Annotated in this window: 43 protein-coding genes (2 of these 43 cut by a window edge); 21 read left to right on the top strand and 22 right to left on the bottom strand. The window is 41.7% G+C overall.

The window, feature by feature from the left end; all coding sequences use genetic code 11:
• From AC5JM2_RS33645 to AC5JM2_RS33625, 5 genes are all read right to left on the bottom strand, one after another.
• On the bottom strand, positions 1 to 1,150 hold the 5' portion of the coding sequence (locus AC5JM2_RS33645) for an efflux RND transporter periplasmic adaptor subunit (RefSeq protein ID WP_495840192.1). Its footprint begins 173 nt before the window's first position; only the first 1,150 of its 1,323 coding nucleotides appear in the window; the start codon lies at positions 1,148 to 1,150; its stop codon lies off the left edge, out of view.
• Positions 1,151 to 1,263: 113 nt separating this feature from the next.
• Positions 1,264 to 3,075, bottom strand: coding sequence for a TolC family protein (locus AC5JM2_RS33640; RefSeq protein ID WP_495840190.1), 1,812 nt, complete (start codon positions 3,073 to 3,075; stop codon positions 1,264 to 1,266).
• A 558-nt stretch (positions 3,076 to 3,633) separates the two neighbouring features.
• Positions 3,634 to 6,969, bottom strand: coding sequence for an efflux RND transporter permease subunit (locus AC5JM2_RS33635; RefSeq protein ID WP_495840188.1), 3,336 nt, complete (start codon positions 6,967 to 6,969; stop codon positions 3,634 to 3,636).
• Between the two features lie 501 nt (positions 6,970 to 7,470).
• Positions 7,471 to 8,487, bottom strand: coding sequence for a HAMP domain-containing sensor histidine kinase (locus tag AC5JM2_RS33630; RefSeq protein ID WP_495840186.1), 1,017 nt, complete (start codon positions 8,485 to 8,487; stop codon positions 7,471 to 7,473).
• Between the two features lies 1 nt (position 8,488).
• On the bottom strand, positions 8,489 to 9,232 hold the full coding sequence (locus AC5JM2_RS33625; RefSeq protein WP_495840184.1) for a response regulator transcription factor: 744 nt from the start codon (positions 9,230 to 9,232) through the stop codon (positions 8,489 to 8,491).
• A gap of 1,006 nt (positions 9,233 to 10,238) precedes the next feature.
• Between AC5JM2_RS33625 and AC5JM2_RS33620 the strand changes: the two genes are divergently transcribed.
• Entirely contained in the window at positions 10,239 to 10,688 is a 450-nt protein-coding gene (locus AC5JM2_RS33620; RefSeq protein ID WP_495840182.1) for a hypothetical protein, read from the top strand.
• Between the two features lie 422 nt (positions 10,689 to 11,110).
• On the opposite strand, the gene rppA is transcribed toward AC5JM2_RS33620, so the two are convergent.
• A complete protein-coding gene (gene rppA, locus AC5JM2_RS33615) occupies positions 11,111 to 11,812 on the bottom strand; it encodes a two-component system response regulator RppA (RefSeq protein ID WP_495840180.1) in 702 nt (233 codons plus the stop codon).
• Positions 11,813 to 11,879: 67 nt separating this feature from the next.
• On the opposite strand from rppA, the gene hisG reads away from it, so the two are divergent.
• The 4 genes from hisG (at position 11,880) to AC5JM2_RS33595 (ending at position 18,167) form a co-directional block, all read left to right on the top strand.
• Entirely contained in the window at positions 11,880 to 12,524 is a 645-nt protein-coding gene (hisG, locus tag AC5JM2_RS33610) for an ATP phosphoribosyltransferase (RefSeq protein WP_495840178.1), read from the top strand.
• A gap of 281 nt (positions 12,525 to 12,805) precedes the next feature.
• Entirely contained in the window at positions 12,806 to 15,331 is a 2,526-nt protein-coding gene (locus AC5JM2_RS33605) for a GAF domain-containing protein (protein WP_495840176.1), read from the top strand.
• Positions 15,332 to 15,345: 14 nt separating this feature from the next.
• Positions 15,346 to 15,771 carry a response regulator gene (locus AC5JM2_RS33600; RefSeq protein WP_495840174.1) on the top strand — a complete coding sequence of 142 codons (426 nt, stop codon included), beginning with the start codon at positions 15,346 to 15,348 and terminating at the stop codon, positions 15,769 to 15,771.
• A 155-nt stretch (positions 15,772 to 15,926) separates the two neighbouring features.
• On the top strand, positions 15,927 to 18,167 hold the full coding sequence (locus AC5JM2_RS33595; protein ID WP_495840172.1) for a PAS domain-containing hybrid sensor histidine kinase/response regulator: 2,241 nt from the start codon (positions 15,927 to 15,929) through the stop codon (positions 18,165 to 18,167).
• Positions 18,168 to 18,183: 16 nt separating this feature from the next.
• Here the strand turns inward: AC5JM2_RS33595 and sfsA are convergent, their stop codons facing one another.
• Positions 18,184 to 18,972 (bottom strand): DNA/RNA nuclease SfsA, encoded by a 789-nt coding sequence (gene sfsA / locus AC5JM2_RS33590; RefSeq protein ID WP_495840170.1) that lies wholly within the window; start codon positions 18,970 to 18,972, stop codon positions 18,184 to 18,186.
• A 207-nt stretch (positions 18,973 to 19,179) separates the two neighbouring features.
• Here sfsA and AC5JM2_RS33585 point away from each other — a divergent pair, with 207 nt between their 5' ends.
• Positions 19,180 to 20,445, top strand: a complete 1,266-nt coding sequence (locus AC5JM2_RS33585) for a tetratricopeptide repeat protein (RefSeq protein ID WP_495840168.1) — start codon at positions 19,180 to 19,182, stop codon at positions 20,443 to 20,445.
• A gap of 233 nt (positions 20,446 to 20,678) precedes the next feature.
• Here the strand turns inward: AC5JM2_RS33585 and AC5JM2_RS33580 are convergent, their stop codons facing one another.
• Entirely contained in the window at positions 20,679 to 21,695 is a 1,017-nt protein-coding gene (locus AC5JM2_RS33580; RefSeq protein ID WP_495840166.1) for a ThiF family adenylyltransferase, read from the bottom strand.
• 51 nt (positions 21,696 to 21,746) lie between these two features.
• Here AC5JM2_RS33580 and AC5JM2_RS33575 point away from each other — a divergent pair, with 51 nt between their 5' ends.
• Positions 21,747 to 21,956, top strand: coding sequence for a hypothetical protein (locus tag AC5JM2_RS33575; protein ID WP_495840165.1), 210 nt, complete (start codon positions 21,747 to 21,749; stop codon positions 21,954 to 21,956).
• 283 nt (positions 21,957 to 22,239) lie between these two features.
• Here AC5JM2_RS33575 and AC5JM2_RS33570 read toward each other — a convergent pair whose 3' ends face one another.
• From AC5JM2_RS33570 to AC5JM2_RS33550, 5 genes are all read right to left on the bottom strand, one after another.
• Positions 22,240 to 22,479, bottom strand: coding sequence for a hypothetical protein (locus AC5JM2_RS33570; protein ID WP_495840163.1), 240 nt, complete (start codon positions 22,477 to 22,479; stop codon positions 22,240 to 22,242).
• Between the two features lie 834 nt (positions 22,480 to 23,313).
• Positions 23,314 to 24,048 carry a peptidylprolyl isomerase gene (locus AC5JM2_RS33565; protein WP_495840161.1) on the bottom strand — a complete coding sequence of 245 codons (735 nt, stop codon included), beginning with the start codon at positions 24,046 to 24,048 and terminating at the stop codon, positions 23,314 to 23,316.
• A gap of 44 nt (positions 24,049 to 24,092) precedes the next feature.
• Positions 24,093 to 25,643: a beta-barrel domain-containing protein gene (locus AC5JM2_RS33560; protein WP_495840159.1), complete on the bottom strand. Its 1,551-nt coding sequence runs from the start codon at positions 25,641 to 25,643 to the stop codon at positions 24,093 to 24,095.
• Between the two features lie 125 nt (positions 25,644 to 25,768).
• Positions 25,769 to 28,504, bottom strand: a complete 2,736-nt coding sequence (locus AC5JM2_RS33555) for an ABC transporter transmembrane domain-containing protein (protein ID WP_495840157.1) — start codon at positions 28,502 to 28,504, stop codon at positions 25,769 to 25,771.
• Positions 28,395 to 29,129, bottom strand: coding sequence for a helix-turn-helix domain-containing protein (locus AC5JM2_RS33550; RefSeq protein WP_495840155.1), 735 nt, complete (start codon positions 29,127 to 29,129; stop codon positions 28,395 to 28,397). The genes AC5JM2_RS33555 and AC5JM2_RS33550 overlap by 110 nt, the downstream gene beginning before the upstream one ends.
• A 462-nt stretch (positions 29,130 to 29,591) precedes the next feature.
• On the opposite strand from AC5JM2_RS33550, the gene AC5JM2_RS33545 reads away from it, so the two are divergent.
• The gene (locus AC5JM2_RS33545) at positions 29,592 to 30,155 is read left to right on the top strand and encodes a hypothetical protein (RefSeq protein WP_495840153.1); all 564 of its coding nucleotides are present in this window, start codon (positions 29,592 to 29,594) and stop codon (positions 30,153 to 30,155) included.
• Positions 30,156 to 30,308: 153 nt separating this feature from the next.
• Here the strand turns inward: AC5JM2_RS33545 and AC5JM2_RS33540 are convergent, their stop codons facing one another.
• Positions 30,309 to 32,339: a protein kinase domain-containing protein gene (locus tag AC5JM2_RS33540; RefSeq protein WP_495840151.1), complete on the bottom strand. Its 2,031-nt coding sequence runs from the start codon at positions 32,337 to 32,339 to the stop codon at positions 30,309 to 30,311.
• Between the two features lie 163 nt (positions 32,340 to 32,502).
• Here AC5JM2_RS33540 and AC5JM2_RS33535 point away from each other — a divergent pair, with 163 nt between their 5' ends.
• From AC5JM2_RS33535 to AC5JM2_RS33525, 3 genes are all read left to right on the top strand, one after another.
• A complete protein-coding gene (locus tag AC5JM2_RS33535; RefSeq protein WP_495840149.1) occupies positions 32,503 to 32,988 on the top strand; it encodes a hypothetical protein in 486 nt (161 codons plus the stop codon).
• A 247-nt stretch (positions 32,989 to 33,235) separates the two neighbouring features.
• Positions 33,236 to 33,655 carry a hypothetical protein gene (locus AC5JM2_RS33530; protein ID WP_495840147.1) on the top strand — a complete coding sequence of 140 codons (420 nt, stop codon included), beginning with the start codon at positions 33,236 to 33,238 and terminating at the stop codon, positions 33,653 to 33,655.
• Positions 33,656 to 34,125: 470 nt separating this feature from the next.
• Complete coding sequence (locus AC5JM2_RS33525) at positions 34,126 to 37,080, top strand: HEAT repeat domain-containing protein (protein ID WP_495840145.1); 2,955 nt, start codon at positions 34,126 to 34,128, stop codon at positions 37,078 to 37,080.
• A 127-nt stretch (positions 37,081 to 37,207) separates the two neighbouring features.
• On the opposite strand, the gene AC5JM2_RS33520 is transcribed toward AC5JM2_RS33525, so the two are convergent.
• The gene (locus AC5JM2_RS33520; protein WP_495840143.1) at positions 37,208 to 37,432 is read right to left on the bottom strand and encodes a type II toxin-antitoxin system HicA family toxin; all 225 of its coding nucleotides are present in this window, start codon (positions 37,430 to 37,432) and stop codon (positions 37,208 to 37,210) included.
• The gene (locus AC5JM2_RS33515; protein ID WP_495840141.1) at positions 37,422 to 37,628 is read right to left on the bottom strand and encodes a type II toxin-antitoxin system HicB family antitoxin; all 207 of its coding nucleotides are present in this window, start codon (positions 37,626 to 37,628) and stop codon (positions 37,422 to 37,424) included. Before AC5JM2_RS33515 ends, AC5JM2_RS33520 begins: the two co-directional genes overlap by 11 nt.
• A 142-nt stretch (positions 37,629 to 37,770) precedes the next feature.
• Here AC5JM2_RS33515 and AC5JM2_RS33510 point away from each other — a divergent pair, with 142 nt between their 5' ends.
• Both AC5JM2_RS33510 and ygfZ read left to right on the top strand, forming a co-directional pair.
• Positions 37,771 to 37,989 carry a hypothetical protein gene (locus tag AC5JM2_RS33510; RefSeq protein WP_495840139.1) on the top strand — a complete coding sequence of 73 codons (219 nt, stop codon included), beginning with the start codon at positions 37,771 to 37,773 and terminating at the stop codon, positions 37,987 to 37,989.
• Positions 37,990 to 38,263: 274 nt separating this feature from the next.
• A complete protein-coding gene (ygfZ, locus tag AC5JM2_RS33505; RefSeq protein WP_495840137.1) occupies positions 38,264 to 39,259 on the top strand; it encodes a CAF17-like 4Fe-4S cluster assembly/insertion protein YgfZ in 996 nt (331 codons plus the stop codon).
• Positions 39,260 to 39,286: 27 nt separating this feature from the next.
• Here the strand turns inward: ygfZ and AC5JM2_RS33500 are convergent, their stop codons facing one another.
• The 5 genes from AC5JM2_RS33500 to AC5JM2_RS33480 all read right to left on the bottom strand — a co-directional run bounded on the left by AC5JM2_RS33500 (position 39,287) and on the right by AC5JM2_RS33480 (position 45,364).
• On the bottom strand, positions 39,287 to 40,357 hold the full coding sequence (locus AC5JM2_RS33500) for a DUF5331 domain-containing protein (RefSeq protein ID WP_495840135.1): 1,071 nt from the start codon (positions 40,355 to 40,357) through the stop codon (positions 39,287 to 39,289).
• Positions 40,358 to 40,428: 71 nt separating this feature from the next.
• Positions 40,429 to 40,758: a (2Fe-2S) ferredoxin domain-containing protein gene (locus AC5JM2_RS33495; RefSeq protein ID WP_495840133.1), complete on the bottom strand. Its 330-nt coding sequence runs from the start codon at positions 40,756 to 40,758 to the stop codon at positions 40,429 to 40,431.
• A 407-nt stretch (positions 40,759 to 41,165) separates the two neighbouring features.
• Complete coding sequence (locus AC5JM2_RS33490) at positions 41,166 to 42,803, bottom strand: dolichyl-phosphate-mannose--protein mannosyltransferase (protein WP_495840131.1); 1,638 nt, start codon at positions 42,801 to 42,803, stop codon at positions 41,166 to 41,168.
• Between the two features lie 229 nt (positions 42,804 to 43,032).
• Complete coding sequence (locus AC5JM2_RS33485) at positions 43,033 to 44,238, bottom strand: argininosuccinate synthase (protein ID WP_495840129.1); 1,206 nt, start codon at positions 44,236 to 44,238, stop codon at positions 43,033 to 43,035.
• Between the two features lie 148 nt (positions 44,239 to 44,386).
• Complete coding sequence (locus tag AC5JM2_RS33480) at positions 44,387 to 45,364, bottom strand: cation diffusion facilitator family transporter (RefSeq protein WP_495840127.1); 978 nt, start codon at positions 45,362 to 45,364, stop codon at positions 44,387 to 44,389.
• 276 nt (positions 45,365 to 45,640) lie between these two features.
• Between AC5JM2_RS33480 and AC5JM2_RS33475 the strand changes: the two genes are divergently transcribed.
• From AC5JM2_RS33475 to AC5JM2_RS33445, 7 genes are all read left to right on the top strand, one after another.
• Positions 45,641 to 46,306: a PEP-CTERM sorting domain-containing protein gene (locus tag AC5JM2_RS33475; RefSeq protein WP_495840126.1), complete on the top strand. Its 666-nt coding sequence runs from the start codon at positions 45,641 to 45,643 to the stop codon at positions 46,304 to 46,306.
• A gap of 208 nt (positions 46,307 to 46,514) precedes the next feature.
• On the top strand, positions 46,515 to 47,456 hold the full coding sequence (locus AC5JM2_RS33470) for a glycosyltransferase family 2 protein (RefSeq protein ID WP_495840124.1): 942 nt from the start codon (positions 46,515 to 46,517) through the stop codon (positions 47,454 to 47,456).
• Between the two features lie 215 nt (positions 47,457 to 47,671).
• A complete protein-coding gene (gene rpsB, locus AC5JM2_RS33465) occupies positions 47,672 to 48,469 on the top strand; it encodes a 30S ribosomal protein S2 (protein ID WP_495840122.1) in 798 nt (265 codons plus the stop codon).
• Positions 48,470 to 48,908: 439 nt separating this feature from the next.
• Positions 48,909 to 49,853 (top strand): translation elongation factor Ts, encoded by a 945-nt coding sequence (gene tsf, locus AC5JM2_RS33460; protein WP_495840120.1) that lies wholly within the window; start codon positions 48,909 to 48,911, stop codon positions 49,851 to 49,853.
• 284 nt (positions 49,854 to 50,137) lie between these two features.
• Positions 50,138 to 51,157: a primosomal protein gene (locus AC5JM2_RS33455; RefSeq protein ID WP_495840118.1), complete on the top strand. Its 1,020-nt coding sequence runs from the start codon at positions 50,138 to 50,140 to the stop codon at positions 51,155 to 51,157.
• Positions 51,158 to 51,224: 67 nt separating this feature from the next.
• A complete protein-coding gene (recG, locus tag AC5JM2_RS33450; RefSeq protein ID WP_495840116.1) occupies positions 51,225 to 53,750 on the top strand; it encodes an ATP-dependent DNA helicase RecG in 2,526 nt (841 codons plus the stop codon).
• Entirely contained in the window at positions 53,747 to 54,697 is a 951-nt protein-coding gene (locus AC5JM2_RS33445; RefSeq protein WP_495840114.1) for an Rpn family recombination-promoting nuclease/putative transposase, read from the top strand. The genes recG and AC5JM2_RS33445 overlap by 4 nt, the downstream gene beginning before the upstream one ends.
• A 74-nt stretch (positions 54,698 to 54,771) precedes the next feature.
• Here the strand turns inward: AC5JM2_RS33445 and AC5JM2_RS33440 are convergent, their stop codons facing one another.
• Positions 54,772 to 55,824, bottom strand: coding sequence for a tellurite resistance TerB family protein (locus tag AC5JM2_RS33440; RefSeq protein WP_495840112.1), 1,053 nt, complete (start codon positions 55,822 to 55,824; stop codon positions 54,772 to 54,774).
• 536 nt (positions 55,825 to 56,360) lie between these two features.
• Here AC5JM2_RS33440 and ppsA point away from each other — a divergent pair.
• Positions 56,361 to 57,671 carry the 5' portion of a phosphoenolpyruvate synthase gene (gene ppsA, locus AC5JM2_RS33435; RefSeq protein WP_495840110.1) on the top strand. The gene runs 1,161 nt beyond the window's last position, so 1,311 of the gene's 2,472 nt are visible here — the first part of the coding sequence; it begins with the start codon at positions 56,361 to 56,363; its stop codon lies off the right edge, out of view.

Below are 57,671 nucleotides of genomic sequence, written 5' to 3'. Positions count from 1 at the left end.
AATTGTAATCTCCCTTACGTTGTATAGCGCTCTTAGGTACTGAGAGTAGACTCCTATTCTCCACCAAGATTTTGAAGCGTGCAAACATATCCGGTTTAAGATTCAAATCAGGATTGGGAACATCTGCCCGAATAGTCAGGGTGCGAGTTTGAGGGTCGAGTACATTGGCAACATAGCTAATCCGACCAGAAAAGGTCTTGTTCGGCAGGCTATCGAAAGTCAGAACAACAGGTTGACCAATACGTACGTTATTAACGTCTTTCTCATACGTATCCGCCACTAACCCCACCCGAGTAAGATCCGCTATGGTAAACAATTCCTTGCTGGGATCGGCTAGCTCGCCAGTATTGATGGTGCGGCTGATAACAATACCGTCAGCTGCAGCCTTAACAATAACATAAGGGTATATCTCCCCTGTACGTACAACTTGATCTGCCACTCCTACGGACACTCCGGATAAAGATAAGCGTTCTTCCGCAACTGTGATCGCTGACTGGAACTTGGAGTATAGGGCTTGTAGGTTTGCTTTATCCTTCTCATACTGGGTACGAGCCGTTTCTAGGTCAGCTTTAGCTGAGATTCGGTCGTTAAAGAGCTTTTGCTCGCGTTGGTAAGCAGCTTTGGAAAAGTTCAATTGTACCTGAGCTTGCTTGATATCAGCTTTAGTTTGTAGAGTAGCTTGCAACAAATCCGACTGAAGTTGACCAACCGTATCAGACTTAATCAAAGCCAGTGTTTGGGTGCGAGTGACACGTTGACCTAATTTGACAAAGACGGTAGTAACCCGTCCAGGAACTGGGGGGGCGATATGGGTAAGCAAATCAGCAGCAGCCTGAACCCGACCTGTTAATTGGATAGTAACCGGGAAAGGTTTGAATTGTACAGCTTCGACTTTCAGTCCGATTTGCTGCTCCTGTTGAGGAGTCAATGAAACATAGGTCGGTCCTTGAGCAGGTTTAGCGGCTTCTGCTGGAACCTCAGGAATCTTGGGATCCTGTTCCGAAATTTGTTGGGATTTAATTTCTGTATCCTTTGAGGCTGAGGCTAATAAAAAAAACTTGGGAGTCTTAAGATTCTGACTACAGCCAGCGAGCAGACTCAGAACAAATAGATAAAAAAACCAAAGGCGACAGGACTGTATCATCATCATTAAATCACTCTACGGAATTCGGCGCTGATCACTATAACTTGGCTTGACAATAAAAAATTAAGAATTAAAAATTAAAACCCAATATTTAAATTCATTAATTAAAGATTATTTGTTCAGAATGATAATGGGGTACCAACAGCCTTTTCCAGATCAGCGTAGGCACTCTGGTAAGCCGTCACTGCATCCACATAACCAGAGCGAATTTGTTGATCTGCTTGTTGAACCGCGATCGCACTCGCTAGGTTTGTCTTACCTACTTGATAACTTTCCTGAGCCAAGCCCAATACCTCTCTAGAGTCGGGTAGCAGTTGTGACTGGTACTTGCGGATTTTTTCACGAGCAATGAGCAAAGCTTCGTAGGCAGTACGTACATCGACAGCAATTTGCGATCGCACCACGTTTTGCTGCTCCACAGATTGGTCCATTGTTGCTTGTGCTTGTGCCACTTCCCCTTGTTGTCTATAGAATATGGGCAGGTTCACTGTTACTCCAAAAAATACGCCATTAGTGTTTTGGGTGGGAGCATCCGCAGTGGTAAAAAGATATCCACCGCTTAGTTGCAAGTCGGGTATACGTAAAGCCTTGGCAAGGCGCAGCTGCTGCTGTCCCACTTCAGTCTGCTGTCTGGCGCTTTTGAAGTCTGGACGCTGCTCATAGGCTTGTGCAAGCAATTTTTCCACAGCAGGAAGTTGAACATCGGGTGTTGGTACTAGTTGTGTGTTTTTGACTGCCATATTGAACATTCCAGGGTCGTTAATCTCGATATTCTGTGCGGGGCTATCTCCCAGCAGTGCATTCAACTGGATACGTGCTTGCTGAATGCGTCCTCTGGCTTGTCTGAGTTGGGGTACTGTCTGGTTGAGTGCCAGTTGAGCTTGCAACAATTCCGCCTCAGGAGCAGCTCCAGCCTCAAAGCGCTTAAGGGCGATGTATACCAATTTCTGGAGCAGTTGGATCTGTTCTTGCTGTGAGCGAAAGCTTGCTTGAGCTGCAGCTAATTCGGCGTATGCCCGACGCACTTGCCCGTGAGTATCAAAACGGGTGGAATTGTACTGTAGAACCGCCAATTCGTACTGAGATTTGGCAACAGATATACGCTTAGACCGCTTGCCTCCTAGTTCGACGGTTTGATTGAGGCTCAACTGTTGAGGGTTAGCGCTTTTGTCGTATACAGAGCCAAAACCATATTGAAGGGCAATCTGAGGATTCGGACGCACTCCTGCGATGGTAATGCCCGCAGCACTGATGTTGAGATTACGCTGAGCTGCGAGCAGTTGGGGGTTTCTAGCATCTGCTCTCTGGAATGCCTCGCTCAGACTAAGACGTAGGCTGGAATTGGGGGAAGTCTTGCGGTGGGCGACTTCTGGTAGTAGATCTGCCTCCGTTAAAATTTGGTCGTTGAGGATCTTCTGTGCCTGAGACTGCTTCTTTTGAACTTGATTTTGCCCAGATGGCTGAACTCGTTTTGTTGTTTGAGCAGTGAATTTGGAGGGCTTTTGTTGTCCAGTCTTAGAGGTCAGTTTAGTCTGTGTAATCCTTTTGGAGTTAACTGAAAAATGAGTTGGCAACTGTTGAGGCTGGGATTTTTCTGCAGGAACCTCAAAATTTGGGAAACCCTGTGCATTTTTTTGGGGTTGGCTCCCCGTACTTTGTTGGGGAGGTGGAGGAACTTCAGGAACTGGGAAACTCTGTGCATTTTGTTGGGCAGATGGAGCAACCCCAGTAACTGGGAAATTCTGTGCATTTTGTTGAGCAGATGGAGCAACCCCAGCAACTGGGAAACTCTGTGCATTTTGTTGAGATTGATTCCCCAAAGAATATGGGGAAACTGAAGGAACTTCAGTAGCACTCTTGTTTTGCTGAGCACAGCTAGTGAGAAAACTCAGAGTACAAAAACTCAAGATCCAAAAGTAGTTGAGTTGCATCCTCATAATTAAGATCGTCGCAACAAAGTAGTTTTATAGCAGTCGCCAAAGCCGTTAGGACAAGTCGGCGGTAGACACCTTCAAAGCGCGTATATTGTGAATTTATTGTTGTCCTAAGCTTCCTGTCCGTTGCTATACTTTCAACAAACACAGGGGCAAAACAAGTCAAAAGTGCGCTTTGTCCTTTGAGTACGCCCCGTTGGCGCACCAGACCGCAAAGGGCTAAGAGCGCTTGGGATAGGGGTGTGGGCAATACGCTTGGTGATAAGCATTTCTCACTTTGCGAATTGGGTTTGGGTTAAAGGTTTTTTCTTACCCTTTCCCCCTTTCCCTTTCCCCTTTAACCGAACCGTATTGGGGGTGTGTGGGTGTAAATGACTTTGCCTTTCATACTGAGTCGCTAACTTTAATCAATTTTTCTTGGTACAAAATGTCAGCACCCCATTCTTAGGCACACCGCCCGTTATGAATAAAAGAAATATTGTTTGCCTGTTAAGCGTTCCCTGTATTTCTTAAAAGTTTATTGCTCACAAAAAATAAATATCCTCAGTCTGATATTCATGCCTGCCTCACTTTCTCCAAAGTCGGTTCAACGGCAGGATAATTATTTTTCTGAGGTCTGTTTTTGTAAGGTTTTTTTGTCTGTTTTTCCACTAGGTTATATAGTGTTGGCAGCACTATCAGTGTAAGAAAAGTTGCTGATATTAATCCGCCGATAATGACTACGGCAAAAGGTTTCTGACTTTGGGAACCAATGCCGTTTGATGATGCCACAGGAAGTAAACCTAAGATAGCCACAGTTGCTGTCATCAGTACTGGACGCATCCGCGCCAGCGCCCCCTCATAAACTGCCTTGCTTATCAAGAAGGGTATGATTTTCGATTCTTTATATGACAGTTTTGTATACCTAATCATTTTGAGGCTATTCTTCTGCGTTCCTAGTTGAATTAGGGCGATGTAGGCAGCTTGAGATTTTATGCCGGGGGGAAATATGACGACACAATCAACGTCCGCTTCTTTTGATAACCGAGCAATATAGTCTTGGGACAACTGATTAATGTAGCTTATTAGAATCACGCCATTCTGTACTGCTACCCCAGTCAGGGCAATGAATCCTACCCCTGCGGAGATACTGAAATAAGTGTGGGTAACAAACAAACTCACTATCCCACCAATAGCTGCAAGGGGAACTGCCACCAGAATCAGTAAGGCATAGCGTGCCGAACCAAAAGCCAAAAGTAAAATCACAAAAATCAGACACAGAGTAAGCGGCACAACTACCATCAGACGCTTATTTGACTCTTGTTGGTACTCAAACTGTCCGCTCCATTCGAGTGTATATCCCTCAGGTAGATGAACTTGTTGAGCAACTTTGCTTTGTGCTTCTGCCACGGCTGAACCCAAATCGCGCCCTCGTACATTAGCTTTGACAACCATGCGACGTTTGTTCTCTTCGCGATTAATGACTAAAGCTCCCGATACAGCCTGAGTATGAGCCACTTGAGAAATAGGAATTGAACTTATTGATCCTGGTGGATTAATGAGTAAGTTATCTATTGCTTCTTTGGTGTTGCGATAGGGTTTGGCTAAACGTACCAATACGTTAAAGCGTCGCTCTCCTTCCACAAGCTGGGTCACTGTCTTGCCTCCCACGGATGTGGCAACTAAATTCTGAATATCAGAGACATTCAGACCGTAGCGGCTAGCAGCATCACGGTCTACAACGACTTGATACTGGGGCTGACCAAGGATATGATCCCCTGCAACATCTACCATGCCAGAAATTTGACTGACGATGGTAGTTATTTGGTCTCCTAACTTTTGGAGTACGTTCAGGTCGGGGCCAAATATCTTGATTCCCAGATTTCCTTTTGCCCCAGAAATGGCTTCATCAACATTGTCCTGGATGTACTGTGAAAAATTGTATTCTACATTAGGAATGACTGAAAGCTCCTTGTTCATGGCGCTAACCAGTTCCTCTTTTGTACCGTGGAACTGAGAACGCCACTCTTGTGCTGGTTTGAGGTCTACTAGAAACTCAATATTGCTAAATAAGTTGGGGTCAGTTGCATCATCAGGGCTACCCGTCTGACTGGTGACGTTTTTAATCTCTGGATACTTGACAATAATCTCACGAATGCGCTTGGCAATTAAGGTTCCCTCTTCTAGCGAGATTGATGGAGGTAGCACTGTTGCCCGTAACCAAATGTTGCCCTCTTCCAGAGCAGGTAAGAACTCTGAGCCGATATGTAAGAAGATGAATACTGCAAGCGCCAATGCCGTCACAGATCCTGCAATTATCGGCCACGGATGATTTATTGTCCAGCGCAAAATCGGCTTATATATTGACCGAACGACAGTGACTACTGGGCTTTCACGTTCGATGACAGGCTTACGGGTCATAAAAAATGAGATCAGCACTGGGATGATGGTCAAAGCAATTAGCATTGCTCCCAAAAGCTGGAAGTTCATCGTGAAAGCGAGAGGGCGGAAGAGCTTACCCGCTACCCCATCAAAGGTAAACAGAACAATAAAGCAACAACAGATGATACTTGTGGCAAACAAAATTGGTCGTCCCACCTGCTGGGCTGCTTCTAACACCAGATTGTTGCGACTCTTGCGATCCTTCAAATGATGGCCCTCTTCACTCAGACGGCTAAAAGCATTCTCCACCATCACGACTGCCCCATCAACGATGATTCCAAAGTCTATTGCTCCCAAACTGAGCAAATTCGCCGGAATGTGAAAAAGGTTGAGGCAGATAAAGGAAAACAGCAACGCCAATGGAATAACAGTCGCAGCTATCAAACCACTGGTAAAGTCAAATAAAAACACAATGAGTACAATTATCACCAGCATAATTCCCTCTCCCAAGTTGTGTAAGACAGTGTGGAGAGTTTCCCGTACCAGCTGGAGACGATCATAGAGTGGTACGAGACGCACTCCCTTAGGCAAGGATTTTTGAATTTCTGGAAACTTTTTGTAAAGGCGCTCAATAACTCGGGAAGGATTCTCGCCCCGACGCATCAATACAATGCCCATGACATCATCATCATCCCTGTTTTTGCCAAATTGCCCCAAGCGTACGCCTGTACCAATCTCAACAGTTGCTATGTCCTGGATACGGATAGGTGTCCCACCTTGAGTCGCCGTAATCACTACTTTATTAATATCGTCAATATTTTTGAGCAGTCCGAGACTGCGAATAACGAAAGCCTGACCGTTTTTCTCAATGTAGTTGCCACCTGTAGTACCATTGGAGTTGGTTAAAGCCTGAGAAACTTGATCCATACTCAAGCCCAAGGCTTTCAAGCGTAAGGGATCTACATTTACCTGGTAGTTCTTAATTGGACCACCCCAACTCGTTACATCAATAACGCCAGGGATTTGCCGAAATGCCTTCTCTAAATCCCAATCTTCAATGGCTTTACGCTCCATCGCCGAGTAGTATTTTGATTCCACCGTATAGCGATAAATTTCACCTACGCTACTAGCATCTGCATCAAGTTGGGGTTTGGCATCGCTAGGTAGATCTGCTTGAGCAGTTCGCTGAAGTACCTGCTGCCGGGCAAGTTGACTCGGTGTGCCGTCCTCGAAAGTAAGAACGATAACCGATAAGTTAAGGAAGGAGGTAGATCGCAAGCTAATCTCACCAGGAATACCGTTTAATTCCTTCTCCAGTGGTACCGTCACTAGTCGTTCCATTTCCTCTGCCGCCTTCCCTGGCAAAATAGTGATTACCCTGACTTGGGGATTGGTGAAGTCGGGATATGCTTCAATTTCTAGCGTTTGGAAGGCTCCGTAACCCACTACCAACAGCAAAATAGCAATTGCCAAGGTAATATAGCGGTTTCGGAAAGCAATGGAGATGAGTTTATCGATGAGTTTATTCACGACGCTCAATCTAGATTTGGGTGTAGGTTTCAACTAAGCTAGTAATTGGGGTAGTCTTTTAAAACCGAACCATACTAAGCCAAAAGCAAAAAGCTTTACGGTCCAGGTTCCTTGGTTTTCCAATGTTCCAGCTTTCAAAAAAGTTATAAGAAGACACAAGGGCTTATGGCAGGGGGCACAACAAGCAGGTAAAAGGATTCAAGACCATTAACCTTCGCTTTGTTAAGGTGTTTTTTCACTCGGACATCACAAGGCAGAACAGAAAAATCATAGGATAGTTTGAAAATTCAGATTTGTTCAAGGTTTAGGCATTTTTTCTCGTCAAAACTCGAAAAGATGAATCATACCAAGTTGCGTTAAAATATGTCATTTCTCCCGTTGGGCTTTGGACAGGATAGAGAAGAATATTGATAACGGTAGTATTACGTAATATTAAAAAGAGCATTTAAAGAGTAACAAGCAAATATGACTAGAGTAAGACTAGCATCAGTAAAAATATGACTAAACAGCCCTCGGTATTGAAAATCTAAACATCGATCCTTTGCCTAATTCACTTTCCACTTCAATTTTTCCGTTATGCAGTTGCACCAATCGTTTGGTAATCGCCAGTCCGATGCCATTTCCTCCTGTTCTGGCATTGCGTGACGGATCTGCCCGCCAAAAGCGCTCAAAAACTTTAGGTAAATCTTCTTGAGCAATTCCAATACCTGTGTCTGTGACTGCGATCCATACATAATCGCCCTGTAACCAAGCGCGAATAGTCACTATTCCATTAGGGGTGTAGGTAATTGCATTGCCGATCAGATTAATCAGAATTTGCTTGATGCGATCGCGATCAGCATAGACAGGAGGTAAATGATTTGGTATCCGCAATTGCAGTTGACAATTTGCCTGTAAGCTTGCTGCCCGAAAGGTTGTGACAATTTTCTTGAAAATCGGTGCGAGGGGCAACGGCTGAAGTCGCAAGGGCAAATAGCCCGTTTCGACCTTGGAGAGTTCGAGCAAATCATCCACCAAACGAATCAATCGCTCAGCTTCCTCACTCATTTGCCTTTGGATCTCGGCGGTCATTTGGGTCATCCCAGTATTGAGCATTTCTAGATAGCCATGAATCACAGTAATGGGCGATCGCAACTCGTGAGCCATATCACTCGTCAATTCTTGCCGCCGCTCTTCGATTCCTTGTAAGCTAATAGCAAGATGGTTAAAACTGCTGGCTAAACGATTAATTTCAGGAATCGAAATGTGAGGTGCCCGTGCTGTTAAATCTCCACCGGCAAATGCCTGCATTGCCTTTTCCATCGTTAGTAGCGGACGTATAATAATGCGTGAAGTCAGTATGCTAACAGCGCTGACACTCAAGAGACTAACGAGGGCTGCTACCACTCCGTCCTGAAAATTTTGACCAGATAAGTGACTCACCAGATTGACGATGCTAATTCCCAACAGCATCACACTCAGGTGAGACAAAAGTAATCGTAGCTTGAGACTGAGTGTCCAATGATTTACCAGAAACATGTTACACTTTGCCATTTGAGTCCGTAAAGCTATAGCCAATCCCAGGTACCGTGCAAATAAACTGAGTCTTATCTAGTTTTTCACCAGTAGCATTGGTGCTGCATAGCTTTTGTCGTAGACGCTTAACGTAAGAATCCACGATGCGAATGTCACCAACATAATCCATTCCCCAAACAGTATCGAGCAACTGTGAACGGCTCCAAACTCGTCCTGGTCGGCTAGCTAATACCACCAGCAAATTAAACTCTAATGTCGTGAATTTAATCGTCTCTGTTGTGCCATTGGTGTCTTTGAGATGGACAGTCCTACGTTCTTGATCTATTAGTAAATGGCGTGTTTCGATCATGTTTTCTGAATTGACTTGCTGTCGCTGCTCTCGTCTGAGCAATGCTCTAAGCCGCACGGCAAGTTCTACCGGACTAAAGGGCTTCGGCATATAGTCATCAGCCCCAGTAGAAAATCCAATGATGCGATCAATTTCCTCGATTTTGCTCGTCAACATCATGATGTAGGGATCTTTCTGCTTTGATTTAATGAACTGACGAATATGGGCGCAAATATCTAAGCCATTTCTCCCTGGCAGCATCAAGTCGAGAATGACGACATCTGGTTGGAGTTTACTAAATTTGTCTAACCCTTCATTTCCATTGTATGCAATATCACAAATGTGTCCTTCGCTCTCTACACAGAGGCGAATCATCGCAGCAACATTCACTTCATCTTCGATTACTAAGACAACAGCCATACAAAGGTCTTTATTTCTTCATATTTTGACATCTTGCACTACTGATAATTAATACTTTATAAAAGCCAGTACAATATCTAAAGCCTTTATTTTAGTGAAAAAGCCAAAAAAAGTGATGTAACTTTCTCGCGCGGGTTTTGACTAACCCTAGGCTTATACGCAGAGGTGCAAGCTCTCAGCGCCCAACTAGCGGCTTACGCCAGTAGCAATATATGGAAGAAGCATATTTTTCAGTATCTCTAAAACCCTTGCTGTATCAGGATTATAAAATGTGCATCTTAGGAGTCTCCAAAGAGTCTAGATAGAATTTATACAAAATTTAAAAAAGAATGCGACAGATACACACTCCCAAACCCTTGTGATGTCTGGCTTTCTTAATTTTGAATTTTGAATTTTGAATTTTGAATTGGTATTACGGGTATATCTATGAGAGTGGCATTTAATTAATAGCAAGAAAATATGACTAGAGTAAGACTAGCGTTAGCAAAAATATGACTAAGAAGCGATCACAAACAGGACTTACGCAACTGGCACAGGCAAGCGTTAAATTTTAGTACATGTGTATTGGCAAGACTGACGCAACTGGTACAGGGCGATAAGCCGGAGGCTTGACGCTACGCGTATCGCTGCAACTGTCACAAGCAATGGCATGGCATATCTGTGTGAGCTTGTCCAACAACTAATTGATCAGAGTGAAACGGGATGGACTGTCATTTGGCAACACCCCATTCTCATTCTTTTGTTCCATTCTTCATCAAAAATTTACAAAATAGATTTTTACTATATGTATATCATTTAGAAGAAAGTTTTCTGACGCTCATTGTAATTAAATACGAAGACTTAAACTCTGACAAAATTAATAATTTGATATTATTTTACTAAAAAATAATCAAAATTAAGTATTTTAGAATTTAAAACAATTTTGTAATTATTTGTTATCAACAAATAATTACAAAATTAAGCCTTTAGGAAAACTATCCAAAATTTACAGTAGGAGACAAAAAATATGTTCTTGAAAAATAGAGTACTCACAACTGTTTTTTCAACTATCTTTGCTTTAGGTTTTGTCAGTACAGGAACATTTGTCAAAGCAGAAGACGCACCGCGAAAATTGTCTTGCACAAACAAAACGTTACAGGGTGACTACGCATCTCAAGTTTCTGGTTTTCAAAATCCTGGAGCCACTCCTTTTAATTTACTCTTTCTAGACAGATTTGATGGAAATGGCAACATACAAGGGATTAAGGGTGCTACCAGTACTGGTGGAGAGGTTGCACAAGATTTATCTGATACTAGTACTTACCAGGTAAATAGTGACTGCACTGTTACTCTATCCTTTCAAAATCAAAAATTTAAATACTTTGGTGTAATTGTTAATAATGGGAAAAAAGTTTTGATTCTAGAAACAGATTCTGGTACGAATATTTCTGGAGTGTTGGAAAAAGTTAATTATTAAGACCTTGAATTAAGACACTCGCATTTTGCAACCCTAGTTAACGCACTCTACTATTTCATGTGACTTTTCACGGCATGTGGAAAAGCCACAACACTAATAGGGTGTGAGCGTATATAGAGATGATGTTCAGTATTCGGCTAAATTACTAGGACTTACGCAAGCGTGACAGTATAAGGTCAACTGGCATATATATTTCAAATTGAGTAAATGCTCGTAAGCATCGATTTATAAAGGTTATAGCCAAATTCTATCCGTGTGACAGTTTGAAGAAAAATGTGCCAGTTGCCTAAGTCCTGACAAAGAAAAATTCTGATTGACTGACAAAAGTTAAAAATCTGCAATGATGTCTTTTTACTCCGCAGATGAAACAGATGTAAACGCAGGGTGATGAAAAAATTCAAAAAGCATAACGCACTCTACTTTTATTCTCCAGTTCCCGGTGCAGAAGTACCAAAGCGATATCCTTTAGCATAGACTGTATGAATTAATTGTGTTTCTCCAGGTTGTTCAATCTTGCGCCGTAGTAAGCGAATTAATGCAGCAATAACATTGCTACTAGGTAGTTGCTCATCTTTCCAGAGATATTGGAGAATCTGGGCGTGAGTGAGCAGTTGTCCCGTATTTTCCATAAAATATTGCAGCAGCTGACTTTCTTTTTCGGATAAGTCGATGATTCTGCCTTGACGATAGGCGACTTGGTTTTCGGTATCGAGTTCTAAGTCAGCTACTACAAGCTTTTGGGTTGTTGTACCGTGGCTTTGTGAACCGGAACGACGCAATAAAGCCCGAACTCGTGCTAGCAACTCCCGCAACTCAAAAGGTTTAACCAAATAGTCGTCAGCACCTGCATCCAAACCTTCAACTCGATCATCGAGAGTATCTTTAGCCGTGAGAAACAACACGGGCGTAGTTTCGCCTTGGCGTCGTAATTCTTGACAAATCTCCAACCCTGTTTTTCCTGGTAGCATCCAATCTAGAATCAGTAAGTTATAACTACCGCTTTGTGCAAGTTGGCTACCACTTGCCCCATCATAAGCCGCATCAACGCTATACCCCTCACGAGTTAACATACGACTCAAAGGATCAGTTAATTCAACTTCATCATCAACAAGCAAAATTCGCATGGCAAGCTATTGTACTTAGCTATCAGATATTATTATTTTGCTGATTGCTGAACGCTGAGTGCTACTTATGCTGACTATTGCATTGCCGAAAGGGGAACTTCTTAAAAATAGCATCCGGATTCTGCAAGATGTGGGATTGGATTTTAGTGCTTTTTTGGATTCAAGTAACCGCCAACTTCAGATTCCTGATTCTAGTGGCAAAGCCAAAGGGTTGCTGGTGCGAGCGCAGGATGTGCCAGTATATGTAGAATATGGTCAGGCGCAACTTGGTATAGTTGGATATGACGTGTTGCGCGAGAAAAAGCCACAAGTAGCCCACTTAGTTGACTTGCAGTTTGGTCATTGTCGAATGTCGGTGGCGGTGAAACAATTAAGTGCTTACCGTTCCGTGTTGGAATTACCACCTCATGGTCGAGTTGCTTCAAAGTATGTCAATAGTGCGCGAGAGTATTTCCACGGTTTGGATTTACCTGTGGAAATTGTACCGCTGTATGGTTCTGTGGAACTAGGTCCGATTACAGGGATGTCAGAAGCAATTGTGGATTTGGTTTCGACAGGACGAACCTTACGCGAAAATGGTTTGGTTGAAATTGAAACTTTGTATGAAAGTACCGCAAGATTGATTGCTCATCCTTTGAGTTATCGTTTGAATGCAGATGATTTGCTTGGATTGATTGAGAAACTGCGAGCGATCGCTCTGGCTACAGTTTAACCTAGTATCTCTTTACCAGGGATTCATGCAGTTTTGTCATTGTATCTATGCGCTTTCTATATCACATCTATCAAAAGTAGCATAAAATACAATAATGTTGAACACACATTCATCGAAATAAGCTACTTTTTTTAAGTGATATAGCAGTCACCAGGTAGATTAGGACACGAACTAATGAGAAAACACGGTCACCAAGAGACTTTCAAGTTTGTTCCCTGTTCTCTGCTCCCTGCTATAAAAGGCTCAAAGCATTAAATTTCAAAAAAATTTAATAAAAATTTATGCTTGTAATGATTGATAACGAAACAGCAAGACTTGAAGCCCTGCGCCAATATCAAATTCTTGACACTGAACCAGAAGAAGCTTACGACAATATTGCTCAGTTAGCTGCCTTCATTTGTGATGCTCCTATAGTCCTTGTCAATTTTATTGATGAAAACCGCCAGTGGTTTAAAGCAAAAATAGGTTTGGATGTGCCAGAAATGCCTCGTAGCGTCGGATTATCTTACCTTTGCCAAGAGCGACGAGATGTGGTGGTCGTTTCTGATACTTGGGCTGATGAAAAGTTAGTAAAGAATTCAGTAGTCATATCCTATCCTTACGTACGGTTTTATGCAGGTGTCCCCTTAATGACTCCAAAGGGAGATATGGTGGGGACTCTTTGCGTGATTGACCAAGTACCACGGAAACTAAGCCAAAAACAAGTAGAAGCACTTGTGGTACTTGGTCGCCAGGTGATTAGCGAATTGGAGTTAAGGCGTCATTTGGCTGAGGTATCCCATTTTGCTGAGGAACTTAAACGCACGAAGGAAAAACTGGCACACAGCGAAAATCTTCTCCGTACAATCATTGAGTCAGAACCAGAGTGTGTCAAATTGTTAGCCAAAGATGGGACACTACTGGAAATGAATCCGGCTGGATTGGCGATGATTGAAGCTGATTCCCTCAATCAAGTGCAGGGAAGCTGCATTTATCCCCTCATTGCCCCTGAGTATCGTCAAGCCTTCAGAACATTGACAGATCTGGTTTTTCAAGGCGAATCAGGAATACTGGAGTTTGAAATTATTGGTCTCAAAGGTACTCATCGGTGGTTGGAAACCCACGCCGTTCCGCTGCGTAATTCTGAGAAAGACATCATTGCCTTGTTAGCAGTGACACGGGACATCACTGAAGGTAAGCGAACTGAGGCTTCCTTACGCGATCGCGAACAACATCTGAAGCTAGCATTGCAGATTGCTAAACTCGGTTCTTGGGAGCAAGATTTGAAAACGGGCGACTTATCTTGCTCCAACCAATGCAAGGCAAATTTTGGTTTGCCGCTTGAAATTGAGCTTTGTTATGATACGCTACAGCAACGCGTTCATCCTGAAGACCGCGCCTATAGGCAGGAAGCTGTCAGACAAGCTTTAGAGGAACGCCAAGATTATGAGGCAGAGTACCGCAATATCTGGTCTGATAATAGCATCCACTGGGTATTGGCACGAGGTACTGGAATTTATGATGCTGATGGTAATCCCACTCGCATGATTGGTGTCACACTTGACATAACTGCTCGTAAACAAGCTGAAGAGGAATTCAAACGTCAAACCAAGCGTTCTCAACTATTTGCCGAAATCACCCTCAAAATTCGTCAATCTTTACAAATTGAGGCAATTCTACAAACCACGGTTATTGAAGTTCAAAAACTGCTACAAGCAGACAGAGTCATTATCTTTCGCTTATGGGGAGATGGTTCAGGAACGGTGATGCAAGAGGCTGTCTTACCTGGTTTTCCTGTTGTACTAGGACAAAATCTTCTTGATCCGTGCTTTGCGCAAGACTATCAAGAACCATATCGTCAGGGCAGAATCAGTGCGATCGCCAACATTGAAACAGCAAACCTCCAACCTTGCCATAAAGAATTTCTCTCCCAATTTGCTGTCAAAGCGAACCTCGTTGTCCCAATTCTTCAAAGAGAAAACCTCTGGGGTTTACTCATTGCTCATCAGTGTGAGTGTCCTCGACAATGGAATAATGTAGAAATTGAATTGTTGCAACAGCTCGCAGACCAAATAGGCATTGCCCTATCTCAAGCACAACATTTGGAACAAGAAACCCACCAACGCCAAGAACTGGCTCGTTCCAATGCCGAATTAGAACAATTTGCCTACGTTGCTTCTCATGATTTGCAAGAGCCGTTGCGAATGGTGGGGAGTTACTTGCAGCTTTTAGAGCGACGATACAAAGATAATCTCGATGCTAGGGCGAATGAGTTCATTGGTTACGCTGTAGACGGAGCACTTCGGATGCAGACACTGATCAATGACTTGTTGAGTTATTCCCGTGTGAGCACACGTAGTCAGCCCTTTGAGCCAGTTGATTGTCGTTTTGTTGTGAATTGCGTTCTCGCAAATCTTAAAGTTGCTGTTGAAGAAAGTAACGCAGTCGTCACCTACGATACTTTACCCGAAGTCATGGTGGATGCTACACAACTGTCGCAGTTGTTTCAAAACCTCATTGGCAATGCAATTAAGTTCCGCAGCCAACAGCCACCTCAAATTCATATTGGGGTTGAACGCATAGAACAAAAGTGGCAGTTTGCAGTGCGTGATAATGGAATTGGCATGGAAGCTCAATATTTAGAGCGCATTTTTGTGATTTTTCAGCGTTTACACACTAGAAATAAGTATCCTGGTACTGGCATTGGACTTGCAATATGTAAAAAAATTGTAGAACGCCACGGTGGAAATATCTGGGTGAAGTCACAACCGCAACATGGTACAACTTTCTTGTTTACAATTCCTGATAGAGCAGGAAACAAATTGTGAGCTTTGAATGAATCATGCCCATTGAAATTTTGCTAGTGGAAGACAACCCTGGCGATGTGCGATTAACCCAGATAGCTCTCGAAGACAGCAAAATTTCCGTGAACTTGAATGTCGTGGTGGATGGCGTAGAAGCCATAGCATTCTTACGCAAACAGGAAAACTATACTCAGGTACCCACTCCTGGCATAATCCTGCTTGATTTAAACCTGCCTAGAAAAGATGGAAGGGAGGTGCTAGCAGAAATTAAAGCAGATCATACCCTTAAACGTATTCCCGTAGTTGTTTTGACAACATCTAGAGCTGAGGAAGATGTCTTAAAGGCTTACAACCTCTGTGCTAACTGCTATATTACTAAACCTGTTGATTTTGATCACTTTGTCAAAATAGTACATTCAATAGAAAATTTTTGGTTCACTGTTGTCAAGCTACCACCGGAGTGACGAGACGAATCAATTCAAAATTCCCTGCCTGCGGCACGCTGCGCTAACGTTCAAAATTCAAAATTCAGAATTTTCGCCTTTGCAAAGTGTCCCTAGACAAGGGTACACGGGAGATGACTAACGACTAATAACAAATAACAAATAACTAAAAAATAATGAAAATTTTATTAGTAGAAGACAATCCTGGTGATGTCGTTCTTTTAGAAGAGTTTTTACAAGATGTCACTTCTGTGAAATTCTACCTGAAGCAGGCAGAACAATTGGACGAAGCGCTGCGCTTTTTGGAGCAAGAAAGCTTTGATGTTATTTTGCTAGACCTTTTACTTCCGGATAGTCAAGGATTAGAAACATTTATTAAAATCCATCATCAGGCACCAGTCATTCCCATTATTGTATTGACAGGTTTTAATGATGAAACCTTGGCAATTAAAGCTATGCAGCAGGGAGCGCAAGATTATTTGGTCAAGGGACAAGTTAATGGTGACTTACTGGTGCGCTCAATGCGCTATGCTATTGAGCGTCAGCGAACAGAGGAAGCATTGCGACAGAGTGAGGAGCGATTTCGAGTCGCCCTAAAAAATTCGCCAATTATTGTTTTTAACCAGGATAGAGAGTTACGCTACACGTGGGTTTACAATGCCAATCTTGCCTCTACACCTGAGGAAATGATAGGCAAACAAGATTCCGAGTTGATTTGTGCAGAAGATGCTGAACGTTTAACGACTATTAAACGTAATGTACTAATCACAGGTGTAGGAACCAGAGAGGAAGTTTATATCACAACTGCCCAAGGGGTGAAATATTACGATTTAACTGTAGAGCCATTACACAATGAATCACAAGAAATCATAGGTATTACCGGCGCAAGCATTGACATTAGTGAACGTAAACTTGCTGAAGAGCAAATTCGCCAACAAGCGGCTTTGCTTAATGTCACGACTGATGCAATTTTTGTCCGAGATTTAAATAACTGTATTATATTCTGGAGTCAAGGTGCAGAAAATCTTTACGGATGGCAGGCTCAAGAGGTAATTGGTAAAAATGCTAATCAGCTTTTGTACAAAGAACAGTCATCAGAAATAGACGCTGCTCTTTCGATTGTTATGAGTAAAGGAAAGTGGCAAGGCGAGATTACTAAAGTGACTAAAAATGGCAAGGAAGTTCTTGTAGCCAGCCGCCGGACGTTAGTATGTAATGAAAACGGAAACCCCAAGTCTATTCTGACTGTTGACACAGATATTACCGAGAAAAAACTTTTGGAAGCGCAATTGTTCCGGGCGCAACGCTTAGAAAGTATTGGTACCTTGGCTAGTGGTATTGCCCATGACTTGAACAATATTCTCACGCCAATTTTAGCAGTGGCTCAATTATTACCGCTAAAATTCCCTCATGTCTACGAGCAAGATAAGCACTTGCTGGAAATCCTAGAAAATAGTGCTAAACGAGGAGCTGAACTCGTCAAGCAGGTTTTGTCATTCGCGCGAGGTGTGGAAGGAAAGCGCATGACTTTACAACCCAAACACCTGATCAGGGAAGTGGCAAAAATTCTTAGAGAAACATTTCCAAAATCCATCGAAGTCTACATAGAAATAGCAAAAGATTTGTGGATGGTTTCTGGAGATGGAACACAACTTCATCAGGTGCTAATGAACCTTTGCGTCAACGCCCGCGATGCTATGCCTAATGGGGGTACTTTAACTATCTGTGCCGAAAATTTGTTTATTGATGAAAACTATGCTCAAATGCTTTTGGAGGCAAAAACTGGATGTTACACAGTCATAACTGTTTCGGATACTGGAGTTGGTATTGCTTGTGAAATCATCGATAGAATTTTCGAGCCATTTTTCACAACCAAAGAACAAGGTAAAGGAACAGGACTAGGTCTTTCCACTGTTATAGGTATTGTCAAAAGTCACGGTGGTTTTGTCAACGTGTGCAGTGAAGTGGGATCTGGTACACACTTTAAGGTTTACTTACCAGCAGTGCAGGGAACGGAAACACTACCGCTTGAAGAGGTAGAAGTGCTTGCAGGACATGGAGAAGTTATTCTGATTGTAGATGATGAACCCTCAATTCAAGAAATTACCAAAGCTTCATTAGAAGCATACAACTATCAAATTCTGACTGCGAGCGATGGTATTGAGGCGATCGCCGCATATGCTCAACATAAGAACGAAATAAGTGCTGTGTTGATTGATATGATGCTACCTGCGCTAGATGGTTTAACCGTCATACGTACTTTGCAAAAAATCAATCCACAAGTTAAAATTCTTGCTACTAGTGGACTCATGTTCACCACTAAACTGGCAACAGTGGGCAATAATGTCAAATCATTTCTACCAAAGCCTTACACAGTTAAGGAATTATTGCACGCTTTACAGCAGGTTCTTCAGTAAAAATACAGACAGCCACTCAAAACTTAGATTCTGCTAAACCTAAATAACGCACACCTTCTGGGTTAACTTCAAAACGGCAAGGCAAAATTTCTAAACCAAGGTCGATACCAAGCCTGAATAATTTACCATATACAGGATCAGTACTATCGCCAGGGGCAAATTCAGTGCAATCGCTTCGATTTATAAAGTAAAGCATGACAGCACGATTTTGAGGTAAGAGTGCTGTTAGTTCTCGTAAATGCTTTTGTCCTCGTGTTGTTTCTGTGTCTGGAAAAAGTGCTAATTTCCCCTGCGCCCAAGTTGTATTTTTGACTTCAAGATATATAGGACAAGTATTTTTTGTTAAAAGTAAATTATCACTTTCTAAAAACAAATCGCTAGATGGAAGGTTGATGTTTGTATGTGGAAATAACAAGAAATCTACGCGACTTGATTTATTTTCTCCATAGGAAACTTCAGGGCGAATTTGGCTATAGTTTCCCAATTCTGGAAAAAGGTATGTTTCTAAAGCTAATTTGATGATTTTGTTGGGGAGATTTGTATTTATACCTACCCATGTTGGTTCATTGTCGTGTACCTGGATCATTTCCCAGGTATAAGCAAGCTTGCGGTTAGGATTATCACTGTAAGATAGCTGCACCACACTACCAGGAGTAGAAACTCCTGTCATTGGTCCTGTATTGGGGCAGTGTGCTGTTACAATTTCTCCAGAAGCAAGTTCAACATCGGCAAAAAATCGCTTGTAGCGTCTGAGCAAGACACCAGGATACAAAGGTGGGTAGCGGTAAAGGTAGTCGTTAGTCATTTGGTGATTTGTATTAACAATTTGAAATGAGTCAACGGAAGATTTAAGTATGAAGTGTAAAGATTAAAGTATTTCACCAAAGCTAGGGGTATAGGGGTATAGGGGTGTAAGGGTGTAGGGGAACCCGCCCACGGCACTGGCTCCCCTTACACCCCTAGTTATTCACTTTTCAACCTGTATCCTGACTTCATTGTTCAAATAAACGCCATGAATGACGAATTTTACAATAAAGGATTGGAAAGAGCCAAGCAAAAAGACTATGCTGAAGCCATTGAGGAATTTACCCGTGCTTTGCAGCTATCACCTTACTTTGCCGAAGCTTACTATCAACGGGGTTTAGCATACTATGATTTAGGAGAAATGTTGAATGCTGTTTCTGACTTCACAGAAGCGCTGAAACTTAACCCTCAAAGTGTAGAAGCTCATTACTGTCGCGCCTTAGCACGAGTGGCGTTGAAAAATCTGCCAGGGGCGCTTGCGGATGTAGAGCAAGCTATTCGTCTAAATGTAAATTATGCGGCTGCTTATAATTTACGGGGAATCGTGCACCGTAAACAAGGGTATATTCAAGATGCGATCGCCAGCTTTAAAAAAGCGGCAGAATTATATTTGCAACAAAACGACACAGAGAATTGTCGCCAGTGTCTAGAAAAAATTAAACAACTCCAACCAAAGCAAAAACCTGCTTTTGTACAACCAAGTCCGATAATTGCGCCACTCAAATCTGAAAAAGAATATTTCACCCAGTTACTAGAAAAAGCAGAAAAAGGCGATACCCGTCAAGCAATGGAGGATTTAAGCTGGGCTTTACGGGTTGATTCACAGGATGCACAAGCTTATTGCTGTCGAGGGGTGGTGCGTTGCAAGTTGGGTAACTATCGGGAAGCTATCTCTGATTTCAACCAAGCGCTGCGACTGAATTTTGAGGATGCAATCGTCTACCGCAATCGAGGAAAAGCGCGTTCTTGTTTAGGAGATCATCAAGGGGCGATCACTGATTTCAATCAAGCACTCCAAATGCAACCCCAAGATGCAATGCTGTATGTTGCTAGAGGCAATGCCTATCGAGTCATGGGCAATTATCTTGGTGCAATTAACGACTATAGCCAAGCATTGCAAATAAATCCCGATGATGCAACAGCTTACTACAATCGTGGCATTGCCTACACTTGCTTAGAAGAAATGGAACGTGCTGTTGAAGATTATCAGCGTGCAGCAAGTATGTTTTGTGAAAAAGAAGACTGGGAAAATTACCAACAAGTTTTAGATAGTCTCAAAAAAATTAACTCTCCCACTTCTAACTCCAAAGAAGCAAAATCTAACTTGCTACGACAACGCCTTTTAAGATTGGTTGGGGGATATTGGGAAATAGCCCAAAGATTGATTGATCAAGCGGAGTATGACTATCCTGGAATGTCTGAAGAGTGGTACTTGCAGAAAGTCATTGGTGATTGGGAAAGCGATCGCGGATAAGTAGAGAGAGTGTTATGACTTGAAACTCTTAGTTAACGGCTCAAGTTGATTGTAATCAACTTGAGCCACGAGCCACTATAAGATATCAGGAAGTAAGTAGCACTTACTTGTGCTATAAGATTTCTATTTGATTTTTGACGAAGCTAGGTACACTTTTATTTCTTCTTCCCTGTTCCCTGTTGCCTTCCCCTACGAGTTAGTTCAGAAATAAAACCGGATTCCTATGCTTGTTTCTACCATTCAGCAATCTTGACCAGGTTACCTTTATTAGAATTATATTGTAAAGTCGCATTCAGAGAGAGCGGCTGACTAATACTTGAAAGAAACTTGATCACATCTGAAATCATCAGAGTTCCAATCAAAGTATTGAGATATGAAATTGACGATGATACAACTGTTGAAGAATTATCATCCAGTCCCTTTTCCAGTTCTTGATTGTGCTTAAGAAACTTTTCCATATGGCTCTTGTGAGTCAATAATGGACCGACTATACCATGATAAACTCCCACACCTGAGAACATACATGGTACATTTTCCTGTATGCAATACTGTGCTATCCATGACTTAATAGTAATTGGTGGTGTGTCAGCACAACACAGAAGAAAATCCGGCTTTTCTAAGTTTTTTAAACCTGTGTACAAATCTTCGATAGAATTAATCCTGATTTGACGAGTATGGATTTTTGTATCAGAGTTTCTCGCTAAAATATAGTTGCGTAGTGCTTCAACCTTCGGTGTACTAAGGTCAGTCTGACTAAAACAAAACTGACGGTTAAAGTTTGTTATATTAACAGTATCATCATCGAGCAATATAAAGTTTTTAATACCAGCAGCTACCAGATGTTGAGCGGCGATATTTCCAGTTCCACCACAACCGATGATACAGACAGACTGTTTTGAAAGCTTTTGTTGTGCAGCATTGGGATCGTCAACGAAATCTGAAAAGAACTCTACTTGCTTTTCAAAAGGTGTTTCCTTAAATTCGTTTTTATAGAAAGGTCTTACTACACCCTTAGAATCCAAAAGTGAAATAACTTTTTCAAGTTTATCCCCTGGTAGTAAAGATGCTAATGTATTAAGTTGTGTACCTACAACCATTTGCTTTAATGCTTGCACTACCTCTTGAGGAATATTAGATAGTACCAAAGATGTTTGACCATTGGTTAGTAATGTTTTCTGTTCTGACGGAAATGATAAATATATACTAGGCTTCAAGGCTATTCCATCTTGGAACTTATTCAATATGTTCATAGTTAGCCATATATGAAAAGATAAAAATTACAACTTGATGCCAAAAATTCTTTGATAGTAATTACCGAAAAAATCACAGATAATAGCCAAAGTCAATCTAAAAATGACTTTGGCTATTATCTGGTAGTTTGGCTAATGGCAGTTATGGTGACAATTCATTCGGAAGTAAGAAGTGGGAGTAAAGATATCGATGATCTGACTCCCAACTCTAGCAAAAAGTTCGCTTACATAGTCGTCACAAGCATTGTTTGTGTCGTCTGAAACATCAATTTAATAATGCCAAGTTTATAGACTTCAGCCAGTAGATATTAGAAAAGGGAGTACTAAAATCTCCATCTTCCGATTACTAGTCTGAATAATTGAATTGATGTTTTAGAGCCGAGCAAGTATTCGTACTTAACTGAATACAGTTTTTTTGACACAATTTGTTAGAGAATTGGACAGACTACAAGCAACTAAGTTCAGTAATGAAATTTGCAATTAGCTTAGATTCAGCTTGTATGTATGTTGTCAAGTGTTACGTGTTGAGTAATTCCTTTGGTTTTCAACATCTGACAGGGTATTGTCCTTTGTTGTCAATGCCATCATTATCACCGCCCTGGTTACCCAATACGTTAACTGGTATGGAAAGTCCTATAGTATTACCATTTAGTAGATTATCTAGTAATCCACCTTGAATTTTACCAGTTTCGTCAGCACCTAATTCGGTGATGAAACTTTCAGGATTCTCAAAAAACAAATCAGCATTAGCAGATTCTAGATTTCCAAAAGTAATGTGAGCCATTTTAGTTTACCTCTAAGTAAGAATTGTTTGTCTTTTTCAACAAAACAGAAATGTTTTATTGCTGATTACCAGCTTAAGTAATAAACTCATATGATTCAAGTATTTTTAACTAGGCTTTTGGACAGAATAGTTACATCTTTTATCGGATTCAAATTAGCAATAATTTAATTAGCTATGGACTAACTAGTCAAAAAACGCCAAATTAGAAGAGTTTGAGTCATAACAAGTTATACATGTATATAAAATTAAGATGTAAATCAACTGCAAAGTATAGATAGAACTGACATAACTGATGCAGTTATTGCCGAACTGATATTTTGTACCTACTTATCTAAACCACATTGCACAAATTCGCAGCCCTATATCTGTCATTCTGTTTTTGAAAGATCGGGATGCTTCCAAAAAACAGACATAAATGTTTTAATTATGTCGTTGTCAGATAAGTATTTTGTTCAAAAATCTATAAAACTCCTATTTAATTTTTATGAAACTAGGTATACCCCCAACAGTATTTTTTCTGTTAAGTGTTAAGTGTTAAGCGCCCCCACAAGTTAGTATGGCTGAGTCCTCTGGATACGCGCAAGGGAAGCCACGTAAGCTAACAGAAATCTAAGCGGATTCCTATATAGAAAATCTAACTGTATCCTTTTTGTCTTTTTAGTAATCATTCCAACCTTGAAAAACCAGAATAAATAGTAGAGTATAGAAAACAAGAGAAGGCAAGATAAAGTCAAACCTATAACAGAGAATATCCTGCATCTTAATAAAAAAAGATGCAGGAACTTTATCAAATTAAAATTTGTCAGCCGCCAAAATCATAAATTACTTTGTTTATTAAAAATCTGGAATTATTTCCATCTGATATATTTGTTGTTTAACCCACTGTGAAAAATAATCTGCAATGATTTGGTTACGTAGCTTCTCATCTAATTCTGGTTTAACGATTTCTTCAACAAGAATTAAATGTATCCCTGAAGATGTCACAATTGGCTTGAGAAGCTGAGGCGGCTTAGCAGCAAAGATAGCGGTAGATGTTTCTGGCTTTAAATCTTTACGATGTACTATCCCCCGATATCCGCATTTTCGGCGTAACTCTATGTCTTGGATATATGTGTGAGCAACATCATAAAAACTCATTTCACCTTCTTTTATGGTGTAATAAAGCTCGATTGCCAAATCTTCGTCATCTAAGACAACTTCGTAGATGACTGCACCAAGATAGTCTAGTTGGTTTTCAAAGAAATAGGGTTCAATGTTATCTGTAAAGAGATGTTTTGCCAACTCTCCATAAATTAAGTTGTTATATGCTATTTTTTCAAAATCATCTATAGAAAGGTGATGCTTTTGTAGCCATAGCCATGTCTGTTCAGCACTTATAAGGTTATTAATTAATCGCAATGTATCTGCCGTTTTCTGGAGTGCTTGATCTTCTACCTCAATGCCAATCTCCTCAGTAGCTAGTGCAATAATTTTAGAGGTGATAATTTCTTGGATAATCTCAGGAATTTTACAAGATAGCTTGACTTGTTGAAGAATATCTTCACGAGTAATAGTGACAGTCTTTAACATAATATTTATTTCAGTTAAATAAACGAACTTAAATCTAGCACTCTCTAAAATTTTAAATTGCCTTTCTGTAACTGCTGGAAAGGATCGAGCAAGAAATCAATAATTCGACGTTCTCGTACAATTACCTCAGCTGTCGCTGTATCGCCTGGACGCAAGGGAATACATTTATTTGCTTTGGGAATACAATTTTGTTTTAGGGCAATTTCTAAGTTATATGCTGCTATTTTTCCATTAGCTGTTTCCACCTCTATTGTCGTAGGAGAAATTTCTACCAATTCTCCTTCTACAACTCCATAATCCTGGAATGGATAAGCATCAAACTTTAGTTTGACTGGCATTTTTTTCTGTAATGAACCACTCTCGGCTGTTGTTATCTGTGCCCGAATAACTAAAGGTGCACCTTCTGGAGCAATTTCTGCAACCATTGTTCCTGACTGCACAACAGCCCCAGCCCTTTGTATTGGTAACTGAAACACTCTACCTGCAACAGGTGATTTTAAGACTCTTTGCCCTAACTCTAGCTGTAAAGTTTGAATTTGACTTTTACTTTGAGCAATATCTGACTTCAAAGTAGTTATTTCTGTTTCTAGATTCTTGACTTGTTCTTCACTTTTTAAGACAGCTAGCTTACCAGAATGAGTCAAAGTCTGATAACTTCTTTGCTGTTCCTTCAGACGTAAGTGAGCCTGCTCAATCTCAGCTTTTGCCTTGCGAATAGTCTGCTGATAATTACTTTGTTGTTCTGCCAAGCGTAGTTTCGCTTGCTCAATGTCTGATTGACTTTGTGCAAGCAACTTTTGCTTTTCATTTATCATGTCTTGTTTTTGTACAACATTAACTTCTGCAACAATCCCTTCTTTACTTAACTGTTTATAGCGTTCAATTTCCTGCTGGGCACTGCTTAAACTACTCTCTACAAATTTACTAGCTGTTTGACTAGACTCAACAGTTTGTTTTGCCTGGTTGACTTGTGTCAATTTTTCTTGTTTTTGTAGTTCGTAAGAGTTTTGCAAAGCAGTCAAATTCTGCTGCACCTGCTCAACTTGAGCCTGTTTTTCTAACTCTTGTGCTTGATTTTGTTGTTGCTGAGTTGTCAAAGCGACTACTAACTGCTTTTTCAAAACATTCAACTGTGAAAGCCGATTTAACTGACCTTCTAATTTATCTTTTCCTTGATGTAACTCTGTTTTAACTAGTTCAGAATCCAATATCAACACAGGTTCCCCAGGTTTGACTAATTCACCTTCTTTCACCGGAATTTTAGCAACAGTTCCAGTAACAAGAGTATCTAAGTTAACTGTCTTACCCTTCGGCTCAAGTCTTCCTCTAGCAGTGCCTGTTTCATCAACTTTAAACAACATCGTCCAAGGCAAAACGATCGCCGAAAAACTTAAAAGTAAATATAGTAATCCTCTCGTCCAAACATGAGGTAAGCTATCAAGTAAATCCTGAGTGACATCAGACCAATCATCCTTTGGTTTATCAGTTACCTTATCAGTTGGCTGAACTGATGTTTGAGAATTGAGAATTTCCTGATACTTTTTACTCTCCTGGATGTTGTGAGTGTGAACCTTTCCATTTAACGTATTTGTCATGATTTCTCCTTACAAAATGTTGGATTTTGGCAGATGGAAATGGAAGTGAGGGGGATGAGCAAGATGAAAAAATTTTTCCCCCTGCTTCCCCTACTTCCCCTACTTCCCCTACTCTTCTTGTCCCCTCACGCCGCCATATTTAGCTGCTGTTGTTGATTGAGATAAAAATAATGTCCCCGCTTTGCCATTAATGCTTCGTGAGTTCCACTTTCAATCAACACACCCTTATCTAAAACCAAAATCAAATCTGCATTTCGTATAGTTGAGAGGCGATGGGCTATGACTAAAGCGGTTCGTCCTTTGAGGATTGTGTTCAAATTCCTCTGAATAACCCGTTCTGATTCTGTATCTAGATGGGAAGTCGCCTCGTCGAAAATTAATAAGCGGGGATTACCTAATAATGCTCTGGCGATCGCAATCCGCTGGCGCTGTCCACCAGACAACAAACCTCCACCTTCACCAATTTGGGTTTCATAGCCCATTGGCAATTTTTTAATAAACTCATCAGCACCTGCCAAATTTGCTGCTTTTATAACCTCTTCTAAAGTTGCTCCTGAATGTCCTAAACTGATATTTTCTCGAATCGTGCTGCCAAACAAAAAAGTGTCTTGATCAACAACTCCCACACAGGAACGTAAGGAACGTAGTGAAATACTCGTAATATCTAGTCCATCAATCAAGATGCGACCATCTGTTGGAGGATACAACCCTAAAACCAACTTGGAAATCGTCGTCTTTCCTGAACCACTACGTCCCACCAGCGCCACCATTTGCCCTGGTTGTATTTCAAAGTTGAGGTTTTCTAAAATATTAGTATCACTTTCTTTGTGATAGCGAAAAGTTACATGATCAAAGTAAATTTGTCCATGAAGTTCTGATAGTGATTGCCGCAGTTCATGCTGCAAATCTTCTTCCGGTTCTGCATCCAACACATCATTAATGCGTTCGGTTGCAATTACCACTTCCTGCAATTGATTCCATAACACTGTTAATCGTTGGAAGGGTGAAATAATATTTCCCAATAACATATTAAATGCTACCAATTGCCCAATGGTTAATTGGTTTTGAATCACCAAAGATGCTCCAAACCATAGCAATACGGTAGTTGCGACAGCTTGAATTGTATTGCTAAATAGTTGCAAAGCATTGCTGATAACTTGCCCGGAGAAGTTAGTTTTTACCTCCTTATGTAATAGTTCCTCCCAATGCCAACGCACTGTTTGTTCCACTGCGATGGATTTCACCGTCCGCACACCAGTCAGCACTTCAATCAGGTAACTACTTTCATTGGTCACGGCATGAAAGATTTCTCTGGAAATCTTTTGTAAAAAAGGTGTCGCAATCAACGCCAGCAAGAAAAAAGGCGGTATGATCACCAACGCCAGCAATGCCATTTTCCAGCTATACCAGAACATCAATCCTACATAGATAAAAACTGTGAGGAAGTCCAGTAGGATAGACAAAGCGTCACCGGAAAGGAAGCGTTGAATTTTGCGGTTTTCTTGTACACGAGAGATAATATCCCCAACATAACGAGATTCAAAAAACGAGAGAGGAAGTCGCAAAGTGTGGCGAATAAACCCCACAATTAATGCCACATCCAGCTTGTTTGCCGTATGAAATAGCAGATATTGCCGCAAACCCACAATCGCGACACGAAACAGGCTAAAAATCAGCAACCCCAACCCCACCGCCGTTAACGTGACTTGCGATCGCTGCACCACCACTCGGTCTAAAATTAACTGGGTAAATAACGGAGTAACAAGTCCAAATATCTGGATAAAAACTGAAGCGATAACCACTTCTAGCATGACAACAGAGTGGGGCTTGATCAACTCAAAGAATTGCCAAAAAGCAGTTGTCGTTTCTTTGGCATCCTTTAATAAGACTGTGGGTTGCAGCAGCAGTGTGTAGCCAGTCCATTTTGCTTTAAATTCCGCATGGCTGAGAGTACGTTGACCAATAGCGGGATCTGCGACTATGACTTTTCTTGGACCAATTTCATAAAGAACGATGTAATGCTTACCTTCCCAGTGGACAATGGCAGGTAATTTTTGCTTCCCCAACTGGTCAAGACTCGCTTTTACTGGTCGAGTGCCAAATCCAAGACTTTCCGCAGCCGCCGATAACCCGCGCAAAGACGCGCCACTGCGGTCAACATTAGCAATATCCCGGACGCGGTTGATACTGAAGCGTTTCCCCCAATAACGAGATACCATGACCAAACAAGCTGCACCGCAGTCAGATGCACTTTGCTGGGCAAAAAACGGATAGCGCCGAATCATCCGTTGCCAAAAATGCCCAACTCGTTGCGTAGGATTGGGGAAATAAGCTTTGCTTATCCTTTTCCCTTGCTTTGGTTGTACTGCTGATGTTGAGGAAACATTTATCTTAGGATATGGTTTGTCTACATTTGTTGTTTGAGAATCATTTCTCCCCAAAAGTACGGAGTTGCGCGTTTGCGCCTCATTCTGCAAGTGTTCCCGAATTTGTGGGTGTTTAGCCATAAGTGGTAGCAGCACCTCTTTTGGGATAAAGCACACCTGTAAATTCAACGCAGCCCTAGCTTTGTAAGGCTGACAATCAGACTCAGGAAATAAAGTAAATTCGCCAAACGACGCACCCACCTCCAAGGAGACGATCAATTCTTCTGCGTCGTTTAGCAACCTTACCTTCCCAGCAACAACAATGTAGATGCCAGGTTCAACGTGGTTTCCTTGCCAGAATTTTCCGACTTTTGGATTGAGAATTTTAGCCGCCTGAAGACAACGTTGAAACTCTTGTTGAGAAAGAGGATATCCTAGAGCATTGTTCAACTGTTGTAAGACAAGCAAGTGCGCTTGTGTTGGATTGTGCGCCATAGATATCTGAATCAGTCCCTAATTTTGTGAGATTAAGAGGCAATAATTCAGTGCTATCCGGTGGATTAGCCGAATTGAGGTCACGAATTAAAATTTTTGAACTCTTAGCAAAGTCACTCTTATCCGTGTCTTTGTCAGCATTTTTCGGTTGTGGTTTAGTAGATAACCCCATCTGTTTAAGTAGGCGAAGAATATGGCGATCGCTTATCTCAACTCCAAATTCTTTTGCCAAATGTTTTCTCAGCCAGTTTGCTGTCCAACGTTGAAAAGAATAGCCGTAATCACGAGGACTATCGTTGACTAGTTGCTGCAAACGCTGCAAATATTCGTCATTCACAGCCATTGGACGACCAATTGGACAATCCTGCCATTGGTGCGCCATACCAGTACGGGCTATATGCGTCCAATGCCTTGCTGTTGCTGGAGAACACCCCAAAGTTCGACAAATTTCCGTTTGGGATTTCCCCTCATCTACCAGCAACATAATCTGGATACGCTGGCGGTATAACTCAGGTAAATCTTGCTGTAGACTTTTTTGCAAAAGTTTGCATTGAAACATTGTCAAAAACTTACCATGAGTCACTGTCGGGTGATTGGTATCAAATTTACCTTGATAGTGTGACATATCTGTAAAATTTAGCTGTTTATTGTCAAAGGGTTTACGTTAGGGAGACACGTGATTTTGCTAACTTTTGTACAAAAAGTCATACAAGTGATCATGAGCAGCTAATACCAGTACATACTTATTTAAGAAAACTTATATGCGATTTAAACCCAGTAATAACACTTAAAAAGTCTGTTATTGTTATTCTCTTTAATATCTGTTCATGAAAGATTTAAGATTGATATTTTCCATGCAAAAAATTTAATAAAGTTATTCAAATATACGTAAAATCTTTACAATATAAATACTTAAAGTAAAAAATACTACTACAGCTTTTTTCCACGGGAACACCGAAGGAGGCGTTGCCTTCTTTTAGGGATTCAGACTTCATCCCGTGTTTGTACGCTTAATTAGCTATTATTATTTTATTTTGATTTTATTTTGTTTTCGTCTTCTGCCTGAAAACTAGATTCTTAAATCCCAATGCAAACAACTCAGCTTATCAGTTCGGTGCTCACTGGTGCCTTACTATTGTCCTCTTTTTTATCCTTTGGAGAAAAAATCGCTCAAGCACAACGAGTGCCACGTCCTGTCTCTCTGCTGAATACTAAATGCGTAAACAGTGGACTTGGCAGCGTTAATAAGCAGGATCTTGATGTTTCTATAGGGAGAGCAGTTTATACTAGCAGGTTTTACCTCGGACCTGGCAACCGCTCTGCCTCAATAACTTGTAACATTAAGCCAGAAAAAAGCACTAAACCTGGGTTTCAAACTTTGAATTTGGGTTTTGGAATGCGTGACAATGATACAAAAAGTCCAAGTGTTGACGTTCGGGTTTACTTAGATGGCAACCCAGCACAAACACGTGCTGTTGGTCCTACACAGCAAGCTTCATTAACGCTTGATGTTAATAATGCCAGCAACGTTGCCATAGAGGCTGTTTGTAGTAGTCCAACTCAATACTGTGACCGAGTTTACTTCTTCAACGCAGGTCTAGAGCGGCCAATTCCTCCCGCACCAATAGCTCCCACACCAACGAAAAAATAGGTTGACAACCTGCAATACATCTACAAATAGATTGAGTGTTAATTGCTAATTGTTAAATGTTAGTAGTTAGTTATTAGTTTTTTGCTAATAACTAATAACTAACTGCTAACCAAGAACTATCAGTAACAAATCAAAGTTTATTGATAAATTTGATTACTGATGATTTTGGGGAGTTTCCTGTAGTTCTGGAGTTTCGATGTTATCGAAATCATCCATCATGTTAAGTCCATAATTCTCACTGGAATTTTGAGGTTCCAGTTTGGCTTTGTATAGGTTGGTAGGATTGCCTAGTTGAGGAAGAAGCTGTTGTTTTGCTAAATTGGCAGCAGCTTCTTGAAATAATGGCTCTACTTTGTTTCGCCAGTACTGAATATTGGGTAGTTTTTCTGGATGGTCTTTATAAGCTAAGACCTTATCCCATTGCCCATTACCAAGGGCTGTGTCAAGGTCTTTGAATAAACCTTCCGCTTTAGACCAATCTTGCTGCCATTGGGATATCATTTCTGTTGTCTGTTTAACAGCAGTAGGATTTGCAGTCATTGTCTTTAACAAGGCGATCGCACCTTGTAAATCTCCTGATTCGTACTTCTGTTTTGCTTCTTCCACTACCTTGGTGGAACCGCCTTGTACAGTGGCGGGCGTTGATTTATCTGTTAATTTATCTGCTGATAAACTTTTTGATGTTTGTGATTGTTCTGACTCGGGTGATGATAACGTTGCTGCATCAACTGTTGATTCTGCTTTTGGCTTGGGTTTAGGGCGAGCTGCAATCAGGTCATCATCATCAACTATTTTGATTGCAGTCCCCTTGTCTCGCAGGCAAGAAACCCATTGTTCGTTATTTTTGATAACTTCTGAGTTTGCCCAAGCTGTTTTTGTAGGGTCAAGTTTTATCTGTACCCAATCGCGTTTTGTTCGCTTGCCTGTTACTTCAAAATTGGTATCTTTATGAACAGTTTTGACAATAGAATCATCATTAATAGGACTTGGCTCAGAACGGATATTAGAATTTTCTTGAACAACAGCTAAACAGTTTTGTGCTGAGGTCGTGTCATTATTAATAGCAAAAGTAGAAGCAAAACTTTGAACATTTTTAAATACACTTGGGCTGACAGCAGCCGCGCCAGCAACCAAAATTCCTATAATCACAAACTGTAATAGATCTGGTCCACTAGAACTTTTGGGGAGAGATTTGGGAGTTGCTGGTGCTAATTGAGCAACGACAGGATTTGCTGGCGCAACGGCGATCGTTTTTTGTCGAGACAGTGGAGATAAGGCAGATGAGGACTTAATTGGTTGATGGCTAGAAGTTGTATTTGTATATTCCTTGGGCGTGTAGCTGGTTGAGGAAAGTGGCTGTAATGCTTGTAGTGCTTCTGATGCACTTTGGAAACGGTCTTTAAAATGATAATGTACCATTTTGCTTAACACGGCTTCCAAAGCATCACTTATGGATACTAAATGCTGCCAGAGGATTTCCCCAGTGTTAGGATCTTCCTGGAAATCTACTGGCGCTATTCCTGTTAACGCCTGAATAGCAATAATGCCTAGAGCGTACATATCACTGTTGGGACGGGGTTTGCCTTGACCTTGTTCCGTGGGCATATAGCCAGGAGTCCCAATGGCTACAGTGGCAGAGTGATGAACCGTAAACATTTGCGATCGCCCACCATATCCACCAGATCCTCGCAATTGTTTGACAGCTCCAAAATCCACGAGAACGAGTTTTCTATTGGAAGCGCGACGGATGATATTATCTGGCTTGATATCGCGATGAATCACGCCTTGTCCGTGGACAAATTTCAGGATGCCCAGAACTTCCACCAGCAATTCAATAACTTGGCTTTCACTCCACCGTTGATTGGGAATTAATTCGTCACCCAGAGGATGCCCTTCAATAAATTCTTGTACTAAATAAAATTCGTGATTTTCGTCGAAATAAGCCAAAAGCCGAGGGATTTGGTCATGATTGCCCAAATATTCTAAGGTTTCAGCTTCACCTTGGAACAGACGCTTGGCGGTATCAAACATTTTCGCTTCAGAATTGGCAGGCTTAAGGTGTTTGACAACGCAAATCGGATTGCCTGGTCGTTTTGTATCTTGGGCGATGTAAGTTTCACCAAATCCTCCTGTAGCCAGGACTTTATTCAGTCGGTAACGATGATCTAGTAGCTTGCCTATCATATTCACTCCCCAGCGATAACACCCAATTTTAGAGATGGTAATAAATATCTCCAATAATTTCTCAATGAAATCCGCTATCTTGAGAAAAGATTTAAATGTAAAACACAGTTTTTTAATAAATACACATTGTTAATTTTTCTTTCAATACCTCTTGTCAATTCCAATGCCACCTAAAATTAACAACTCAGTAGCATGGGATCAGGCGGAACTGCTCATGCAACCTGCTTTCATTCGCGTTGTCGATAATATTCGCAAGCTGCTTGATGTATCTTCTTGGACGGGAACTTATCAAGATGTCCTGATTTGGCCTACTGGCACTACTGATGAGACGAAAGCAATAGTAACCAACCTCCTGCAAGAGCTAGAAGCCGCGACACCGGAGCAGGCTTTGGAAATCAGAGAAACACTCTCCCGTTTGCCAATTCCCCATCCAGGATATCATTTGTATCTACACCGTCAAGAGCAACAAATCAGTATCGATTTATGGGAATTGTGTTACCGAGTCTGTTTTCGCAACTACATTTCCGGGGATGAGACAGTTGACATTGATACTGATTTAATTGACGAAAACGGTGATGTAGACTGGCAAAACTTGGATACTAAAGCGCAGGAATTAGTTGAACAGGTGTTTGCAAATTTACCAGAGTAACTTTGCTAAAACAGTTCTGAGGACTTTCTTTGCCATCTGAGACAAAAGACGGTAAAAAATGTCCTCAGGTTCCAAGATCTGAATCTATAAAAAAAGGTGTAGGGTGGGCATTGCAATGCCCACCCTAATAATGCCCTGTGACTAACAGGCTAAGAGAAGAGGGGAAAGAAAATTAAGCAAACCTTTTGCGGAATTGTACTGGTTATCATTGAAGTCATATGTGTATAAATTTTTTAGAGTTACACTTATGGAACCAGTCACCTTGTCAGCGGCTGCAATTATCGGTTTCATTTTTACAAAAGTTTCAGAAACCCTGATTGGGAAAGCAACTGAAGCGGTAGTCATTCCTAAAATTAATGAACTACGCCAGAAAATCGTTTCCAAATTAGGAATTTATCACAAGGCGAAAGCCGAGATAGATAAAGAAGCGCAGGGTTTGCAACCAGATTTGAAGCGACTTGAGACTTACCTTAATTTAGCGATGGAAGAAGATTCGCAATTTCAAGAAGAAGTTTCACATCTCGCCGATGAAATAAACCAAGAACTTGAAGCTGAGGGTAAAGGTTCCAACATTATGAACGTTTATGGTGGCAAAGCTTATCAGCAAAATCACAACAAAGGAAAATTTTATAACGCTGATACAATAAACGTTCACGAGCATTCTTAATGAGGATGTTTGGAAAGTCCAAGATAAGTATAATTTGTCATTCTGAGCGAAATGAAATGGAGCGAAGAATCCCAATTTTTCGTTGAGGCTCAGATGCTTCACTCCGCTACCGCGGAGTTTACCCTCGAACGAAGTGAAGGGTTCAGCATGACAAAAACTATACTTTTCAAACAACCTCTTAACAGTCAGTTTAGGTTTCTGGGAAGCCAAAGAATCAGCTTCCCTATTTTTTATCTGACATCTTGCACCTGTCAAAGACATGTTAAGGTTCTTAGATATTATTTGACTTTGTTCTCGTCCGCCTAGGACTTGAAGTTCCAGGCTAATAGACAAAGTCCATTAAAATGGACTGAAAAACTAGACCTGATTTTTGAGTAACTTTAAACACCATTTCATATAAGCAAAGCGTGATTTCCTCGTGATCGTGCAAGCTCTCAGTTATAAAAACTCACCTGAATAGAATATGAAATATGAATGTTTCTGGTGGTAAAGGGTACGAGCAAAAAGATAATAAAGGTAATATATATAACGCCGATACAATAAATATCGGCAAAGATTCGCTAGAGTCTGAAAAAATACCTCCCATTGACTGGCGCAAAGTTTGCGATGCGATGCTGGAACATCAGCAAGAATCCCAAAGGCTAAGACGGAAAGTCACTGAGATGGGATGTGAGGTGAATGTTCATGTACCACTGGGATTAGTGGAACGCAAACAACAGTCTCGCCGGGGTAGGGATGAAACTTGTCACCTAAATGAGGTGTACGAGGTAGAGAAAGAAGCCATCGCCCAAATTTATCAACATGACGAGTTTCTCCAACAGGTGATTGAGCAAACTCCCACAGGGAAAAACAAGCATGTTGCGATTATTGGCGAACCGGGAGCAGGAAAAACGACTTTGTTAGGGGCGATAGCATCTTTCATCAAGTCACAAACTGAAAACTTCCCCATCTTTATTTCTTTGGCTAGTCTGGAAAAAAGGACGTTAGAAGAATATCTCCTCAAGACATGGCTCCCAGAAGCGATGAGATTATCTCATCCTGAAGTTGTTGTCACGTCGCAAATTGAGCCGCAGATTCAGCAAGAGTTTATCAAACGGTTCCAGCAGGGTGGGGTGTGGCTGCTGTTGGATGCTGTGGATGAGATGGGTTTTGATTCACCTGTTCGGGCGTTAGATACAATTCAAAAACAACTCACTTCTTGGCTGACTCAGGCGCGGGTGGTGCTAACTTGTCGGCTAAATGTCTGGGATGCTAGCGTTAACAATCCGCTGAGTGGGTTTGACACGTATCGCACTCAGGATTTTCAGCCAGAGCAAATTGACGAATTTATTCACAAGTGGTTTGCTGATGCCAAAAATCCACAGCGAGGCGAACAACTACAAACGAAATTAAAAGAAACTGGAAGAGAACGCATCTGCGAGTTAGTCAAAAATCCGCTGAGGTTGGCGCTGTTGTGTCAAATTTTTTATCTCGATAAGCAAGCAGAATTGCCAAAAACCAAAGCAGGATTATACGACAGGTTCCGCCGCTATTTTTATGAGTGGAAACACAATGATGTCAAGAATCTAAAGGAATTGCACTGGTATCTGGGGAAATTAGCCCAAGAAGGAATAGACAGCCCAGCAATATTTCGCTTGCGGGAGAGTCTTGCAAAGGAAATGGACGAAAAGCTGTTCAAATTAGCTTGTGATTTGGGTTGGCTAAATTTAGTAGATCGAGATTCTCAAACTGACGAAGCCGTTTATGCTTTCTTCTATCCTACGTTTCAAGAATATTTCGCAGCGTGTGCAATTCAGGATTGGGACTTTTTCCTACCCCGCGAACACAAAAATAAACCTGTATGTGATTCTGTTAGCGTAGCTCCTGCGCAGGAAAGACGGAGCCACAGCGGTGTGAAGAATCTCCGATACAAGCCTTACCGCATTTTTGAACCGCAGTGGAAAGAGGTAATTTTGCTGTGGTTGGGGCGAGAGGATGTGGAAAGCCAGCAGAAAGAGCAGTTTATCCAACGGTTGAGAAAGTTTAAGGATGGATGTGCAAACAACAAAGTTTATGCTTATCGAGCCTACTTTTTAGCAGCAGCGGGGATTGCTGAGTTTAAGGATTATCCCCAAGCAGATGCAATAGTGGCACAAATCATTGAGTGGAGCTTTGATTTTTATTTTGCAAAAAAAGAAGAAGCCAAAACAGCAATACAACAGACGGATCGCACAAAAGCAATCAAGGCTTTAGTTGAGTTAATCGAGAAGTCTCAAGATGAATATATCCGTTGGCGAGCGGCAGATAGCTTAGGAGAAATTGACAAAGGTAATCCAACTGCAATCAAAGCTTTAGTTGAGTTAATTGAGAAGTCTCAACATGAAGAAAGTTGTAGGGAAGCCGCAGAAAGCTTAGGGCAAATTGGCAAAGATAACCCAACTGCAATCAAGGCTTTAGTTAAGTTCATCGAAAACTCTCAGGATGAATATGCCCGTAGGCAAGCGGCAGAAAGCTTAGGGAAAATTGACAAGGATAACCCAACTGCAATCAAGGCTTTAGTTGAGTTAATCGAGAAGTCTCAAGATGAATATGCCCGTAGGCAAGCGGTAGAAAGCTTAGGGAAAATTGGCAAAGATAACTCAACTTCAATTAAGGCTTTAGTTGAGTTAATAGAGAACTCTCAGGATGAATTTACCCGTAGGCAAGCCACATATAGCTTAGGAGAAATTGGCAACAATAACCCAACTGCAATCAAGGCTTTAATTGAGTTAATCCAAAACTCTCAGTCTGAATCTATCCGTAGGCAAGCCGCATATAGCTTAGAGGAAATTGGTAAGGATAACCCAACTGCAACCAACGCTTTAGTTGATTTAATTCAAAACTTTCAATCTGAATCTATCCGTAGGCAAGCAGTATCTAGCTTAGAAGAAACTGGCGAAAATAACGCAACTGCAATCAAGGCTTTAGTTGAGTCAATCCAAAACTCTCAGTCTGAATTTACCCGTTGGCAAGCCGCATATAACTTAGGGCAAATTGGCAAAGATAACCCAACTGCAATCAAAGCTTTAGTTGAGTTAATCCAAAACTCTCAGTCTGAATCTACCCGTAGGCAAGCGGCAGAAAGCTTAGGGCAAATTGGCAAAAATAACCCAACTACAATCAAGGCTTTAGTTGAGTTAATCCAAAACTCTCAGTCTGAATCTACCCGTAGGCAAGCGGCAGAAAGCTTAAGAAAAATTGACAAGGATAACCCAACTGCAATCAAGGCTTTAGTTGAGTTAATCCAAAACTCTCAGTCTGAATATACCCGTAAGCAAGCAACAGAAATTTTATGGGGCTGTGCCGAAAATATGCCCTACCCAAAGTTTTATCAGCTTTGGCACGAGGGACGGGGTGGTGTTTTCAAGCAGTTGCTCAATTTTATAAACGCTTGCTCAAGCGGATAGACGATAGTATATAACCTTATATATAAAGTGCCACAAATCACAGGTATTAGTTTCACTTGCACTAAAAATCCAAAAATCAGCGCCATTCTACGCTATAACAATTACAAAACCTCAAACTCTTCAACACTTATCCCAGCTTGTCGTAAAATACTTCCGAGTGTACCAATAGTGATTTCCCGATGGCGAGGTACGATACGCCCTTGGCGTCTGCGCTTTGCGCAATCGCAGTACGAGTTCCTTCATCTGTAGATTTGGCAAATTTTACGTGACTACCCTTTTGGGTAACTTCCTCAAAGCCAGCTGCTTCTAATTTACGTTTAACATCACGATAAGGTAGTGGCTTAAGCGGCACCGACTTCTACCTCAAGTGTCTTAATTTGGGGAGTTCTAGTGGCTACTGGTGGTTCAAAATGCAGTGACAAAGCTTCACCTAAATTAGCTAATGCCTCAGCTTCAGTCTCTCCTTGGCTGGCAATATCAACTTCTAAACATTGTGCTACGAACCAGTTACCTTCCTGCCATACGCTTGCAGTAAAATTTCGTTTCATAACTTATTTATCATTAATAAAATTTCGCCATAGCCTTTTTATTTTAGTGCACATATTTTAGCTTGGATTTGCCGAATAATAGAAATTTTATACTGTCTCCCAATTTATCCTCGTCCAATCACTCGTATCGAAAGAAAGTTATATGAAAAATTCTGAAGAAGAACTAGAACTACATTTGCGATCGCGTGCAGCAGAAACAGTATCGATAAGAATACCAACAGACACGTTGGAATCACTCAAAAAAGTAGCTCATAGTAAAGATATGTCACCTGAAGCTTTAATGAAGTTTTATATCGGACAAGGTTTACGGCAAGATTTAGCTAAAGTATTCTCTGAGAGGATGTTTGGAAAGTCTCATTGAGTACACAAAATTGTCGTAGATCCCCCCAACCCCCCTTAAAAAGGGGGGCTTTTTTAGCCTTTTACCCCCTAAAAAGGAGCTTTTTTAGCCTTTTACCCCCTTTTTAAGGGGGTCGCCGCAGGCGGGGGGATCTTATCCGAAGCGTTTGGGGGTGGGGTTCGGTGGTGTATTGCAAGGAAGTCAGAAGCGCTATAAATTAAGTTACAGTATCTCACCCATATTTGCTAAGATTTTCAATGCTCACAACCTAGCGGCAAACTGTGAAGATATAACTATGTCTACATCTGCCATTGACACCAACGACGCAGCAGCAATCCAAGCAGTACAAGAGGGAGTTGCTGTGTGCGATCGCTCTTTTTGGGGACGGATCAAAGTTTCTGATGGCGATCGCCTCCGCTTCTTGCACAACCAAAGCACAAACGATATCCAAACCCTCAAGCCAGGACAAGGCTGTGATACAGTTTTTGTGAATTCTACCGCCCGGACTCTTGACTTGGCAACAGTATACATCCTGGAAGATGCCGTGTTGTTGCTGGTTTCGCCAAACCGTCGCGAGTTTCTCATGCAATGGCTAGATCGCTACATCTTCTTTGCTGACAAGGTGCAACTCACGGATGTCACTGACGAAACTGCCACCATTAGCCTTATTGGACCACAAAGTGATGCTGTTGTAGAAAAGCTGGGGGCTGCAGCAATTATCGGTCAAGCTTATGGTAATCACATTTCCATCCCTTCAGTTAATGGAGGTTTGATAGGCGTTGGTAGTGGTTTGGCTTCCCCTGGCTATACTCTGATTTTGCCAGCTTCTAGTAAACAAGAAGTTTGGAGCAAAATTCTGGAAGCTGGCGCAGTTCCAATCAGCGATTCTACTTGGGATAAGTTACGAATATTACAAGGACGTCCGGCTCCAGAGCAGGAACTTACCGAGGAATATAATCCCTTGGAAGCGGGTTTATGGCAGACTATTTCCTTTAATAAGGGATGTTATATCGGACAAGAAACCATCGCCCGACTCAACACCTACAAAGGTGTTAAACAGCACTTATATGGTATTAAATTAAGTGGTTGTGCTGAACCAGGAAGTGTGATCACCATTGGGGATGAAAAAGTTGGCAAACTGACGAGTTACACCAAAACCCTTGATGGTGACTTTGGGCTTGGCTACATCCGCACCAAAGCTGGTGGTGCAGGTTTGAAAGTCCATGTAGGAGACGTTGAGGGCGAAGTCGTAGAAATCCCGTTCGTTTCTCACGACTACCCAGAGTTTTGATGAGTCATTTCATGGAACGCAACGCGTCTACTCTCTATCCCATCCGATTCCTTGGCAAGAGTCATCTATCCAATTAGCCAAACGAGTAATTTTAGCAGGTGGTGGGTTAACTTGATGACCAGGATTTTTGTGTGGAGTTGTCACAAGCCTACTTTTGCTTTCCACCTTGGTAGCCAGGGCAATAGATGAAACAGCAGATGAAACAGCTTTGTTTTCCATTTCCCTAGGAATGACAGCAGCCGATGACACAAGTCTACTTTTACTTTCTCCATCAGAAGGAACAGCAAGCGATGACCTAGGTTTGTTTTTACTTTTTTCCCGTGCAGTAAGGCTAACATCTGGCACGGATTGACTTTTGCTTTCAATTTCGTTTTCAGGAAATGCAACCAAAGGTATGAACTGACTTTTGGTTTCCACCGCAGTGCTAGCAGCTGTCATCAAAGCCACAGAGTTGCTTTCCTTTTGAGTGCTAGCAACTTCAACAGATTGTACTGGTTGATGCCAAGTAGCACTCTGTTGTAGTACCTCGTCAAGAAAGATTGCTTCCCGCAACCTCGTTCTGCTTGCAATCACAGGTGCTACCTTTGATTGCAACTTGGTATAACTGTGACTTTTCTCATCATTAGCAATTCCAGCAAAAGTCAAATATTTACACTCGTTGAGTGTTTGAAAAGGAACTGCGGTACTCACTGCAACAGATGGTACAAATTTGCTGTCGTCTTCTTTTGCTGTGGCAACTACACTGGGACTCACAAGCTCATACTCAGGCAACTTCTGGAGAACAGACTCACAGTTAACCTCGCTTTCACTTACAGAATCAGCCGATTCTATTAGGTGTAATTCCTCCTCAGGATTAAAGTTAAGACCCAAAGCAACAACAATCTGATCAGGATCGTTGTTGAGTTCGCAAATCAAAGGCAAAACTTCTTCAAGCTGTGGCTCTAAAGCAGACAAAGCTGCCAAAATAAAACCAGAGGAAGGGCGACGTTGGCCATCGTAAGTTCCCCAAACTCGCATTTTTCCCAGCCACGAACGATTGTTGTAGTAGTAACTTACCCACTTAAGTTTCAAAGACTGGCGTAGTTGCTGAATATTCATAATCAGATGTCCTGGTTCGGTCAAAAAAAGTACAGATCTCTATAATCGCTATAAATTGTTAAAAATTAACATTATCCCTGCGGATGAAACCGATGATAGAGCATTTTTGTCACTCTTTGACCACCGCGTAAGTGCTGTTCTACCAGTAGAGGTACTTCACTTGGGCGAACACCACTGTACCAAACCATCTCAGGTAGCACTAACACCATTGGTCCATTACCGCATTGTCCCAAACAGGTACTACCAGTGACAGTCACTTCAGGAGTTGGTAACGCTTCAAAAGCCTCTAACACCTTGGCTGCACCTTGCTTGCGACAAGTGCGATTTTGGCAAACACGTACGCACTTAGGAAAAACAGGTGACGTTACTGAAGAGTTAGATGAGTAAGATATATTTTCCATTTGTTACCTTCTTATACCCTTTCACTTTAATGTTGATACAAGTAGGCATCAAAAAGATGTGGTCAACACTCTTGATCGCGGGTTGAATTCCGCACTATAGCGTCCACTTTTTGGGGAGTGATCTTACAGCAGTTTTCTGTAAGGTGGGCATTGCTCACCAATATCTCAAATGTCTATCACGTAGGCTTTTGTGAGCAATGCCCAACGCCAGATGCTACCCTGCGGGAAGCCGCCCTCCGGGCGTCTACAAGCCGGGAAACCCGTCCAACGCACTGGCTCCCCTACGATTTGTGGTCTATTGATATGAAAACCGCTGTAAATTATTTGTAAGCAAACTTGATCCCCTACAACTTTTAAAGGAGTCGGGGATCTGTGGCTTTCACTGAGTTGTTGTTAAATTTCTAATTCTAAATCCAAGAATTAAACCACATCCGCATTGGTCTATATTCAAAATTTGAAAGAGGTAAACCTAAATAAATAGGCATCCAAAAAACAAAAGCACTCACAATAATAAAGGTAATGGTAACACCAACAGCGCGGAGTGGAATATGATAACTACGTAAGCACTGATCAACAAGCCAAGCGATCGCTAAAAATGCGAACACTACAGCCGTCATGTAATGGTAGATAAAAACGCAACGATTTACTCCCACCCAAGGCAGTAAATTAGCAATATAATTGATCACTATATATAAGGCAATCCAAGTATCAACACTCAGTGTCCTTGGAGGAGAAAAGCGTTTTTGCCTGACCAAAGGAATGAGGAATCGCCACACCAGCATTCCAAGTAAAAACAAAAGTGCTGCAACACCAAACCACCATAAAAACGGATTGCCCATTGCATGGACATCGTAAATAATTTTACCAGCACCTGCAGGCAAAGGAGGTCCGATAACAGGTGGTGGTTCCTTAAGGTTTTGTGCTGTTTGGTAAAAATACGCCATTGGTCGAGTCATCAAGGGCCATTTATACCAAGCAGCACAGTAAGGATGGACTTTAGGAGTGTTACCACCAAGACGTTCATGAAACAGTAAAATTTGTCTGTGTAGTTCTATAAATCCAAATTTTGTATTTAAGAGTAAATGAGGTATCCAAATCAAACTGTAAATTATTAAAGGGAGTAAACCGAAATAAATAACAATGTGAATTAGATTAAGTTGAGTTAATTTTTGTAATGGTGTTAGATTGACCTTTCCACTATTATTGGAAGATTTTAAGCTAGCATTATCAGGAGAAATTCTATATGTTCTTTTCCCAGATAAGCCAGAGTTAGACTCGCTTAAGGAAGCGAAGGAAGATAAAGAAGAAAATCTTTTCTGACGTTTTCTTCCACTGATTGTGTCGGGAGGATGAGAAACAAATGCTTCTTGGACTTCAGAGTAAGTTTCGTTGTCAACAAAGCTAAAAGATTGCCATAAACGAATTCCCCAACCTAATATCCAGATTAGGTAAGTCCCTAGCAAAAACCACAAACCATTCCACTTGGTAGCAGCTGATGCACCAAAAGCTATGCCAGAAAGTATTAACCAAAAACTGCGTTGTTGTCTTTGTTTTGCTAATGCCAATAAGAAAAACCACTGTCCCAGCAATCCAAAGATGACAATATACTGGTTGATCAGAGCATAGCGAGATTCTACAAGAAATATACCGTCGCAAGCTGTGAACAAACCAGCAAGTAAAGCAAAACCACGACGATAACTTATCTGATAGGCAATGGCAGCGACTATTATAGGGATAAATGAACCAGAAAAGGCATTCATCCAACGGTAAGTCACGGGTGACATGACTGAACCAGTAAACCCATTCACCTCATCTTGCCAAAAGGGAATATGGCTACCAATCCAAATCCCCAGTGCAATCATATACTTACCTAGTGGTGGATGACCATCAAAAAATGGTGTATGGGTAAGGTAATTATTACCAAATTTAGCGTAATAAACTTCATCAAAGACAAAGGTGTTAAATCTTCCCAATCCCCAAAATCGCAAGGCGAGTGACAGCAAGAATACACCCACGATGCCAATCCGAAACCACTTTTTATTCATTGGTCACTAGTTCTTAGTCAATAGTCAACCTTTTGCAAAAGTGATATTCCAATATTTGGAACCACAGATGAACACAGGGTAACACAGATAAATCAACTCCAGACTTGCACCAAGACGCTTGGGTGTAGGGGTGTAGGGGAAATGCATTTACGCTTGGGATAGAGAAAATGCATTTCTTCTGTTATTCTCTTATTCCCCTACACCCTTAGCTTTCGCTACAAAGCCTAATTTATCTAGCGTTTTGCTGCTGTGACCAAATGCGCGTTGGTAATCCCCAAACGTAAATAAAACCTTCTGCTGCCTTATGATCAAATGTATCTTCAGCACCGTAGGTTGCCAAGTCAGGGGTGTAGAGGGAATTTTCTGAACTACGCCCAACTATGGTAGCGTTGCCTTTGAATAGTTTCACCCGCACAGTTCCAGACACTTGCTCTTGTGTCTTTTGAATAAAGGCATCCAGTGCACCTTTTAAGGGACTGTACCAAAGACCGTTGTAAATTAATTGGCTGTAAGTTTCCTCTATTCCACGCTTATAGTGGCTAATATCTGCTGTCAGAGTCAGGCTTTCTAAATCACGATGTGCCTGAATTAACACGAGCAAAGCGGGAGTTTCATAAATTTCCCGCGATTTGATACCTACCAAGCGGTTTTCTACCATGTCGATGCGTCCAACACCGTGATTCCCAACCACCTGGTTCAGTTGTTGAATCAAATCAACTGGGTTGATGAGTTCGCCATTCAAAGTGGTAGGAATTCCTCTGGAAAAGCCAATTTCAACATACTCTGGTTTGTCGGGAGTGTCGGCGATCGCCTTCGTCATTAAATAAATTTCTTCTGGTGGTTCCACATTGGGGTCTTCCAGAGGACCTGCTTCTATACTGCGACCGAGCAAGTTACGATCAATGCTGTAGGGAGACTTTTTCTTCACTGGCGAGGGAATACCATACCGTTCCCCGTAGGCGATAGTTTCCTCGCGACTCATTCCCCATTCCCGCGCTGGGGCAAGTATTTTGAGATTGGGGTTAAGTGCGGCAGCCGAGACATCAAAACGTACTTGGTCATTTCCCTTACCAGTGCATCCGTGAGCGATCGCATCCGCACCATATTTTTCTGCCGCTTCTACCAAAGCTTTAGCAATCAACGGACGAGCAAGGGCAGTACTCAATGGATAGCGATTTTCATAAAGAGCGTTTGCTTGAATTGCGCGAAAAGCGTAGTCTTTCACAAAGTCTTCTTTAACATCCACCACCAGCGATTCACTGGCACCCGATTTCAGGGCTTTTTCTCTGACAGGTTCTAATTCATCCCCCTGTCCTAAATCTGCTGCTAAGGTAATCACCTCTTCCACACCCCATTCATGCTTGAGGTAAGGAATGCACACAGAGGTATCTACACCACCAGAATAAGCCAAAACAACTTTCTTCGCGCGACCCATTTGTCTCTCCAATAGCAAAACTCAACAATGAGTCATTACTATCTAACCTATTTACGTTTATTTTTCAACTCAATGACATTATCATAATGTGTCTATATTTTCAATAATTTAGATCAATCTGTGATGTGATCCAAATCCTTTATTGTCATTATTTCTTTTCTACGGATAGCATTGAAATTAAATCTTGCTTGAACAAAGGATGAATTGGCATTACTGCTAAAGACTTGGGGTGAGTGAGTTGTAAAGTTATCTGATTGATGGCAAAAGTTTGCTCTAGATGAGTTTGTAGTTGCCCAAGTAGGCGATCGCGTTGTTCAACAGTCGCACAATCCACACTCAGATGAGCACAAAGCATGATCTGTTCTCTGCTTATTCTCCAAATATAGAGTTTTTCCACCTGCAAAACATGAGGAAAAGATCTCAGAAAAACTTCTACATCAGCAGGGTTAATTGATTTTGGTGCATACTCCAAAAGAATTGAGAGACTTTCTCGGACAAGTGGCAAAGCACTTAAGATCATAAAGCCTGCAACTACTAAGCTAATAGCTGTATCTGCCCATAACCAATTCCAAAAGTGAATCACAATAGCAGCAATTATCACACCCACAGAACTAGCAGTATCAGCGATAATATGAAGCACAGCACCCCGTAGATTGAGATCATCGTGAGAGTGGGGATGCAGCAAAGTTATATTGAGCAAATTGACGATTAAACCTAACATGGCTACCCCTAACATGGGCAAGCCTGAAATTTCTTGTGGACTTTGAAAGCGGTGAATTGCTTCCCAACAAATGAAAATAGCAATCACAAGTAAACTTAAGCCATTTACCAAAGCCGCCATAATTTCAATATGGCGATATCCAAATGTTGCCCTTGCAGCAGCAGGTTGCTGTACTAACCAACTGGCAAACAGCGATATTCCCAAAGCCGCGATGTCAGAAAGAATATGTTCTGCATCTGCCTGTAGAGATAAACTTCCACTCCACAAACCGACACTCCACTCAGCAACAAAAAACCCAGCAAGTAAACAAACAGTTATTGATAAATGCTGGGTTTTTTGGCTGTTTTGATTTTGATTAACAAAACTATCTGAACACCTACAATTGCAATCTTGCTCTAAAAGCATGATTTAAATAACTCCATGTAAATGAGATTTTTAGCATTAATAATGTCCACAAATTAACTTACCGCGGGCATTACTAGACAAGTGACGTTTTGTATTGCAGTACGTTTTCTATTGTGTATTAAATAGCACAAATCTTGTTTAACTCAATTTCACAATGACTTTACGACTGCTTTATAACAAATTTATTACGACTTTCCTAATTATTACGTACTATTAATTAAGACAATTTATGTGTTTATACTCAGTGTCTAATTAACATAGAATATACGGTAAATTATGCTCCGTTTACACATCAAATGGTTTATACCAGTAGCTTTAGCTTTCAGTGGTTTCGGGTTAAATGTACAAAGCGCGAGTGCCCAGGCTACCTATAATACCTATGAATTTACTACTAACTATAAGACATCAGTCGAGATTAACCCATTCCTACCAGAACAGAACATTCTAAGGGCAACCATCACAGGAGAAAATGCTGATGCTCCTCACGGATTGACTAAATTTACTAGCAATACTTATGGACAATCTGAGTCTCGTGGAGCCAACACATTTACCAGATTCAATTCAGATCCAACCGTATTTGGCATAGAAGGCAAAACACTTGGCGACATATACTACGGTGATGGTGTCAATAAGTTATTTGGAACAGCGAATGACAGCGCTGAAATTAACCCCATCGCAGGCACAATTAAAGGTGGTGGTACTATAACTATTACCAATGGAATGGGCATATTCCAAAACGCTACAGGCAAAATAGATTTTACTGAGGAGGATGCACTTGCTCCCCCAGGAACTCCTTCTACCGGTAACGCTATCCTGAAATTCTCCTTGCGGACTCCTCGGGCAGTTCCAGAACCAACAGTTACTCCAGCGCTAGTCGGCTTGGGTGTACTTGGAGCAGGTTTTCTATTGCGCAAACACCATCGTAAAAAGACTTTCAACTGAAAAAAGCTGCAAATCGTAGCGCCATAAAATTCATTTTAACCACCTCAAAACCGAGAAGGACTGGGGTGGTTTAGCTTTAGGGAACACTGCTGTAGTCCTTATTGTCCTATCCTGGAGGTAGACTAGCACGCTCGTTTTTGAATTTTGAATTTTGTTAGCGTAGCGGGACGCAGTCCATTTTGAATTATTTACTGTTGTGGGTGAGACTGTGTTTTTTAGTGTTGTTATTCCGACTTACAATCGTAAGCCAATTTTAGAAAAGTGTCTTATAGCTTTGGAGACGCAGCAACTGAGTCCGTCAAGTTCAATGACTGGTTACGAAATTGTCTTGGTGGACGATGGTTCTGATGATGGCACATTGGAATGGTTGGAAGCGCATAAAGGCGAATTTCCCCATGTGAAAACGTTTCATCAAAACCACGCAGGACCAGCAGCAGCGCGAAATTTGGGAGTAGAAAAGGCATTAGGGGACACTATTATTTTTATTGATAGTGATTTAGTTGTGACGGAGAATTTCCTGCAAGCCCACGCTGATGCGTTGATACAAGGCAAGGAAAAATTGGGGGGCGATCGCTTCTTCACATATGGTGCAGTCATTAATACTTGTAATTTTGACAACCCCACTTCTGAACCGTACAAAATAACAGATTTTTCTGCAGCTTTTTTTGCTACAGGAAATGTAGCCATCCCCAAGCACTGGTTGGAGAAAGCTGGACTTTTTGACACTCATTTTCAACTTTATGGTTGGGAAGATTTAGAACTGGGTGTTAGACTCAAAAATCTTGGGTTAAAACTTATCAAATGTCCAGATGCTGTTGGGTATCACTGGCATCCACCCTTTAACTTACAACAAGTGCCAAGCTTGATCGATAAAGAAGTTCAGCGTGGACGTATGGGAGTGTTGTTTTATCAAAAGCATCCTACTTGGGAAGTGCGAATGATGATTCAAATGACTTGGTTGCATCGCTTACTTTGGGGAATTTTATCATTGAATGGCATCCTCAACGAACGTACAATGGCACCATTTTTGCAATGGCTAATTGATTTGGGAAAACCACAGTTAGCGTTAGAAGCTGCTCGAATTTTTCTGAACTGGTATAACGTCAAGGGTGTTTATCAAGCTTACTCCCAAATGCAAAAGGCAACTTGAAAAGAAACTCTGGGGGATTGGCTTTGTCCTTGTACAGATGTAGTAATTTCCTCTTTTAAATGTCGTATTTTCTCAACATTTCTAATTCCCCAATAGTTGGCACAACTATGTTACCTTAGTATGGTTAATTAATCTCGCACATTCAGGAGTTCGGGTGTTTCCTGGTTTTGGAAATACGCCTGAATGGAGGTTTAACCCGAATAGGAGTAAAAAACATGCCTGTTGTTTCATTGGCTCAAATGATGGAGTCTGGGGTTCACTTTGGGCATCAAACCCGTAGATGGAATCCAAAAATGTCTCCATACATTTACACTTCTCGTAATGGAGTACACATCATCGACTTGGTGCAGACTGCCCAGTTGATGGAAGAAGCTTATGCGTACATGAGGTCACAAGCTGAGGCAGGCAAGAAATTCTTGTTTGTTGGTACGAAGCGCCAAGCAGCAGGAATCATTGCTCAAGAAGCTGCCCGTTGTGGTTCTCACTACATTAACCAGCGTTGGTTGGGTGGAATGCTCACTAACTGGGCGACTATCAAAACCCGCGTAGATCGCCTCAAAGATTTGGAACGTCGGGAAGAAAATGGCGCTCTTGATTTGCTGCCAAAAAAAGAAGCCTCAATGTTACGTCGGGAAATGGCGAAGCTTCAGAAATATCTGGGTGGAATAAAAGCTATGCGGAAAGTTCCCGATGTGGTTGTGATTGTAGATCAACGGCGGGAGTATAACGCAGTACAAGAATGCCAAAAGTTGTCAATTCCCATTGTGTCCATGCTGGATACTAACTGTGACCCAGATGTCGTAGATATTCCCATCCCAGCAAATGATGACGCCATTCGGTCAATTAAGTTGATAGTAGGCAAATTGGCAGACGCCATTTATGAAGGTCGTCACGGTCAATTGGATGCAGAAGATTACGAAGATTACGACGGCGCAGAGGAAGACTACGACTACGAGGAAGGTGAAGCCGATTACTCTGGCTTGGCGATTCCCAACGACGAAGAAGAAGAATAATTGCCTGCTAAGTCTTGAGTGTTGAGTGCCGAGTGCCGAGTAAAATAGTAATACTCGGTACTTAGTGGTACTTTCTATTTCTGAGTAAACAGCCGCAGGTAAAATCCCAAGTTTAGTCCTAAATGGTAAGGCAGTGCGGGGGTGAAGTAGCGCTCGAATGAGGGTTTCCAACTCTGGAACAACCTTGAGGGAGAGCCTCATCAAGTACTAGTCCTTTGTGCCAGCTTTGCTGAAAGGGTTCCCAATGCAGTGCGTTGAGCGGCCAATGCCCGACTTGAAGGAACTGCCGTCGTCGGCATAAGCAAACTGCCGAACCCGGAGGGTGAGTTCTTTTGATTGAGTACTCACAACTCATAACTCAGGACTTTGTTAAAATTCAGAACTCAAAATTTTATTTGAGAATAATTAAAACTGTCAATGAAGTAGGAATTGAGGCAACATGGCGGAAATATCTGCGAAACTAGTCCAAGAGCTACGTCAGAAAACTGGTGCTGGTATGATGGACTGCAAGAAGGCGCTAAAAGAAAGTGACGGTGACATAGAAAAGGCCATCGAGTGGCTGCGACAAAAGGGCATCGCCAAAGCCGATAAGGGCGCAGGACGTATTGCGGCAGAAGGTCTGGTGGATACATACATTCAACCCGGAGGTGAGGTTGGTGTGCTCATAGAAGTCAACTGCCAAACTGATTTTGTTGCCCGTAACGAAGCTTTCAAAGCCCTAGTTCAAAATCTGGCGAAGCAAGCAACGACTGCTGAAAATGTTGAGACAATGCTTGCTCAACCTTACATTGAAGATGAAAGTGTTAACGTAGAAGATTTCATCAAGCAAATGAGTGGTCAACTTGGTGAAAATATCCAACTGCGTCGCTTTACCAAATTCGCACTCTCCAAAGATACAAAAGGGATAGTAGACAGCTATATCCATACTGGTGGTCGAGTTGGTGTGTTAGTCGAACTAAACAATCAAAACGATTCAGTGAGTGATCGTAGCGAGTTTCAAACTCTAACACGGAGTATAGCCATGCAAGTTGCGGCTTGTCCAAACGTTGAGTACGTGAACGTAGGCGAAATTCCTGATCAAGTTGCCCAAAAAGAAAAGGATATTGAAATGGGGCGGGATGACTTGGCAAACAAGCCACAGAACATCAAAGAAAAGATTGTTCAAGGACGGATTGAAAAACGTCTACAAGAAATGAGTTTGTTAGATCAACCTTATATTCGCGATCAGAGTATCACAGTAGAAGAATTGATTAAGCAAAACGCTTCAAAACTGGGCGACAGTATCCAAGTTCGTCGCTTCATTCGCTATATCCTCGGGGAGGGCATTGAAAAGCAAGAAAGTAACTTTGCAGAAGAAGTTGCTGCACAAATGGGTAGCAAGTAATTGAGTCATTTGTCATTAGTTATCGGTAAAAGATAGGTGACACAAGACTATTTAACTTAACAGGTCAGGCAAGTTTAGCTGACCTGTTTTTCATTCAAACTCAACGAAATATCAGGTTTTTAACACATTGAGTCAACGTTACTATAGATGAAAGTGTGTATCTTTGTCTCAATCCAAAATTCATATCCAAAAACCCAAGATTCCAAAATTCTTTGGGTGATTATTGAAAAACAATAAATACATTTGTACCATAATAAGGTTCAGATGCATGATAGCAAGAAGATATGGCGAAAGCAATCGAGCAAATTGAACGAGAGATATTAGCATTAGAAGAAGCAATACAGGCGATCGCAAAAGAACTCCGAAGCGCCTACACAAATTATTTAACCGCATTGGGGCAAACCGTACAAAGGCAACTGATTCTAGCGACTTATCACCTGTGTACTCAAGGGTATCCTGAAACCTTTTTGAGTTTGTCATTGAATCAGCGACAACAATTGCAACAAGCTATTCGTAAGTTGGGTCAACAAACAGCCCAGCAGTTACAATCTCTTATCAAGACTGAACAAGAGCAGCATAAGGAAGAACAGGAACAACACAACGAAGATGAGGAAATTGATGAGGATAAGCAAACAGATCAACCTTCGTCTTTTACTCCCGTAACTCTACCCACTTCTCCCACTTCCCTAACTCCCCTAACCACTTCACCAACTGCCCCAACTCCCCCAACTTCCCTATCCTCCTTAACTCCCCCAACTTCCCTATCCTCCTCAACTCCTCCAACTTCTCTAACCTCCTCAACTTTATTCTCTTTATCCTCGCTACAAAGCGTGTCGTCTTTTCCAAACACCTCTAACCCTGTAGAACTAGTAAAATGGCAACAGAATATAGAAAGACTGACACAAGAAAAGCTCAAAAGAGTTTCTCGTGAGGCTAATCTTCGCTTACAAAAAGCAGGGATCTTACCAAAAAAATTACCAGAACCGATTTTAGAAGCAGCTGCAGCAGCTGCTTCAGAAGCTTCTGCTGAAGTGATGCCAGGACCACCCAATCTACTAAACTTGGTTGTTGAAATTGATAATGATCTGCAATCAGAAGACTCTAACTTGACACAAATCATGGCTATTAATCTGCGGCTTGGGGAAATTGAGTTTGCTGATCCGACACTCTCGTCTAATCGCAAGCAGATTCACAGTGTCTTACTGCAGCTTCGTAGACGAGGGCAAGAGTATCAAAAAAAACAGCGGGAACGTTCAGTTGCCCAAGCTGAAGCAGCATGGCGTGCAATTTGGTCTGAGGATTAGTGATCTGTTTTTTGTCCGAAGTCTAATGACTACTGACTAATGACTAATGACTACTGACTAATGACTAATGACTACTGACAAACCAGATTGGATACGATTACAGAAAGCTTTGGCAATAGAAGCAGAAAAAGGCTTTACTGATTTGCTGGGCAAACAATACCGCTTCAGTGAGTTTCTTACCCTGACTTTTGGCAAATTCCCCACAGGCTTACCTGGTATTGAACGTCGTCGCTGGCAACAGTTGGCAACTGAATTTGCTGATTATCCCAATCTGGAACTGGAAGATAGACAACACTTAGTAGCAGAAACTCGCAGATATCTGTACCAAGTTCAGCAAGTGGTTGAAGGGGGAGGGGAAGCAAGGGGAGATGAGGCAGATAAGGCAGATAACGCAGCAATACCTTCCTCATCTTCCTACTCCTCATTCTCGAAATCCAAAATCCAAAATCCAAAATCTCAAATTGTTGCTGAGGTGAGTCGGAGACTTGCTCCTAACTTAGACCAAAAGTTGAGTGATTTAGCAGAAATAGGCATTAGAAAAGCTGCTAATTTAGCACGTCTTGGTTTATACATCGTGCGTGACTTACTTTACTATTATCCCCGTGACCATATTGACTATGCTCGTCAGGTAAATATTCAAGACTTGGTGGCGGGGGAGACGGTGACAATAGTGGCAACAGTGAAGCGCTGTAACTGCTTTACGACTCCCAAAAACAACAAATTGACGATTTTAGAAGTGCTGCTACGTGATCAGACAGGTCAGATCAAAATCAGCCGATTTTTTGCTGGTACACGTTATAGCAGTCGTGCTTGGCAGGAAAGTTTCAAGCGCCGCTACCCGAATGGTAGTATTGTGGCGGCATGCGGGTTGGTCAAAGAAAGTAAATATGGTCTAACGTTGGAAGACCCAGAACTAGAAGTTTTGGGACATCCAGGAGATACAATTGAGTCTTTAATGATTGGTAGGATAGTGCCTATTTATCCGCTGACAGAGGGAGTGGGGGCGGATTTGGTACGACAGGCAGTTATTGCTGCTTTACCTGCGACTGTCCATCTTAAAGATCCACTGCCTAGCGGTCTGCGAGATAAGTATAATTTGATGGAATTGAAGGAAGCTGTTAATAATATACACTTTCCCCCAGACAGCGCTAGCCTCCAAGCTGCCCGTCGCCGCCTCGTCTTCGATGAATTTTTCTACCTGCAACTTGGGTTACTCCAACGTCAACAGAAAGCCAGGGAAACTCAAACCAGTGCGCTTCTAGCCCCAAAAGGTCAATTACTGGAAAAATTCTCCGAGATACTGCCGTTTAAACTGACTAACGCACAGCAACGAGTCATTAACGAAATTCTCAATGACTTGCAAAAACCCGCACCGATGAATCGTTTGGTGCAAGGGGATGTGGGTTCTGGTAAAACTGTTGTTGCTGTAATTGCTATCCTTGCTGCTCTTCAATCTGGGTATCAAGCAGCACTAATGGCTCCCACAGAGGTTTTGGCGGAACAGCATTATCGCAAGTTAGTGAGTTGGTTTAACCTCCTGCATTTACCAGTGGAATTACTCACAGGTTCTACGAAAACAGCAAAAAGACGACAAATTCATGCTCAGTTAGAAACGGGTGAATTGCCGCTTTTGGTGGGAACTCATGCTTTAATTCAAGATTCTGTCAACTTTATGCGATTGGGTTTGGTTGTGATTGATGAGCAACACCGTTTTGGAGTTGAACAACGGGCGCGTTTACAGCAAAAAGGCGAGCAACCCCATGTATTAACTATGACAGCAACTCCTATTCCTCGAACTTTGGCGCTGACAATACACGGGGATTTGGATGTGAGTCAGATTGATGAGTTACCACCAGGAAGGCAAACGATTCAGACAACCGTACTCGTGAATCAGCAACGTAGTCATGCTTATGATCTTATCCGCCGAGAAATTGCCCAAGGACGACAAACTTATGTGGTTTTGCCATTGGTGGAAGAATCAGAAAAATTGGATTTGCGATCGGCAGTAGAAGAGCATAAAAAGTTACAGGAAAGCATTTTTCCAGAGTTTCAGGTGGGGCTGCTTCATGGTCGCATGAGTTCAGCCGAAAAGGATGAAGCTATTACTAAATTCCGCAACAATGAAACTCAAATTTTGGTTTCTACCACTGTTGTAGAGGTGGGTGTTGATGTGCCGAATGCGACAGTTATGCTCATTGAAAATGCAGAGCGCTTTGGCTTATCTCAGTTGCACCAACTCCGGGGACGTGTTGGTCGAGGTGCAGCTAAGTCCTATTGTCTTTTACTGAGTAGTTCCAAAAGTTCAGATGCACAGCAACGTCTGAGGGTTTTGGAACAATCTCAGGATGGCTTTTTCATTTCGGAAATGGATATGCGTTTTCGTGGTCCTGGACAGGTTTTGGGGACTCGTCAATCAGGTATACCAGATTTTACATTGGCGAGTTTAGTGGAAGATGAAGAAGTGTTAATTTTGGCGCGACAAGCAGCCGAAAAGGTGATAGAGATAGATGCAACTTTGGAACGTTGGTATTTGATGAAGGAAGAGTTGAAGTATCGGTATGAGCGGTTAATGGGTGGAGCGATTTTGACATGATTGATCATGATCGCCTGTTTAAGGAACTGCTGACGACATTTTTTGTGGAGTTTTTAGAGCTATTTTTCCCCGAAGTTATTGCTTATTTAGAATCTGATTGTTTAGAATTTTTGGACAAGGAAATTTTTACTGATATCACTGCGGGTGAACAGTATGAAGCAGATTTAGTCGTCAAGGCTCAATTTAAAGAGCAAGAATCATTTTTTCTGATTCATATAGAAAACCAAGCTTATTCACAAGCAGACTTTGGACGACGAATGTTTCGCTATTTCGCTCGATTGTTTGAAAAATTTGCGCTTCCTGTGTACCCAATTGTCATTTTTTCTTTTGATTCTCCGCGTACGCCTCAACCAAATGTATACAGAGTAGAATTTCCCGACAAAGTTGTTTTAGAGCTTAACTACGCAGTATTACAGCTAAATCGTTTAAATTGGCGGAATTTCTTGCGACAAGAAAATCCCGTAGCCAGTGCGCTCATGGCTAAAATGAACATAGCTCCAGAAGAACGCCCTAGAGTGAAGTCGGAATGTTTGCGGCTATTAGCTACTTTGCGACTTGATCCAGCACGGACAAAAATGATTTCTGGATTTATTGATACTTACCTAAAGCTAAATGCTCAAGAGGAAGAGGTTTTTAAAACAGAAATTGCGAAGTTTGAACCAGTTCAACAGGAGGTTGTTATGGAAATTCTCACCAGCTGGATGGAAGAAGGGATACGACGAGGTAGACAAGAAGGTAGACAAGAAGGTAGACAAGAAGGTAGACAAGAAGGAGAATTGGCTGTCATTATGCGTTTACTCAACCGGCGAATTGGTACAGTTGAGCCTGAGTTACAAGAACGTATTCGTCAACTCTCACTCAATCAATTAGAAGATTTAGCTGAGGCGTTGTTAGATTTCTCCAATGCAGAAGATTTAATTGCTTGGCTGAATAAACAACAGGGGTAGAACAGGTATGCTGTTTAATAACAAACCATCACGCGTCTACCCCTGTAGTGAAAATTGGTAAAAGTTCGTTAATTCTAAAGAAACTCAATAGTATCAACGAAACCTAAAACATTCTGCTTGATATCCTCAGCTTCTTGTTCAAGAGAATTTGGTTTTTCTTTGTCAAAAAAGCTGTGCTGACTGCTGACGATATACAAAAGGTCACCATAGCTAAATGCTAAAACACCACGGTATGCATTTAACTTAGTTGCAGTACCGTTGTTTCCTGTTTTTGTAACTGTTGAACCTTGGGGCATATCAACTAATACGAAGTAAGCCCCTTCTAATATGTCTTCCAGATATTCAGTATGCTTAACCTGAGCATCTGGTAAATTAGCAACAATTGTTTGAGGCACATACTTACTAACGAGAAATGAACGCAGATATTCTTGGTGTCCGACAGAATCCATTTCCTCTGTCTGTTTTGAGGAGATAGGGAAATAATCGATTCTCAACAATCTGCCAGAGTCATCAGAAAAGCTAACTGAGCCTTCTTGAGTTTCAACTCTACCACCTTGTTGAGAGTTAACAGGAATTAGAACTATAAAATTACCTGAGGGTGATTCATACACGTTTGGGTTTAAGTCTTCCTCAAGTTCTGTCTCATCCTCGTCTTCTAGGAAGTCTTCATCTTCTACCTCTTCAAAAGCGGCGATCACCTCATCTATCACTTCTTTAGCATCTTTTTCGTTAATTTCCAATGCTTCTTGGAGCTTTTTGAGCAAAGTCGTTTTTCCTTTGGGAATACGTAGTTCCTCTTCGTCTACAAGTACGCTGACTCCCGCAGCATAAGCATCCAGTATTAACTCGCCTGTCAGAGATTTTTTTGCACTGTTAAATAGTGCTCCTATCTGACCTTCCTCTGCAATGGCTACGACTTTATCTAGCGTTTCTAACAATTCATCATCTGAGTATTCTTCAAAAATTTCGAGTCCCCAGAGGATATCCGCCAAAAAATCTGGATCCACTTCTTCTAATGAAGAATCAGCAGCAGCTGTGACAACCGCGATCGCCGCAACTGCTTCTTCTGGACTGATTGATTCTTCTAATGTTTTTTTTGAGTTAAAAAACTTGTCGTACTTGCCCACGACTGCTCCTTCCTAAAATGGTTTGCTAGTGATAACACAAATCTAGTATCAATGGGTAGTTTAGCAATCAGTGAGTCTCCTGTTGTTCTATCTTCACAAAAAGGTTTTTTCTGACCTATACTCAAACGCTAAATGATAACCGCTACATCTCAGTCACCAATGTGGATTTAACCTGTGCAAAATTTATATTTTTACTCTTCTAGTAGTCTGTCAAGGCAACGCCTGCTGAGTTAAAATTCTCTGCGTCTCCGTATCACCGTATCCCCATGTCAGCCTCAACCCGTCAATTTTGAGTTGACGAACTAAAGCGAGTAAAACGCATTCTTATCTTATATCAAGTTACTGCTCTGCTGACTTCATCGCCTCTGCGAACTTTTACCACAGGGAATTGCGTTAGGTTATACATATAAATGCAAATCTCTTCTGTAAAATCTAAAAAAACTATAAAATCCGTCTACGATTGAATGTGATATACCTTACGTAGAGGCAAGCAATCGTCGAACAATCAGGGCATCAAAATTAGGAGGCAAATACAGATGAATACAGTAGCAAAAAAGACTTTGTTGCACTCATCCTCCAAAGAGCGATCGCTCGTCCTGTGGTTTGATGAGGTGGGCATTACCGACATACCGATAGTTGGTGGGAAGAATGCATCTTTAGGTGAGATGATTCAACAATTGACGCCTAAAGGTATTAATGTTCCTATCGGGTTTGCTACTACAGCTTACGCTTATCGCTATTTTATTGAAGGTGCTGGGCTAGAAGAAAAACTGCGCAAACTCTTTTCTGACTTGGATGTAGAAGATGTAAAAAATTTACGAGAACGTGGGAAAAAGGCGCGATCGCTTCTGCTGCACACACCGTTTCCTAAAGAATTAAGAGAGGCAATTGTTAGTGCGTACCAAACGTTATGTGAGCGATACAACCCAGACACAGATGTAGCAGTGCGTTCAAGTGCTACCGCAGAAGATCTGCCGGACGCCAGTTTTGCCGGACAGCAAGAAAGTTACCTCAACGTCACTGGTATAGAAAGTGTTTTAGCCGCTTGTCACAAATGCTTTGCTTCCATATTTACAGATCGTGCCATTTCCTACCGCCACACCAAGGGATTTGACCACTTCAGCATTGCCCTTGCTGTTGGCGTGCAAAAAATGGTGCGTTCTGATTTAGCATGTTCTGGGGTGATGTTTTCCATTGAAACAGAGACAGGTTTCAAGGATGCTGCACTGATTAGCGCAGCATACGGTTTAGGAGAAAACGTTGTCCAAGGGTCCGTTAACCCAGACGAATACTGCGTTTTTAAACCAACTCTCAAAGAAGATTTTCGCCCAATTGTCGATAAAAGATTGGGTAGTAAAGAATTAAAAATGATTTATGACGACGGCTCGAAATTTACGAAAAACGTCCTAGTTCCTGAAAGTGAAAGAGGCAAATTCGCTCTGACTGATGATGAGATTTTACAACTAGCTCGTTGGGCCTGTGTGATTGAAGAGCATTATTCCACAGTCAACGACACTTACACCCCAATGGACATCGAATGGGCGAAAGATGGTATTACCAACGAATTGTTTGTTGTGCAAGCCCGTCCTGAAACTGTGCAATCTCAGAAGACGGAAAATGTGTTGCGGACTTACCGCTTCTTAAAGACAGATGAGGCAGATGAAAAAGCAAGATCTTCCTCATCCCCCCATCTTCTACTCACCGGACGTGCGATTGGGGAAGCCATCAGTCAAGGTAAAGCGCACCTGATTACAGATGTGCATAAAATCGCACAGTTCCAACCAGGGCAAGTCTTAGTTACAGATAGAACTGATCCCGACTGGGAACCGATAATGAAAAGAGCACGC

The sequence above is a fragment of the Brasilonema angustatum genome, assembly GCF_059505445.1.
Note: the sequence above shows the minus strand (reverse complement) of the source record. Positions and strands in the feature narration are given on the sequence as shown.

Excerpts from the sequence above, each read along its gene's own strand:
- AC5JM2_RS33640 (WP_495840190.1), bottom strand. The coding sequence starts at position 3,075 with ATGCAACTCAACTACTTTTGGATCTTGAGTTTTTGTACTCTGAGTTTT.
- AC5JM2_RS33630 (WP_495840186.1), bottom strand. The coding sequence starts at position 8,487 with ATGTTTCTGGTAAATCATTGGACACTCAGTCTCAAGCTACGATTACTT.
- AC5JM2_RS33625 (WP_495840184.1), bottom strand. The coding sequence starts at position 9,232 with ATGGCTGTTGTCTTAGTAATCGAAGATGAAGTGAATGTTGCTGCGATG.
- AC5JM2_RS33620 (WP_495840182.1), top strand. The coding sequence starts at position 10,239 with ATGTTCTTGAAAAATAGAGTACTCACAACTGTTTTTTCAACTATCTTT.
- rppA (WP_495840180.1), bottom strand. The coding sequence starts at position 11,812 with ATGCGAATTTTGCTTGTTGATGATGAAGTTGAATTAACTGATCCTTTG.
- hisG (WP_495840178.1), top strand. The coding sequence starts at position 11,880 with ATGCTGACTATTGCATTGCCGAAAGGGGAACTTCTTAAAAATAGCATC.
- AC5JM2_RS33605 (WP_495840176.1), top strand. The coding sequence starts at position 12,806 with ATGCTTGTAATGATTGATAACGAAACAGCAAGACTTGAAGCCCTGCGC.
- AC5JM2_RS33600 (WP_495840174.1), top strand. The coding sequence starts at position 15,346 with ATGCCCATTGAAATTTTGCTAGTGGAAGACAACCCTGGCGATGTGCGA.
- AC5JM2_RS33595 (WP_495840172.1), top strand. The coding sequence starts at position 15,927 with ATGAAAATTTTATTAGTAGAAGACAATCCTGGTGATGTCGTTCTTTTA.
- sfsA (WP_495840170.1), bottom strand. The coding sequence starts at position 18,972 with ATGACTAACGACTACCTTTACCGCTACCCACCTTTGTATCCTGGTGTC.
- AC5JM2_RS33585 (WP_495840168.1), top strand. The coding sequence starts at position 19,180 with ATGAATGACGAATTTTACAATAAAGGATTGGAAAGAGCCAAGCAAAAA.
- AC5JM2_RS33580 (WP_495840166.1), bottom strand. The coding sequence starts at position 21,695 with ATGAACATATTGAATAAGTTCCAAGATGGAATAGCCTTGAAGCCTAGT.
- AC5JM2_RS33570 (WP_495840163.1), bottom strand. The coding sequence starts at position 22,479 with ATGGCTCACATTACTTTTGGAAATCTAGAATCTGCTAATGCTGATTTG.
- AC5JM2_RS33565 (WP_495840161.1), bottom strand. The coding sequence starts at position 24,048 with ATGTTAAAGACTGTCACTATTACTCGTGAAGATATTCTTCAACAAGTC.
- AC5JM2_RS33560 (WP_495840159.1), bottom strand. The coding sequence starts at position 25,643 with ATGACAAATACGTTAAATGGAAAGGTTCACACTCACAACATCCAGGAG.
- AC5JM2_RS33555 (WP_495840157.1), bottom strand. The coding sequence starts at position 28,504 with ATGGCGCACAATCCAACACAAGCGCACTTGCTTGTCTTACAACAGTTG.
- AC5JM2_RS33550 (WP_495840155.1), bottom strand. The coding sequence starts at position 29,129 with ATGTCACACTATCAAGGTAAATTTGATACCAATCACCCGACAGTGACT.
- AC5JM2_RS33545 (WP_495840153.1), top strand. The coding sequence starts at position 29,592 with ATGCAAACAACTCAGCTTATCAGTTCGGTGCTCACTGGTGCCTTACTA.
- AC5JM2_RS33540 (WP_495840151.1), bottom strand. The coding sequence starts at position 32,339 with ATGATAGGCAAGCTACTAGATCATCGTTACCGACTGAATAAAGTCCTG.
- AC5JM2_RS33535 (WP_495840149.1), top strand. The coding sequence starts at position 32,503 with ATGCCACCTAAAATTAACAACTCAGTAGCATGGGATCAGGCGGAACTG.
- AC5JM2_RS33530 (WP_495840147.1), top strand. The coding sequence starts at position 33,236 with ATGGAACCAGTCACCTTGTCAGCGGCTGCAATTATCGGTTTCATTTTT.
- AC5JM2_RS33525 (WP_495840145.1), top strand. The coding sequence starts at position 34,126 with ATGAATGTTTCTGGTGGTAAAGGGTACGAGCAAAAAGATAATAAAGGT.
- AC5JM2_RS33515 (WP_495840141.1), bottom strand. The coding sequence starts at position 37,628 with ATGAAACGAAATTTTACTGCAAGCGTATGGCAGGAAGGTAACTGGTTC.
- AC5JM2_RS33510 (WP_495840139.1), top strand. The coding sequence starts at position 37,771 with ATGAAAAATTCTGAAGAAGAACTAGAACTACATTTGCGATCGCGTGCA.
- ygfZ (WP_495840137.1), top strand. The coding sequence starts at position 38,264 with ATGTCTACATCTGCCATTGACACCAACGACGCAGCAGCAATCCAAGCA.
- AC5JM2_RS33500 (WP_495840135.1), bottom strand. The coding sequence starts at position 40,357 with ATGAATATTCAGCAACTACGCCAGTCTTTGAAACTTAAGTGGGTAAGT.
- AC5JM2_RS33495 (WP_495840133.1), bottom strand. The coding sequence starts at position 40,758 with ATGGAAAATATATCTTACTCATCTAACTCTTCAGTAACGTCACCTGTT.
- AC5JM2_RS33490 (WP_495840131.1), bottom strand. The coding sequence starts at position 42,803 with ATGAATAAAAAGTGGTTTCGGATTGGCATCGTGGGTGTATTCTTGCTG.
- AC5JM2_RS33485 (WP_495840129.1), bottom strand. The coding sequence starts at position 44,238 with ATGGGTCGCGCGAAGAAAGTTGTTTTGGCTTATTCTGGTGGTGTAGAT.
- AC5JM2_RS33480 (WP_495840127.1), bottom strand. The coding sequence starts at position 45,364 with ATGCTTTTAGAGCAAGATTGCAATTGTAGGTGTTCAGATAGTTTTGTT.
- AC5JM2_RS33475 (WP_495840126.1), top strand. The coding sequence starts at position 45,641 with ATGCTCCGTTTACACATCAAATGGTTTATACCAGTAGCTTTAGCTTTC.
- rpsB (WP_495840122.1), top strand. The coding sequence starts at position 47,672 with ATGCCTGTTGTTTCATTGGCTCAAATGATGGAGTCTGGGGTTCACTTT.
- tsf (WP_495840120.1), top strand. The coding sequence starts at position 48,909 with ATGGCGGAAATATCTGCGAAACTAGTCCAAGAGCTACGTCAGAAAACT.
- AC5JM2_RS33455 (WP_495840118.1), top strand. The coding sequence starts at position 50,138 with ATGGCGAAAGCAATCGAGCAAATTGAACGAGAGATATTAGCATTAGAA.
- recG (WP_495840116.1), top strand. The coding sequence starts at position 51,225 with ATGACTACTGACAAACCAGATTGGATACGATTACAGAAAGCTTTGGCA.
- AC5JM2_RS33445 (WP_495840114.1), top strand. The coding sequence starts at position 53,747 with ATGATTGATCATGATCGCCTGTTTAAGGAACTGCTGACGACATTTTTT.